Source organism: Streptomyces sp. LX-29 (assembly GCF_029541745.1).
GTDB lineage: Bacteria > Actinomycetota > Actinomycetes > Streptomycetales > Streptomycetaceae > Streptomyces.
In genome coordinates, this window is sequence record NZ_CP089746.1 from 5,969,842 (window position 1) to 6,026,511 (window position 56,670).

Below are 56,670 nucleotides of genomic sequence, written 5' to 3' on the forward strand. Positions count from 1 at the left end.
CCGCGAGCGTGATGCAGGGACGGCCCGGGTGCGTCGGCTTGCCGACGATCTCCACCTTCACCTGCCCGGACGCCTCGTCCGCGGACGCCGAGTAGCGGGTGCAGACCCCGCCCCAGAAGCGCAGGGTGAGCTTCTTGCCGTCGACGTCGTAGGCGTTGACGTGCGGTGACACGTCCGCCCCCGGCTCACGGGACGGGGAGTGCCCCGGCGCCCCCGGCTCCGAGCCGCGGGGGTCGCGCGCCTCGTCGGTGCCGCCGCGGGGCGAGGTGAGGAACGCGGGCTCGACGGCCGGGTAGCCGTAGACCGTGGACCGCTTCTGGCCGTGGGCGCCCGGGGACTCCACGGTGAACAGCCACGAGGGCACCAGAGCCGGCCGCCCGGCCACGGACTGCGCCGACAGCCCCACCGTCGCCTTGTCGACGCGCGCCGTCTCCGGCTTGCCGCCCGGCGCGGGCTCGCAGGGCGCGACGCCGTCCTGGCCGCCCTCCCCGCCCTTGTCGTCGTCCGGGGTGCTCTTGTCGGCCTTGTCGCCCTTTCCGGCCGCGCCGTCCTTGTCTGCGGGCACGGCGGTCGCGCAGTCGCCGATCTCGCCCGGGACATGGCCTCCCCAGCGGGCCTTGTTGAGCTGCTCCAGCGCCTCCGAGGCGTCCACCAGCGGGTAGTCGTCACCCTTGTCCAGCGGCGCCAGCAGCCCGCGGGCGGCCGCCAACTGGCCGTCCGCGGCCACCTCCAGGCTGGTCCGCCAGTTGTGGGTGGGCAGTCCACCCAGCACCGGGTCGGCGTTCACCACCCTGAGGGCGCCGTGGACCTCGCCCGCGTCGATCCGGGCGTCGTCCAGCTCCAGCGCCTCCAGCACCGGCTCGGCCGCCTTCCTGGCCCGCTCCTCGGACACCGGCTCGTCCTCGCCGCCGGCGTCCCCGGAGTCGGTCTTCTTGTCACCGCCGCGGAAGGAGGGACAGCTGGTCTCGCCGAGGCAGGAGGAGTCGCCGGGCGAGCCGTAGCGGGAGTACGACCAGGCGCCCGCCCCCTTCTGGCTCACCTCGAGCTCCGGGCCCGAGGCGTCCGGGGTGCCCCCGACCCGCCACACCCCGTGATCGGAGCGCGGGGTGCCCGGCACGTCCAGCGCCTTCGCCAGCCGCGCCACCTCCTCCTTGGTGACCTTGCCCGAGGGCAGGTAGACCGGCGCGGTCTCGGGCCCTCGGGGAAGCTCGCCCCGGGCCCGGTAGACCACGCCGTACGGGTTGGGCTCGCCGACCGCGATGCCCGGCTTCGCCTGCTCGCCCCCGTTCGGGGGCCGCTCCCCGGGGGCGAACCCGTCGAGCGGCAGCGGCTTGGGGGAGTCCCCCCGGGACGCCTCCCGGCCGCCGGAATCGTCGTCGCCGCCCGCGGTCGACGCCCAGTACGCCCCGCCGCCCCCGGCGAGCAGCACCGCCGCCGCCACCGAGGCGATGACCAGCGGCGAGCGCCGGCGCGGCTTCGAGGTGGCGCCGTCGGGGGAATCGGGGGTCTCCGGGGTCTCCGGGGTGTCCTCGGTGCTGGTGCTCACCGTTCCGCTCCTTCGCACTCCGCTGAATGTGTACGGCTCTGTCCCCCGCACGGGGGACGCCGGTGGGACGGTGCGAAGGAGCGTGCGGTTCCCGCGGTGTCTCGACGGGCCTCGGGTGTCCCGGCGTGAGACGGGTGGTCAGTCGCCGTATTCGGACATACCGTCCAGCAGATGCGCGGACTTCGAGGGCACCGTCACCCCGCGGATCCGGGAGAGGGCGACGGGCGGCGCCGGGGACCGCCTCACCGCGTTCCGCCAGTGCGGAGCCATCCGCGCACAGTCGCCTCGCAGCTGGTCCAACGACTCCGGCTCGGCGGTGATCGAGGGCGGGGCGGGGGTGGCTCGCTTGGGCATCTCGACTCCCGGTCTGGGGGACCCACACCGACGTGGGCCCTTGAGTGGCACCGTATGCACGGTATCCCCGGGGGAAAAGATCTACTATCAGGTAGTTTCGGCCATTCGAACGTGAGGCCTGGGACCCGGTAGCGTAGAGCGTCCCTTTTTTCCGTAGCCCACAGGAGCAGACACGCCGTGCGTATCGCAGTCACCGGCTCCATCGCCACCGACCACCTGATGACCTTCCCCGGCCGTTTCGCCGATCAGCTGGTCGCCGACCAGCTGCATACGGTCTCCCTGTCCTTCCTCGTGGACACCCTCGACGTCCGCCGCGGGGGCGTCGCCCCCAACATCTGTTTCGGCATGGGCGTGCTCGGTCTGCGCCCGGTCATGGTCGGCGCCGCCGGCTCCGACTTCGCCGAGTACCGCGCCTGGCTGGAGCGGCACGGCGTGGACACCTCCTCCGTCCGCATCTCCGAGGTGCTGCACACCGCGCGCTTCGTCTGCACCACGGACACCGACCACAACCAGATCGCGTCCTTCTACACCGGCGCGATGAGCGAGGCCCGACTGATCGAGCTCCAGCCGGTCGCCGACCGGGTCGGCGGCCTGGACCTGGTCCTCATCGGCGCGGACGACCCGGAGGCCATGGTCCGCCACACCGAGGAGTGCCGCTCCCGTGGCATCCCGTTCGCCGCGGACCCCTCCCAGCAGCTGGCGCGCATGGACGGCGACGACATCCGCCGGCTGATCGAGGGCGCGCGGTTCCTCTTCACCAACGAGTACGAGAAGGCGCTCACCGAGGCCAAGACCGGCTGGACCGAGGACGAGATCCTGGCCAAGGTCGGCACCCGCGTCACCACGCTGGGCGCGCAGGGCGTGCGGATCGACCGCGTCGGCGAGGAGCCGATCGTGGTGGGCTGCCCGGAAGAGGAGGCCAAGGTCGACCCGACCGGTGTCGGCGACGCCTTCCGCGCCGGCTTCCTCGCCGGCCTCTCCTGGGACCTCACCCTCGAGCGCGCCGCCCAGGTCGGCTGCATGCTCGCCACCCTCGTCATCGAGACCCTGGGCACCCAGGAGTACGAGCTCCGTCGCGGCCACTTCATGGACCGCTTCGCCAAGGCCTACGGCCACGAGGCCGCCGCCGAGGTCCAGGCACGCCTGTCCTGACCCCAGGCACACGAAAGACACGCGAAAGAAGGAGGGCGGGCCCGCAGGGGCCCGCCCTTCACCGCACCCGACCCCCGGCCCGCACCCCTTGGTCGACGCCGCGGGTCCAGAGGGCACCCACGCCGCACACGGGCACCGGAGGGGAGCACCCTCGCGCCACACGCGCGCGCCCGCGAGGGGAAGGGGTCAGACCCGGCGGACCCGATAGGCCGTTCCCCGTTCGGCGGCCGTCTCACCGAGATAGTCGTGGCCGCGCATGGCGCACCAGGCGGGGATGTCGAGGCGGGCGGCGTCGTCGTCGGAGAGGACGACCACCACACCGCCGACCGGCACGTCGCCGATCACCTTGGCCAGCTCGATGACGGGGATCGGGCACCGCTTGCCGAGCGAATCGACCACGAGCTCGCGCGCCGCGGCCTCCGGTGCCTCCATCGGCCCGGCCTCGCCCGCCGCGGGCGCACCCGCGGGCGCAACCGCACGCGCGGGCGCACCCAACCGCTCCCGCACCTCCGCGACCACTCCCGGCAGCACCGCCAGGAACCGCTCGACGTCCTGGTCCGCCGTGCCCAGCGGCAGCGAAACGCGGATGTTGCCCTCGGAGAGCACGCCCATCGCGCGCAGCACATGGCTGGGCGTGAGGGTGCTGCTGGTGCAGGACGAGCCGGAGGAGACGGAGAAGCCCGCGCGGTCGAGCTCGTGCAGGACCGCCTCGCCGTCGACGTAGAGGCAGGAGAAGGTGACCAGGTGGGGCAGGCGTCGCTCGGGGTCGCCGACGACCTCCACGTCGGGCACCAGCTCCGGCACGCGGGCCCGGATCCGGTCGACCAGCGCGCGCAGCCGCTCCGCTTCGTCGGCGGCCTCCTGTCGCACGGCTCGCAGGGAGGCCGCGGCGGCGACGATGGCCGGGAGGTTCTCGAAGCCGGGCGCGCGCCCGGACTCGCGCTCGTCGGCCGGGCCGTGGGCCGCGAAGCGCACGCCCTTGCGGACGGCGAGCAGTCCGACGCCGGCCGGGCCGCCCCACTTGTGGGCGCTGCCGGTCAGCAGCGACCAGGGGGCGTCGACCGGGCCCCAGGCCAGCGACTGGGCGGCGTCCACGAGCAGCGGGACGCCCGCCTCCCGGCACTCCTCGGCGACCTCGGCCACCGGCTGCACCGTGCCGACCTCGTGGTTGGCGGACTGGAGACAGGCGAGCGCCACCGGCCCGGGGACATCCCGCAGGGCCGCCGCGAAGGTACCGGGCTCGACCCGGCCGGCGCGGTCCACCGCCACCCGGGCCACGGTCCCGCCGGCGGCCTCGTGCGCGTCGGCGGCGTGCAGCACCGCGGAGTGCTCCACCGCGGACACGACGAGATGGCGGCCGGCCCGCCGCCGTCCGGCGAGCGCGCCGGCGATGCCGTCGTGCAGGGCCCGGGTACCCGAAGGGGTGAAGACGAGCTCATCCGGGCGACAGCCGACCGCCTCGGCGGCCGTCTCCCGCGCGGCGTCCAGCAGCAGTCGGGCCCGGCGCCCCTCGCGGTAGAGCCGGGCCGGGTCCGCCCAGCCCTCGTCGAGGGTGGCGAGCAGCGCCTGGCGGGCGACCGGGTGCAGGGGCGCGGAGGAGGCGGCGTCGAAGTAGGGCACGTAGGCAACCTAACTCCTCCTTCCTTCCGCGCGTCCCGCCCGCCGGGCCCGGCCGTCCGCTATCGTCGGCGCAGCCCCCGTCGCGGGCCGCGGCGACGCACCGTCAGCGCTGGGCCGTCCGTGGCGCGAGCGCCTGCGGAGGCGGTGCTTCCACCCCTTCGGGGACTGGTCCGGCGCGTTGGGCACCCTCCCCGCGCGGCCCTAAAAGGCGTCCAGTAGGGTTTGGTCCGCATAAACATCCAAACCCCTGCCCGCACCGGGCCGGCGACCGACCAGCGAGACGGCCGCAGCCGGCCGCGCGGGCGAGACTCTCGGGAAGGCGCTACGTGAGTCCCAACGGCTCCGACCGCTCGTCGCGGCGCCCGGTGCGGCGGAAGCTGCTGCAGGCGCTGGCCGCGGGCATGGTCCTGGCGACCGCCACCGGTTGCACATCTAAGGACTTCCCCAACCTCGGGATGCCCGACCCCGTCACCGAAGAGGCGCCGCGGATCCTCTCCCTGTGGCAGGGCTCGTGGGCGGCTGCGCTCGCCACGGGCGTTCTGGTCTGGGGCCTGATCCTGTGGAGCGTCATCTTCCACCGGCGCAGCCGGACCAAGGTCGAGGTTCCTCCGCAGACCCGGTACAACATGCCGATCGAGGCGCTGTACACCGTGGTCCCGATCATCATCGTCTCGGTGCTCTTCTACTTCACCGCGCGCGATGAGAACGAGCTCCTCAAGGTCGACAAGAAGCCCGACCACGTCGTCAACGTCGTGGGCTTCCAGTGGAGCTGGGGCTTCAACTACCTGGAGAACGTGGACGGCAACAAGTCCACGGGCTACACGTACAAGGAAGCCAAGGAAGGCCAGAAGCTCCCCAAGGCGAACACGCCGCCGGAGAACATCTCCAACATTCCGGACCGGATGATGTCCACCCTGCCCGCGGGCGTGGACGGCGTCTACGAGGTGGGCACGCCGGGCGAGAAGACCCCGGGCAACCCCAGCCCCGGTCCGACGCTGTGGCTGCCGAAGGGCGAGACCGTCGAGTTCATCCTGACCTCGCGTGACGTGATCCACTCCTTCTGGGTGATCCCGTTCCTGATGAAGCAGGACGTGATCCCGGGCCACACCAACCGCTTCCAGGTGACCCCCAACAAGGAGGGCACCTTCATGGGCAAGTGCGCCGAGCTCTGCGGCGTGGACCACTCCCGCATGCTCTTCAACGTCAAGGTCGTCTCGCCCAAGGAGTACCGCGAGCACCTCCAGGACCTGAAGAAGAAGGGCCAGACCGGCTTCATCCCGTCCGGCATCGAGCAGACGGAACCCGCCAAGAACGCGGAGACCAAGCAAAAGTGAGCATCCTCAACGAATCTCAGGGTGCCGACGCAACCGCCTCCTACGAGGACGAGTTGCCGGTGCGCCGTAAGCAGCCCGGGAATGTCGTCGTCAAGTGGCTGACCACCACAGACCACAAGACGATCGGCACGCTCTACCTGGTCACGTCGTTCGCGTTCTTCTGCATCGGCGGCGTGATGGCGCTCTTCATGCGCGCCGAGCTGGCCCGTCCCGGCACGCAGATCATGTCGAACGAGCAGTTCAACCAGGCGTTCACCATGCATGGCACGATCATGCTGCTGATGTTCGCCACCCCGCTGTTCGCCGGTTTCGCGAACTGGATCATGCCGCTGCAGATCGGTGCGCCCGATGTGGCGTTCCCGCGGCTGAACATGTTCGCCTACTGGCTCTACCTGTTCGGCTCGCTGATCGCGGTGGCCGGCTTCCTCACCCCGCAGGGTGCGGCCGACTTCGGCTGGTTCGCCTACTCCCCGCTGTCGGACGCGGTCCGCTCGCCGGGCGTCGGCGCCGATATGTGGATCATGGGTCTGGCCTTCTCGGGCTTCGGCACCATCCTCGGTTCGGTCAACTTCATCACCACGATCATCTGCATGCGCGCCCCGGGCATGACGATGTTCCGCATGCCGATCTTCACCTGGAACGTGCTGCTCACCGGTGTGCTGGTGCTGCTGGCCTTCCCGGTGCTGGCCGCCGCGCTCTTCGCGCTGGAGGCGGACCGCAAGTTCGGCGCCCACATCTTCGACGCCGCCAACGGCGGTGCCCTGCTGTGGCAGCACCTCTTCTGGTTCTTCGGCCACCCCGAGGTGTACATCATCGCGCTGCCGTTCTTCGGCATCATCTCCGAGATCATCCCGGTGTTCTCGCGTAAGCCGATGTTCGGTTACATCAGCCTCATCGCCGCGACCATCTCGATCGCGGGTCTGTCGGTGACCGTGTGGGCGCACCACATGTACGTCACAGGCGGTGTGCTGCTGCCGTTCTTCTCCTTCATGACGTTCCTGATCGCGGTTCCGACCGGTATCAAGTTCTTCAACTGGATCGGCACCATGTGGAAGGGAAGCCTGAGCTTCGAGACGCCCATGCTGTGGGCGGTCGGCTTCCTGATCACCTTCACCTTCGGTGGTCTGACCGGTGTCATCCTGGCCTCGCCGCCGATGGACTTCCACGTCTCGGACTCGTACTTCGTGGTGGCGCACTTCCACTACGTGATCTTCGGAACCGTGGTCTTCGCGATGTTCGCCGGCTTCCACTTCTGGTGGCCGAAGTTCACCGGGAAGATGCTGGACGAGCGGCTCGGCAAGATCACGTTCTGGACGCTGTTCATCGGCTTCCACGGCACCTTCCTGGTGCAGCACTGGCTGGGCGCCGAGGGCATGGCCCGCCGTTACGCGGACTACCTGGCCGCCGACGGCTTCACCACGCTGAACATGATCTCGACCATCAGCTCCTTCCTGCTGGGCCTGTCGATCCTGCCGTTCTTCTACAACGTCTGGAAGACCGCCAAGTACGGCAAGAAGATCGAGGTCGACGACCCGTGGGGTTACGGCCGTTCGCTCGAGTGGGCCACCTCCTGCCCGCCGCCGCGACACAACTTCCTCACCCTGCCGCGGATCCGCTCCGAATCCCCGGCGTTCGACCTGCACCACCCGGAGATCGCGGCGCTCGACCAGCTGGAGAACCTCGGCGCGGGCGACGATGACAAGGCCCTCGCGGGCGGCAAGGAGGCCGGCAAGTGAAGGTCCAAGGCCGGATGTTCATCTGGCTCTCCGTCTTCGTCCTCGTGATGGCCGTGGTCTACGGCGTCTGGTCGAAGGAGCCTGCCGGCACCACCGCGCTGTTCCTGGCCTTCGGTCTCTGCATCATGATCGGCTACTACCTGGCCTTCACGGCTCGCCGGGTGGACACCGGGGCGCAGGACCGGAAGGACGCCGAGGTCGCCGACGACGCCGGTGAGCTGGGCTTCTTCTCCCCGCACAGCTGGCAGCCGCTGTCGCTGGCGGTCGGTGGCGCGCTCGCCTTCATGGGCGTCGTCTTCGGCTGGTGGCTGCTCTACTTCTCGGCCCCGATCATCTTGATCGGCCTCTTCGGCTGGGTCTTCGAGTACTACCGCGGCGAGAACGCGAACCAGTAGGGCGTAGGCCGCGCCGGCTCACGGTCGGCGCGGCATCCGTCCTCGGGCCAGGGGCCCGGACACCTTCACAGGTGTCCGGGCCCTTCGGCGTATCCGGGCCCCTGGTCCTGTGCGGGCCCCTCGTCCTGTGCGGGCTCCTCGGCGTCCCCGTCGCCGGCTACGGCGACCCCGATAGCCCGTTCGGCGGTACTCCACGCGCCAGAAGGGGTCGATTTTCTTACTTTGTGACCATGAGTCACAGTCCTCGTTCGCGTACGGCGCCACGTCGCGTCGGGTGCGCGCTGCTGGTCGGACTGGTCGCGGCCGGAGGCGCCGCCTGCGGCGGCCCCTCCGGGCAGCCGCTCTCCGCCACCCCGTACGACGCCACGGGACAGATCTCCTTCAGCGGGGTGGGGGGCGACCGGAAGGCCGATCCGGACAAGCCCCTGGAAGTGACCGCCAAGGGGGACGGCAGCCGCATCACGGATGTGACGGCCACGGACGCCGCAGGACGGTACGTACGCGGCGAACTGAGCGCCGACGGCACCAGATGGCGTTCGACCGCTCCGCTCGCCGCAGGAGCCCACTACACGCTGCGCGTGAGCACCGAGAACGAGGACGGCAGGCCCGGACGCCGGGTGATCGGCTTCGACACCGCCCCGGCCGGCAAGCAGCTGCGCGTGACCTTCGGCCCGGAGGCGGGCACCTACGGGGTCGGCCAGCCCATCACCGCCCGGCTGAGCCGGCAGGTGGAGGACCCCTCCGCGCGGGCCGTCGTGGAGCGCGGACTGAAGGTGGAGTCGCGCCCCGCGGTGCAGGGCGTGTGGCACTGGGTGGACGGTCGGACGCTGCACTACCGGCCGCGCGAGTACTGGCCCGGCCGGGCCACCATCACCGTGCGCTCCACGCTGACCGGCGTCCGCGTCGGCGGTGAGCTGCACGGAGCCGCCACCAAGCCGCTGACGCTGCACACCGGCCCGCGCCTGGAGGCCATCGCCGACGCCGGCACCCATCACATGACCGTGCTGCGGGACGGCGTCGCCATCCGCACCATCCCCATCACCACCGGCAAGCCCGGCTTCGCGACCCGCAACGGCGTCAAGGTGGTCCTGGCCAAGGAATCCTTCGTACGGATGCGCGGCACCAGCATCGGCATCCCCGAGGGCAGCTCCGACTCCTACGACCTGCCGGTCTACTGGGCCACCCGGGTCACCTGGAGCGGCGAGTACGTGCACGCGGCGCCGTGGTCGGTGGGCGCCCAGGGAGCGGCCAACGTCAGCCACGGCTGCACCGGTATGAGCACCGCCGACGCCCAGTGGTTCTTCAACACCGTACGGGTGGGTGACATCGTCAAGGTCGTGGGCAGCGGCGGCGCCACCATGACGCCGTTCGACAACGGCTTCGGCGACTGGAACATGCCCTGGGAGCAGTGGCGCGAGGGCAGTGCCCTGGCGGGCCCGGCGACCGGTGGCGCGGCGGGACGGGACGCGGGCGGCCCGGCCGACACGGCCAGGCTGCGCCCCGGGGTGTGACGACGGGTCGGTGGCGCACCCGTACGGGGGACGTGCGGACCAGGCCCAGGTCGCCCCGATGCGCGGGTCAGGCCGCCCCGAGCGTGGTCCGCCGGCGCAGCAGGCCGGCCAGCGCCTCGGCGAAGATCACCGGGTCCACCGGATGGGTGACGGCGGCGTCCGCGCGGCTCCAGGTGGCCAGCCAGGCGTCCTGCGCGCGGCCGATGAGCAGCAGCACCGGAGGGCAGCGGAAGATCTCGTCCTTGATCTGCCGGCACACCCCCATGCCGCCGGCCGGAACCGCCTCCCCGTCCAGCACGCAGGCGTCGACGCCGCCCTCCTCCAGGGCCGCCAGCACCGCGGGGAGGGTGGCGCACTCCAGGAACTCCACCGGCGGCACATCGGCCGCGGGGCGCCGCCCGGCAGCCAGCCGGACCTGCTCGCGAACGGTCGCGTCATCGCTGTAGACCAGGACCGTGGCGGTCGGCTGCATTGTTCCTCCAGCTCGTAGACGGCCTTCAGGGCACGGCTTCGGTTCGGAACCGTTGCGCGGATGCTACTCCTCGGCCATCTGCCCGGGCAGGTGGCCGCCCATGCGGCGATGGGCCGTTCGGGCAGGGCACACGCCGTTGACACACCGAACGGCACCCCCCGGAGTGAGGGCTGGATAAGCGACCGACATAATGTCGGTCGTGGCGACAGCAACAGCAGTAGATACCGGGCACGCGCACCCGTCGGTCAACCGGCCGAACCTCACCAGCGTCGGAACCATCATCTGGCTCAGTTCCGAGCTGATGTTCTTCGCGGCCCTCTTCGCGATGTACTTCACCCTGCGATCGGTGACGGGCTCCGAGCACTGGAAGGAGATGGCTTCGGCCCTCAACTTCCCCTTCTCGGCCACCAACACCACGATCCTGGTGCTCTCCTCCCTCACCTGCCAGCTCGGCGTCTTCGCCGCCGAGCGCGGTGACGTGAAGAAGCTCCGCATGTGGTTCGTGATCACCTTCGTCATGGGTGCGATCTTCATCGGCGGCCAGGTCTTCGAGTACACCGAGCTGGTCAAGCACGAGGGCCTCTCGCTCTCGTCGGACCCGTACGGTTCGGTGTTCTACCTGACCACCGGCTTCCACGGACTGCACGTGACGGGCGGACTCATCGCCTTCCTGCTGGTCCTGGGCAGGACGTACGCGGCCAAGAGGTTCACCCACGAGCAGGCGACCGCGGCCATCGTCGTGTCCTATTACTGGCACTTCGTCGATGTCGTCTGGATCGGCCTCTTCGCCACGATCTACATGATCAAGTAATCCGGTGCCCAGGGGCTCGCGCGTCGAGCCCCGCACCGGAACAACGTCCTCAAGCATCGACGCAGAAGATCCTGACACCGGGGTAATCCGTGAAAAAGCTCTCCGCACGACGACGCCATCCGCTGGCGGCGGTCGTCGTCCTACTCTTCGCGCTGGCGGTCACTGGGGGGCTGTACGCCGCGTTCGCGCCCGCGGACAAGGCGAAGGCCGATGACACTTCCCAGTCCCTCGCCATCGAGGAGGGCAAGAAGCTCTACGCCGTCGGCTGCGCAAGCTGCCATGGCACCGGCGGTCAGGGCTCGTCCGACGGCCCGCCCCTGGTAGGCGTGGGCTCCGCCGCCGTCGACTTCCAGGTCAGCACCGGCCGCATGCCCGCGCAGCAGCCGGGCGCCCAGGTGCCGAAGAAGAAGAACATCTACACGGACGCGCAGATCGAGCAGCTGTCCGCGTACATCGCCTCCCTCGGCCCCGGCCCGGAGACGCCGACCAAGGAGCAGTACAACCCCGCGGGCGCCGACAGCGGCAACGGTGGCGTGCTCTTCCGTAACAACTGCGCTCAGTGCCACAACTTCACCGGCAACGGTGGCGCGCTGACCCACGGCAAGTACGCGCCGCCGCTCGACGGTGTGTCTCCGAAGCACATCTACGAGGCCATGCAGACGGGCCCGCAGAACATGCCCTCCTTCCCGGACACCACCATGCCGGAGAAGGAGAAGCGGGACATCATCGCTTACCTCCAGAAGGTGAACAGCGAGGAGACCGAGACCCCTGGCGGCCTTGAGCTGGGCGGGCTCGGCCCGGTCAGCGAGGGCCTGTTCGCCTGGGTGTTCGGCATGTCCGCCATGATCGTCCTCGCCATCTGGGTCGCCGCCCGGACTGCAAAGGCCAAGAAGTCATGAGTAGCCAAGACACTTCACACACTGAGAACCTGCCCGAAGAGCAGGGCAAGGGCGCGGTAGCGACCCACGACAACCCGTTCGCCGACCCGGGGATGCCGCCGCACGAGCACCGCATCCAGGACATCGACGCCAAGGCCGCCGCGCGGACCGAGCGTACGATCGCGCTGCTGTTCGTGATCTCGATGCTCTCCACGGTCGCGTTCATCGCCTCCTACGTGGCCTTCCCGGTCGACAAGGTCGTCTACATCTGGCCGATCGGGCACGTCAGCGCGCTCAACTTCTCGCTGGGCATGACGCTGGGCCTCGCGCTCTTCTGCATCGGCGCGGGTGTGGTCCACTGGAGCCGCACCCTGATGTCCGACGTGGAGATCGCCCAGGACCGGCACCCGGTCAGCGCCGACGAGGACGTCCGGGCCCAGGCCTACGAGGACTTCCGGATCGGCGCCGAGGAGGCCGGCTTCGGTCGCCGCAAGCTGGCCCGCAACACGCTCTTCGGCGCGGTCGCGCTGGTGCCGCTGTCCGGCCTGGTGCTGCTGCGTGACCTCGGCCCGATGCCGGAGGACAAGCTCCGGCACACCAAGTGGGCCAAGGGCAAGCGGCTGATGAACCAGAACACCATGCAGCCGCTGCGTCCCGAGGACATCGCCGTGGGCTCCCTCACCTTCGCCATGCCCGAGGGCATGAGCGAGGAGGACCACGACTTCCAGGTCCAGATCGCCAAGGCCGCCCTGATGATCGTCCGGATCCAGCCGGAGAACATCAAGGACAAGCAGGAGCTGGACTGGTCGCACGACGGCATCGTCGCGTTCTCGAAGATCTGCACCCACGTCGGCTGCCCGATCAGCCTGTACGAGCAGCAGACCCACCACGTGCTGTGCCCCTGCCACCAGTCGACCTTCGACCTCGCCGACGGCGGTCGGGTGATCTTCGGCCCGGCCGGCCACGCCCTGCCGCAGCTGCAGATCACGGTGAACAAAGAGGGCTACCTCGAGGCCAAGGGTGACTTCGCGGAGCCCGTCGGCCCGGCCTACTGGGAGCGCGGATGAGTACGTCAACCGATACGCGCCGCGAGGGCGGCAAGGCCCCGCGCGGCGAGCGTCTCGCCGACTGGGCGGACGGCCGGCTCGGCACCAACAAGATGGCCAAGGGCGCGCTGCGCAAGGTCTTCCCGGACCACTGGTCGTTCATGCTGGGCGAGGTCGCGCTCTACAGCTTCGTCATCATCATCCTCACGGGTGTGTACCTGACGCTGTTCTTCCACCCCAGCATGGAAGAGGTCACGTACCACGGTCCGTACGTCCCGATGCAGGGCGTGCGGATGTCGGAGGCCTTCGCCTCGACCCTCGACATCAGCTTCGAGGTGCGCGGTGGTCTGCTGATCCGTCAGATCCACCACTGGGCCGCGCTGATCTTCCTCGCGGCGATGATGGTGCACATGATGCGGGTGTTCTTCACCGGCGCCTTCCGCAAGCCGCGTGAGGTCAACTGGCTCTTCGGCTTCCTGCTGCTGGTGCTGGGCATGTTCACCGGCTTCACCGGCTACTCGCTCCCGGACGACCTGCTGTCCGGTACCGGTATCCGGTTCATCCAGGGTGTGTTCCTGTCGATCCCGCTGGTCGGCACGTACATCTCGATGTTCGTGTTCGGCGGCGAGTTCCCGGGTATGGACGTGATCCCGCGGCTGTACTCGGTGCACATCCTGCTGCTGCCGGGCATCATGCTCGGCCTGGTGGTCGCCCACCTGATCCTGGTCTTCTACCACAAGCACACCCAGTGGCCGGGCCCGGGCAAGACCGAGAAGAACGTCGTCGGCATGCCCTTCATGCCGGTCTACATGGCCAAGGCGGGCGGCTTCTTCTTCCTGGTCTTCGGTGTCATCGCGGTGATCTCCGCGATCGCGACCATCAACCCGATCTGGGCCATCGGTCCGTACCGACCCGACCAGGTCTCCACCGGCGCCCAGCCCGACTGGTACATGGGCTTCGCCGAGGGTCTGGTCCGTGTGATGCCGGGTTGGGAGATCAACCTGTGGGGCCACACGCTGGTCCTGGGCGTGTTCATCCCGATCGTGCTCTTCCCGATCGTGCTCCTGGCGATGGGCGTCTACCCGTTCATCGAGTCCTGGATCACCGGTGACAAGCGCGAGCACCACCTGCTGGACCGGCCGCGGAACCGGCCGAACCGCACCGCCTTCGGTGTGGCCTGGCTGACCGCGTACTTCGTGATGCTGATCGGTGGTGGCAACGACCTGTGGGCCACCCACTTCCACCTGTCGATCAACGCCATCACCTGGTTCGTCCGGATCGGCTTCTTCGTCGGCCCGGTGCTGGCCTTCATCGCCACCAAGCGGATCTGCCTGGGTCTGCAGCGGCGCGACAAGGACAAGGTGCTGCACGGTCGCGAGACCGGCATCATCAAGCGCCTGCCGCACGGTGAGTTCATCGAGGTCCACGAGCCGCTCTCGCAGGAGCAGCTGCACACCCTCACCTCGCACGAGCAGCCCAAGCCGCTCGAGCTCGGCCCCGAGGTCGACGAGAACGGCGTGAAGCGCAAGATCAAGCGCTCGGAGAAGCTGCGCGTGAAGCTCTCCAAGAGCTACTTCGGCGAGGGGTCGCAGATCCCGAAGCCGACCGCCGAGGAGTACCAGGAGATCACCAGCGGCCACGGCCACCACTGATCTCCGAGCAGGACCAGCTGACGCCACAGCCGAGGGCCTCGGCCCGCCCCTTGAGGGCGGTGCCGGGGCCCTCGGCCCGTTTTTGAGGGCTCGGTTCGCCTCCGGGCGCTTCAAGCGGCTGCCGACGGTCGACCGTGCTCGCCTGCTCGTTCCTCACAGGCTCCGCGCGCTCTCCCTTTCGGCAGCCGCGCGCCCTTCGGCTCACTCGCCGGGGCGTGCGGGGCCGGTCCGTGCGGGGCCAGGCCGTGGCGGCCGCGGGCCCTCGCGGGTGTCCGCTCCTCGGGCAACGCGCCGGGCGGCCGCCGGGCGCCGATAGGCTGAGCATGCGCACCCGCGCGTACGCGCGCGGTGTGTCAAGAGCGTGGCACCGCGCGCAACGGCGCGGGCCGCCCGGATCGACGCGGATGAGACCGACCACCCAGGAGTGTGGACCATGAACGTTGTGACCCCGGCAGGCGGCGACAGCGCGACGGCCCGCACCTGGCCGGACGTACTGAACTCGCTGCTGAGCGGCGCCGACCTGAGCGCCGAGGACACCGCGTGGGCGATGGACCGGATCATGCGGGGCGAGGCGACCGACGCCCAGATCGCCGGCTTCGCGGTCGCCCTGCGGGCCAAGGGCGAGACGGTGGCCGAGGTGTCCGGACTCGTCCAGACCATGTACGCGCACGCCAACCTGATCGAGGTGCCCGGCCCCACCGTCGACATCGTGGGCACCGGCGGCGACCGCGCCAGGACGGTGAACATCTCCACCATGTCGGCGCTGGTCGTCGCGGGCACCGGTGCCAAGGTCGTCAAGCACGGCAACCGCGCCGCGTCCTCCGCCAGCGGTTCCTCCGACGTCCTGGAGAAGCTCGGGGTCAATCTGGACCTGACCCCGCGCCGGGTGGTCGAGGTGGCCGAGGAGGCCGGGATCACCTTCTGCTTCGCGGTGAAGTTCCACCCCGCGCTGCGGCATGTCGCCCCCGCCCGGCGCGAGCTGGGCATCCCCACCACCTTCAACTTCCTCGGCCCGCTGACCAATCCGGCGCGGGTCACGGCCCAGGCCACCGGCGTCGCCGACGCCCGGATGGCGCCCATCCTCGCCGGTGTGCTCGCCGAGCGCGGCTCCTCCGCGCTGGTCTTCCGCGGCGACGACGGCCTCGACGAGCTGACCGTCACCTCCACCTCGCGGGTGTGGGTGGTCCGGGACGGCGCCGTGCGCGAGGAGACGTTCGACCCCCGCGACGTCGGCATCGACCTGGTGCCGGTGGAGTCCCTGCGCGGCGCCGACGCCTCCTACAACGCGGACGTCGCCCGCCGGCTGCTGGCGGGCGAGACCGGCCCGGTGCGGGACGCGGTGCTGCTCAACTCCGCCGCCGCGCTCGTCGCCCTGGCGCCCGACGACCGGCCGCTCACCGCGCAGATCGCCGACGGCATCGAGCGCGCCGCCGAGGCCGTCGACTCCGGCGCCGCGCGCGCGGCCCTGGACCGCTGGGTGCTCGCCACCTCCCGTTGACCCCGCCGGCCCGTCCGGGGGGTACGGAGGTCCCGGCCCCCCGGTCCCGCGGGCTGGCGTACGGTCAGCAGCGCCTGGCCGGGGGTGTGGGGGGGGCGAAGGCACCCCCACCCTGCCCTCGGCCGAGGTGAGGTCGGCGGTGCGCCCGCCGGCCCGCGGTCCCGTCCGGGATGCGGACCGCGGTTGCGCCAGGGCCGTCGTTTGGCATACTTGCGGTCAGGTCACGAGTGACAGCGACTACGGCCCCGGCCCGCTGTCCGGCAACCCTCCGTCCGTGGCGGGGTGCCCCGGGTGATGACCGGGTCGCAGGCAGCGAGGTCTGCGGCAAGCGCGGATCCCTCGCCAGGGATCCTGGTCGTCGAGGGAGCTCTTCCGTGATTCAGCGAATGCTCTAGGGCCTACGGCCCGTTCTCTTCCCCCTCCTCCGCCGTCGCGGCACAGCCGTCGCGCGCGTTGAGGCAACACCCCGTGCCCCGGGCCCCGTTGGGCCGCCCCGCGCGGGTTTTCTGAGCCATTCCGCACTGTCCCGCCGGGAGATATCGCCATGTCCGCATGCCCTGACACCGCCACCGTCAGCACCTCCGTCGACACCCCCGCCCCCACCCCCTCGGTTTCGGCTGCCGCGCCCGTCGCCGACGCCTGCGCCGACCCCGACTGCGCGCCGCTGCCGGTGCTGGGCGGGGACGTGCTCGTGCCGCTGGTGACCGGCGGCGAGGTCACGTACGCGGCGCTCGACTACGCGGCCAGCGCGCCCGCGTTGAAGCGGGTGTGGGACGACGTGGCGGCCTACGCGCCGTACTACGGGAGCGTGCACCGGGGGGCGGGCTATCTCTCGCAGCTGTCGACCGACCTGTTCGAGAACAGTCGCACGACGGTGGCGGACTTTCTGGGCTGCCGCGCCGACGACCAGGTGGTCTTCACCCGCTCGACCACCGACTCGCTGAACCTGTTGGCGGCCGTACTCCCGCCCGCCACGCGGGTGTTCGTCTTCGAGACCGAGCACCACGCCTCGCTGCTGCCGTGGGAGCGTCGGGAGGACGTCGAGGTGACGTATCTGAGCGCGCCGCGGTCGCCGCGGGAGGCGGTGCGGACGCTGGAGCGCGCGCTGGTCGACCGCGAGCCGTACGGGCCGGCCCTGGTCTGCGTGACGGGTGCCTCCAATGTGACGGGGGAGTTGTGGCCCGTGCGGGAACTGGCCGCCGCCGCCCATGCGCACGGGGCGCGCATCGTGGTCGACGCCGCGCAGCTCGCGCCGCACCACCCGGTGGACCTCGCCGGGGACGACCTCGACTGGGTGGCCTTCTCGGGGCACAAGCTGTACGCGCCCTTCGGCTCCGGGGTGCTGGCCGGGCGGGCCGACTGGCTGCGGGAGGCTGAGCCCTATCTGGCGGGCGGCGGCGCCAGCCGCGCGGTCGCGCGCCGTGGCGACGGCGGGGTGGACGTGGAGTGGCACACCACCGCCGCGCGGCACGAGGCCGGTTCGCCCAACGTCATCGGCGCCTACGCCGTCGCCTCCGCGTGCAGGGCGCTGGCCGAGGCCGGCTTCGACCGGTTGGTCGACCGTGAGCGGCGGCTGGTCGCGGCCGTGCGCGCGGGGCTGGCGGAGGTGCCCGAGGTGCGGGTGCTGTCGCTGTTCGGCGACGACGCCCCGCGCGTGGGTGTCATCTCCTTCGTCGTCGACGGCTGGAACAGCTCGCACTTCGCCGCCGCGCTCTCCGCCGAGTACGGCATCGGGGTGCGGGACGGGCTCTTCTGCGCCCACCCGCTGGTGCGCACCCTGCTCGGCAGCGAGCCCCAGGAGCAGGGGGAGTGCGGCGCCCCGGAGGCGTCCCCCGGCGAGCGGTCGCTCAACGCCATCCGGGTGAGCTTCGGCGCGGGGACGCCCGACGAGCACGTGGAGCGCTTCGTGGCGGCGGTGAAGGAGTTGGTCCGCGACGGCGCCAAGTGGCACTACCGGACGGAGGGCGGGCGCTGCGTCCCGGACCGGGGCTGATGCCGAAGAGGTCGGACCGGGGCTGATCCCGCGGGGTGCCGGGCGGGGGCGGCGGACGCCCCCGCGGCACGGCGGGGTCGGGTTCAGCCTTCGAGGCCGATGGCGAACGCCGCCTCCAGGTCGTGCTGCGAGTAGGTGCGGAAGGCGACGTGCGTCTCGGTCGAGGCGACGCCGGGCACCTTGTTGATCTGGCCCGGGATGGCGTCCGCGAGGTCGTCGTGCCGGGCCACCCGCACCATCGCGATGAGGTCGTGCGCGCCGGTGACCGAGTACACCTCGCTGACCCCGTCGAGAGCGGCGATCTTCTCGGCGATCTCGGGGATCTGGTCGACGCTGGTCTTGATGAGCACGATCGCGGTGATCACGGTGGGCTGTCTCCCTCACTGGGGCCGGCTGCGCTCTTCACTCTATCCCGCCGGGCTCCCGCCGCCCCCTTCGATCGAGGCCGCCCCGCGCCCTTCGGGCTGCCGACCGAACCGTGCCCAGGCGAAGAGGAAGCCCAGCACGAAGCCGATCAGATGGGCGAGGTAGGCCACGCCCGGTCGGGAGCCGGTCTCGCGGATGGCCAGCCACTGCAGGGCGAACCAGAACAGCAGCACCAACCAGGCCGGGAAACGCAGCGGCAGGAAGAGCAGGAACGGGAAGAGGCTGGTCACCCGCGCCTTGGGGAAGAGCCACAGAAAGGCGCCGAGCACCCCGGAGATGGCCCCGGACGCGCCCACCAGGGTCTGCGAGGAGTCGGCGTGGGCCGCGGCGTAGCCGAGGAGCGCCAGATATCCGGTGGCGAGGTAGAAGAGGGCGAACTGGAGGCGACCCATCCGTTCTTCCGCCATCGCCCCGAAGACGTACAGAAACAGCATGTTGCCGAGCAGATGCAGCCAGTTTCCGTGCACGAAGAGCGCGGTGAGGGGCGTCAGTGGTTCGGTGGGGGGACCGCTCCAGAGCTTGCTGGGGATCACCCCCCAGCGCTCGAAGTACGCCGACTGGGCCTGGAGCAGGTCGCCGCCCACGCCGTATCCGGGGTTCAGGCCGGAGGCCGGTCCGATGGCGAAGACCAGGCAACAGGTGCCGATGAGGGCGTAGGTCACCGTGGGCCGGGCGTAACCCGCTGATGACTCGATCATGGGCAGATCATGGCGTACCGGGAGCTACCTGCACAGAGCGCCTCGCCGCGGCCACCCGCTGGCCCGGCCCCCGCCCTCCCCGGGCTTCAGGCCGTAGGGTTACAGCACGCGGCATGGACAGCATGCGGCGCTGAGCACGCGCGACGCCCCACCCCCAGGGATGAGCCGCCCGGCGCGGAGCCCTGTGGAGAACCGAAACCGGAGAGAGGACGACGATGGCCGTTCCCCAGCCGACCGCGGAGACCCGCTGGCGCTGCACCTTGTGCGGAAATCTGACCAGGTTCGACGTGACCCGCTCGATAAGGGCCACCGACTATGTCCATCTGGATCTGGCGGGAGAGTCGAGGGTCGAGGAGCGCGAGGTGCTCAGTGAGACCATCGAGTCGGTGCGCTGCCGCTGGTGCGACGCGGTCGACCGGATCGAGCTGGTGGACCGCCCGGGGGCGGGCGCGAGCGCGAGCGCGTGAGAACGGAGAAGTGACAGGTGGTGGAGCGGACGGGCGGCCCCGAGGCAGCCGGTGACGCCGACGGCGGCATCGAGGCGCTGGACCGCCCCCTGCCGGAAGGGGTGCGACGGCGCGTCGTGGCGCTCGTCGCGGAGGCGTTCGGCGGCCTGACGGTCACCGAACTCCCACCCCAGTTGCGGCAGTACGCCCGTTTCACCCCGACCCGCCGGGCCAAGTTCGCGGGCAACGCCATGGCGGCCGCGGTGGAGAGCGATCCGGTCTTCCGGCAGCGCATCGCGGGGCGACTGCGCGAGACCCAGGCCGAGCTCGCGGAGGCGATCGAGGGCGGCTCGCCGCCGGCCGCCGCCGATCCGGTGGACGTGGCGGCGCTGGCGTACGTGCTGCGACCGACCGGCTGGGTCAAGCTGGTGGACGCCGCGGGCGAGGAGGCGCAGCGCGCCAACGCCGAGCGCGTGGGCGAGGAGGCCGAGCGTGAACTGCGGCAGCTGCGCGAGGAGCTGTCCGAGGCGCGCTCGACCGCGCGCGGTGACGCCGAGCGGGCCCGCGCGGAGCTGGAGGCGGTCCGCAAGGAGGTCGACGGACTGCACCGCAAGCTGCGCAGCGCGCTGAGCGATGTGAAGCGGGGCGAGGCGGCGCTGCGCAAGGTCGAGGCGGAGTTGGAGGCGCAGCGCGCCGCGGCGGCCGCGCAGCAGGCCGTGGCGGAGGGCGAGGCGCGGCGGCTGCGGGCCCGGGTCGCGGAGGCCGAGTCGGCGCTGGAGGGGAGCCGGCGGGCGGCGCGTGAGGGCCGCACCTTCGAGGACATGCGGGTGCGACTGCTGCTGGACACCGTGCTGGACGCGGCGCAGGGGCTGCGCCGCGAGCTGGCGCTGCCCCCGGCCTCGACCCGCCCGGCGGACACGGTGGACGCGGTGGAGCCGGGCCGGATGACGCCCAAGGACATCGCGCGCCGCGCGCTCTCCGAGACCGACCCGGCGCTGCTCGACCAGCTGCTGGCGCTGCCACAGGCCCACCTGGTGGTGGACGGCTACAACGTCACCAAGTCCGGTTATCCGACGATGCCGTTGGAGAAGCAGCGGCTGCGGCTACTGGGCGGGCTCGCGGTGCTGGCCGCGCAGACCGGCGCCGAGATGACCTGTGTCTTCGACGGGGCAGAGCTGGCCGCCCCGGTGCTGCTGGCGCCGCCGCGCGGGGTGCGGGTGCTGTTCAGCAAGCCCGGGGTGACGGCCGATGAGCTGATCCGGCAGCTGGTGCGGGCCGAACCGCCGGGGCGTCCCGTGGTGGTGGTCTCCACCGACCGGGAGGTGGCCGACGGAGTGGCGAAGGCCGGAGCTCGTCCGGTGGCATCCGCGCTGCTGCTCAAGCGACTTGCACGGATCTGACCCTGGATGTCCCGCTAGGTCCCCGGTTGACCACAGAGGCAGAGGGTCAACTCGCCGTCACGGCCCGTGTGATGTTGGTAAAAATTGAGGGCGGTGGGCGAGATTTTGCCCAGTGGGATTTGAAGGGATCACGATGACATTACTAATGTCTGCCCTCGAACCTCCGCGCGTTTGATCACTCATCCGGAGTGGCAGCGGGGGAACCGCCGAGTCCGCGGGTGCGTCGCGCGGAGCCGGGGCTCGCCCCCACCACCCGGCAGGCGGCTGGAGGAAGAAGGAGCTCGTCTCCGTGGCGTCCCACCGTCGACCCAAGCAGCCGAGCCGCACTCGGGTGACCGTCCTCACCGCGACCGCTGCCGCCGCCGTGGCCCTCGGGGCCCAGGCTGCCCACGCCGATCCGAAGCCGTCCAAGAAGGACGTCAAGGCCCAGGTCGACAAGCTCTACGAGGAGGCCGAGAAGGCCACGGAGCAGTACAACGGCGCCAAGTCCAAGCAGGAGACGCTGGAGGAGCAGGTCAGCACCCTCCAGGACAAGGTCGCGCGCGGCCAGGAGGAGCTCAACGAGCTCCGGGACGGCCTGGGTTCGATGGCCGCCGCGCAGTACCGCTCCGGCGGCATCGACCCCTCCGTGCAGCTGCTGCTCTCCTCCGACCCGGACAGCTACCTGGAGAAGGCGTCCACCCTGGACCAGGTCAGCAGCAAGCAGGCCGCCGCGATCAAGCAGATCGCCGACAAGCAGCGCACGCTCAAGCAGCAGCGCGAAGAGGCGTCCACCAAGCTGACGGACCTCTCCGCCACCCGTAAGTCGCTGGGCGAGAAGAAGACCGAGATCCAGGGCAAGCTGGCCAAGGCGCAGCAGCTGCTCAACTCCCTGACCGAGCAGGAGCGCGCGGAGCTCGCCGCCAAGGAGGAGGCGCGCGCCAAGGAGGCCCAGGAGCGCGCCGAGCGGAGCTCCGGCTCCGAGGACCGATCGACCGACCCGGGCGACGACGCCCCGCAGTCCGGTCGTGCCGCGGCCGCGCTGGCCGCCGCCAAGACCAAGATCGGCGCTCCCTACGTCTGGGGCGCCACCGGCCCCAGCTCCTTCGACTGCTCGGGCCTGACCTCCTGGGCGTACGCGCAGGCCGGCGTCCAACTGCCGCGGATGTCCCAGGACCAGGCCAACGCCGGTACCCGGTTGGGGATGGGCGAGCTCAAGCCGGGCGACCTGGTGATCTTCTACAGCGACCTGCACCACGTGGGCCTGTACGCGGGCAACGGCCAGGTGCTGCACGCCCCGAAGCCGGGGGCCAACGTGCGCTACGAGTCGATCAACAACATGCCGTTCCAGTTCGGCGTCCGGGTCTGACGCCTCCCCGGCGCGGAAGCCGCACCCGCGTTCCGCGCCGGACGACCCGTTCCGCGCCGACGTTCCGCGCCGGACCACCCGTTCCCCGCCGACGTTCCGCGCCGTTCGACCCGTTCCGCGTCGAACGTCCTCGTTCCGCGCGGGAGGTCGGCTTTCGGTCGACACCCGGGAACGGCTTCCGGGCGCCGGCCGCACGGCCCCTCCGCGCGAGGTCACGCCTTTCCGCGATACACCCACCCGGAACCGCCCGTCCGGGGGAAATCCCGGCATCGCGCACTGACCCCCCGCCGCCCCCTCGCCCCGTCGGTGACCTGCGTATCCGGCGGGGCGTCCGGTTGTCGCACGTGCCGCGGTTCGTGGACCGGGCTTTCTCACGTGGCTACTGTCTGCCCGCAGTTGTTCCCCAACTCAGTGGACGGCTTCCCCGTGCTCGCGGGGGCTGTCCCGAAGGGCGGCTTTCTGTGGCGTCCCATCGCCGTACCTCGCCGAACGGTCTCGACCGGACGGTGCGCGCGACCGTGCTGTCCGCCGCCGCGGCCTCGGCGGCGGCCGCGTTGTCGGCCTTCCCGGCCGGCGCCGAGCCGCGGCCCACCGACCCGGCGAGCGCGAGGACCACCGTCGACCGGCTCTACCGGGAGGCGGAGCGGGCCACCGAGAAGTTCAACGCGGCGGGGGAGCGCTCCCGCAGGCTCCGGGAGCAGTTGGACCGGCTGCAGGACCGGGTGGCCCGCGGCCAGGAGGGCGTCAACCGGATGCGCGGGGCCCTGGGCGCGCTCGCCGGGGCCCAGTACCGCTCCGGCGGCGTCACCCCCGGCGTGACCCTGATCCTCTCCGAGGACCCCGACGGCTATCTGGACAAGGCCGCCACGCTGGAGCGGATCGGCCACCAGCAGGCCGGTCAGCTGCGCACCCTGCAGAGCGCCCTGCGCACGCTGCGCCAGCAGCGCGAGCAGGCGTCCGGGAAGCTCACCGAGCTGGCCGAGAGCCGCGCGGCCGCCGCGCGCCACAAGAAGACCGTGCAGCGGAAGCTCGCCACCGCGCGCAGGCTGCTGAACGCCCTGTCGCCGGACGAGCGGGACGCGTACGCGCGCAGCTCGCGCGACGTCGGCCGGCTCGGGGGGCTGCCCGGCACGGGGCAGGCCCCCGGCGCCTCCTCGGGCCGGGCCGCCGCGGCGCTGACGGCCGCGCGGCAGGCGGTCGGCGCGCCGTACGCCTGGGGCCAGGCCGGCCCCGGCGCCTTCGACTGCTCGGGGCTGACCCAGTGGGCGTACCAACGCGCGGGGGTGGCGATCCCGCGCACCTCGCAGGGTCAGCGCGGGGCCGGGGCGCAGGTGCCGCTCTCCCAGGCCCGGCCGGGAGATCTGGTGGTCTACCGCGCGGACGGCAGCCATGTGGCCATCTACGCCGGCAACGGCCAGGTGATCCACGCGCCGTACCCCGGCGCCCGGGTGCGCTACGACCCGGTCGGCATGATGCCGATCTCCTCGGTCACCCGTCCGTGAGCGGCCGACCACGCGCTCTGGCGCCGCTCGGCTGGACTCGTACGATCTAACGCGTGGCAGGCCAGGTGGGGTGGAAGGGTAGACCGGGACCGGTGCGGCGAACCGCGTCGAGCCTCGCTGCGGTGTGCGTGCTGCTGGCCGGCGGACTGACCGGGTGCGGCGGCCCCGCCGCACCGGACGCCGACCGCACCGGGATCCAGCGGATGCTGGACCGGCGGGCCGCGGCCGTGCGGGACCGGGACGCGGCGGCGTTCCTGGCGACCGTGGACCGGGACGCCGTCCACTACCGCTCCGGCCAGCGGCGGGTCTTCGCCAATCTCGGGGACGTGCCGCTGCGTTCCTGGGAGTACCGGCTCACCGGGACCGGCGGGTTCCGACCGGTCGCCGGCGACGGCCACCGGATAGCCGCCACCGTCGAGCTCCGCTACCGGCTGACCGGCTACGACACGGCGCCGGTCATCACGGAGCAGCGGCTGACCCTGGTGCGGCGGGAGCGGCAGTGGTTCGTGGCCGGTGCCGCGGGGGCCGGCGCCACCGTCAGCGCCACCCGCGCCGACGGCTCGGGCGGCGCCCAGCGGCCCGCCGAGCAATTGTGGGACCAGGGGGACGTGGAGGTCGTACGGGGCGCCCACAGCCTCGTCCTGGGCGTCGGCCAGGACCGGGAGCGGCTGCGCTCCATCGCGGCCACCGCCGACCGCGCGGTGCCCGCCGTGGCCGACGCCTGGAACGGGAAGTGGGCGCGCCGGGTGGTGATCCAGGTGCCCGCCTCGCTGGAGCGGATGGCCGGGCTGCTGGGCGCGCCGGCCGACGGCTACCGGGGCATCGCCGCGGTCACCACCGGCGAGATCGGCGGCGCCGGCGCCGCGCCCGCCGACCGGGTGGTGGTCAACCCCGAGGCGTACGGCGTGCTCGGCGAGTTCGGCCGCCAGGTCGTGCTCACCCACGAGACCGCGCACGTCGCCACACGCCCCGCGACCACCTCCAGCACCCCGCTGTGGCTCTCCGAGGGCTATGCGGACTGGGTCGGCTACCGCGCCACCGGACGCTCCCCCCGCGCCATCGCGCCCGAACTCGCCCGCGCGGTCGACGCCGGGCACGCCCCCCGCGCGCTGCCGCGGAGCGACGACTTCCGCTTCGGCACCGAGGCGGTGCACCTCGCCCGGGCCTACGAGGAGGGCTGGCTGGCCTGCCGGATGATCGCCGAGAGCTGGGGCGAGTCGAAGCTCGTCGCCTTCTACCGCGCGGTCGGCGCCAGCACCGCCCAGGGGCCCAAGGCCCAACAGCGCGCCGTGGAGGCGGCGCTGCGCGAGGTCCTGGGCGTCGGCCTCGACGCCTTCACCGCCAAGTGGCGGGCCTATGTGAGGGGCGAACTGCGCTAGCGCGGCCGGCGGCCGGCAGCCGGCGCGCGGACGGGAGCCGGGGGCGGGTCGACGGTTCTCGCGGCGGCCGGGGGCGGCGGCCGAAGGCGGCCCGGTCGCCGGTACCGGGTGCGGCACGGGTGCGGCCGCCGTCCTCGCTCCCTAGGCTGGGACGCGGGGCTCCCCAGGCTGGGAGGCGGAAGAGTCGATGACCACACCCCGGGACTTGATGATCACCGCCATGGACGTGGCGCCCGGTCGCGCCGTGGGGCGGGGCGAGCTCTCGCTCGCGCTGGCGGGAGCCGAGTTGATCGACCTCCTGGCCGCGGGGGCGGTCTCGCTGGACGGCGACCGGATCCTGCCCGGCCACCGCACGACCATCGCCGATCGCCTGCTGGACCAAGCCGCGGCATCGCTCGACCGGGAGGCGCCGTACGAGTCGGTCGACGACTGGCTGTGGCGCAGAGGCCGCGACCTGGCCTCGGCCTATCTGTCCGTCCTCGAGGCGGAGGGGGTGCTCACGCGGCGCCGCCGCTGGATGCCTCTTCGGAGCGGTGAGCCGGTGCTCGTCGAGTCCGGCGACCGCCGGGCCGCGGGCGACCGCTGGGCGTGGAAGGAGCCCGTCCTCGTCCTCCTCGCGACGGCCGCCGGGATCCGCGACGAGGAGACCGGGGTCGCCCCGGGCGTGGTGGAGACGCCGGACGTGGTCGACGACACCGTGGCCGCCGTGCTCGCCGCGGTCCATGACGCGGTGACGGAGCTGGAGGCCGAACGGCAACGGCGCGCCATCGAGCAGGCGGCCTTCGACAACGTCTGGCGGGGCGACTGAGGCGAGGGAGGCGACCGCGGACCTGAGGCGACCGAGCCGACGAGATGACCGAGCCGACGAGATGACCGAGCCGACGAGATGACCGAGCCGACGAGATGACCGAGCCGACGAGACGACCGAGCCGACGAGACGACCGAGCCGACGAGATGACCGAGGCGACGAGGTGCCTGAGTCGACGGGGCTACCAAGCCGACGAGGCGACTCAGGTGGTCGAGCGGAGTCGACCGACGGCGGCTTGAGTCGGTGGCGCTAGTCGGCGGCGCCGCCCTCGCCCGCCGCCTCCAGCTCCGTCAGGGTCTCGGCGAGCCAGGCCCGTTCCGCCGCGCCGGTCGCACGGGCGATGCGCAGCATGCCCCGGTGGAACGGGTTGTCGGCGTCCTCGGCCCGGACCGGCTCGCCGTCGCGGTAGAAGAAGCTGGCGGGCGCGTCCAGGAACGCCTTGCGGCGGCGGAGCACGGCGGCCTGGGCGGCCGGGTCCGCGAGGTGGTGCAGGAACGCCAGCAGGGTGAAGAACCGCTGGCCGTCGGTGATCTCGACCTCCTTGGGGGCCCGCAGCCGGGCCAGCAGCTCCGCGCGGCCGGCCTCGGTGAGGGAGAGCACGCGGCGCGGGGTGGCGCCGGCGCCGGGCTCGGTGTGCTGCTCCAGCAGCCCGTTCCGGGTCAGTCGGTTGATCGCCGGGTACAGCGCGCCGTCGCTGACCGGGCGGACATGGCCGCTGAGCCCCCTGATGCGCTCCTTGAGCTCATAGCCGTGCAGCGGCTCGTCGTGGAGGAATCCGAGGATCGCCAGCTCCAGCACGTCGGCGCACCGTCCCTTCGTAACGACGCCTCTTGTCGGGCGCGTCCCGAGCATGGTACCTCTCATCGCTGTACATCGAATCGAGGTAACGCGAAACGAGGTCATGCCCATGCTCGGCCGTCCGGCCACACCCGCCTCCCCCCACCGCCGTCGGCTGCTGATGCTGGCCGGCCCGGTCTACTGCGAGCTGCTCGCCGGGGTCGTGTCCGGCATCGTCGGCATGGTGTGGGTGGCCCGGCTCGGCGGCGACGCGGTGGCGGCCGTGGCCGTCGCCACCCATCTGGAGAACCTGCTGCTCGGCGTCATCCTCATGGCGGGCACCGGCACCACCGTGCTGGTCGCGCGGGCCGCGGGCGCCCGCGACCCGGCCGCGGTCCGGGCGGCGATGCGCGGTGGCTGGGCGCTGTACGCGCTTCTCGCCCCCACCGTGGCGATCGGCGGCTGGGCGCTGCGCGACCCGCTCGCCGCCCTGCTCCTCGGCGGCGGGGGCACGGCCCACGCCCTGGCCGTGCAGTACCTCGCCGTCTCGCTCCCCGGCATCGTGGTCTTCTACGCGCAGAACGTCCTGGACGGCACGCTCAAGGGTGCCGGCGACACCCGCACCCCCATGCGGCTCGCCCTCCTCGCCAACGCGCTCATCCTGGTCCTGGACCCGCTGCTCATCCTCGGCCCGTTCGGCCTGCCCGCGCTGGGCGTCCCCGGCGCCGCCGTCGCCACCCTGCTCGGCCGGTCGGTCGCGCTCGCCGTCGGCCTCGCGGCGCTGCGCCGCAACCGCCTGGTCCGGGACGCCCGGCGGGCGCCCGGCGCCGGGCCCACGGCGGCCGCGCTGCGCCGGACCGTCGCCACCGGCCTGCCGATGTCCGGCGACTTCGTGGTGCGGATGGCCGGATCCCTGGCCCTGGTCGCGGTGGTCGCCCGACTCGGCGTCACGGCCGTCGCCGCGTACGGCATCGCCACCAAGGCGATGTACGTGGCGACCATGGCCTTCTACGCGGTGCGGCAGGCCGCCGCGATCCACACCGCGCACACCCTCGGCGCGGGCCTCGACCAACGCGTCGCCATCGGCCGCCAGACGGTGCGGCTGGGCGCCCTGCTCGGCGCCGGCTCCGCGGTGCTGCTGGCGATCGCCGCGGACGGGGTGATGCGGGCCTTCGGCGCCGCGTCGGAGGTCGCGGCGGCCGGCAGCCTCTACCTGCGCTGCCTCGGCCCGTACCTGACCCTCCTCGCCTGCTTCATCGCGCTCGGCGGGGTCTTCGAGGCCGGCGGCGGCAGCCCGCTGCTGCTGCGGGTGACCGCCGCGGGCGTCGCCCTCCAGCTCCCCCTCGCCTACGGCCTCTCCACGCTCACGGGCCTGCCCGGCGTACCCGTCGCCATGGCGGTGAGCACCGCCCTCCAGTGCCTCGCCGTCGCGCTGCTCTTCCGCCGGCTGACCCACGGGCCCGGAGCGGGGGCCGGAACCGCCGCCGGGCGGGCCGTCGCCCCGGAGGCCGCCGTGGCGACGGACCCGGACCGCGGGGCGTGAGCCCGGCCCGGGCCGCACCCGGTCGTACCCGGCTGCCCGTATGACGCCGCACCGTGGCCGTCCGCCGCCACCCGGTACTGTCGTCTGCGATGCACAAGACCCTGATCGTCACCAACGACTTCCCGCCGCGGCCCGGCGGCATCCAGGCGTTCCTGCACAACATGGCGCTGCGCCTGGACCCCGACCGGGTCGTCGTCTACGCCTCCACCTGGAAGCGTGGCCAGGAGGGTGCCGAGGCCACCGCGGCGTTCGACGCCGAGCAGCCGTTCCCCGTGGTGCGGGACCGCACCACGATGCTGCTGCCCACCCCGCGGGTGACCGCGCGGGCCGTGGAGCTGCTGCGGGAGCACAGCTGCGAGTCGGTGTGGTTCGGGGCGGCGGCGCCGCTGGGGCTGATGGCCCCGGCGCTGCGCGCGGCCGGAGCGCGGCGGCTGGTGGGCACCACTCACGGGCACGAGGCGGGCTGGGCCCAGCTGCCGGCCGCGCGGAGCCTGCTGCGGCGCATCGGCGAGGGGACCGACACCCTCACCTACCTCGGCGAGTACACCCGCTCCCGGATAGCGAGCGCGCTCAGCCCGCGTGCCGCCGAGCGGATGGTCCAACTGCCGCCCGGCGTGGACGAGAAGACCTTCCATCCCGGTTCCGGCGGGGAAGAGGTGCGGGCCCGGCTGGGGCTGGCCGACCGGCCGGTCGTGGTCTGCGTGTCCCGACTGGTGCCGCGCAAGGGCCAGGACACCCTGATCCGCGCGATGCCGCGGATCCTGCGCCGGGTGCCGGACGCGGTGCTGCTCGTCGTCGGCGGCGGCCCGTACGCGAGCGATCTGAGGCGACTGGCCGCCGAGTGCGGGGTGGCGGACTCGGTGCGCTTCACCGGGGCCGTCCCCTGGGAGGAACTGCCCGCCCACTACGGCGCGGGCGACGTCTTCGCGATGCCCTGCCGCACCCGCCGCGGCGGCCTGGACGTCGAGGGGCTCGGCATCGTCTACCTGGAGGCGTCGGCCACCGGACTGCCGGTCGTGGCCGGGGACTCCGGGGGCGCCCCGGACGCGGTGCTCGACGGCGAGACCGGGTGGGTGGTGCGCGGCGGATCCGTCGCGGACTGCGCGGACCGCGTCGTCACCCTGCTCGACGACCCCGAACTCCGCCGCCGCATGGGCGAGCGCGGGCGGGCCTGGGTGGAGCAGCGGTGGCGCTGGGACCTGCTGGCGGAGCGGCTCAAGGAGCTGCTCTGAGCGCTCCGCTGGGGGCGTGACGGGTCGTCGCTCGTCTGCGAGCCCGGGGTGGCCGGTCGCGCCCCCGCTGCCGACCCGCGCGTGTCACAGCCCCGCGCCCCCTTCGGGCGCCGCCGGGCTCAGCGCTCGTAGATCGCCTCGATCTCGTCCGCGAAGTCCTTCGCCACGACGTTCCGCTTCAGCTTGAGCGACGGCGTCACATGCCCGGAGTCCTCGGTGAACTGCGTGGGCAGGATGCGGAACTTGCGCACCGACTCGGCCCGCGAGACGGCGGCGTTGCCGTCGTCCACCGCCTGCTGGACGGCGGCCAGCAGATCCGGGTCCTCGCGCAGGTCGGCCACGGTCGAGCCGGCCGGCTTGCCCTTGTCCGCCAGCCAGCGCGGCAGGAACTCCTCGTCGATGGTGACCAGCGCGCCGACGAACGGCCGCCCGTCGCCGACCACCATGCACTCCGCGACCAGCGCGTGCGCCCGGATGCGGTCCTCGATCACCGCCGGGGCGACGTTCTTGCCGCCCGAGGTGATGATGATCTCCTTCTTCCGGCCGGTGATCGTCAGGTAGCCGTCCTCGTCGAGCGTGCCGACGTCACCGGTGTGGAACCAGCCGTCGGACAGCGCCTCGGCGGTGGCCGCCGGGTTGTTCCAGTACTCGGTGAACAGGTGGTCGCCGTGGAGCAGCACCTCGCCGTCGTCCGCGATGCGCACCACCGTGCCCGGCATCGGCTGGCCGACCGTACCGATCTTCTGCCGGTCCCAGGGGTTGAAGGTGGTCGCCGCACAGGACTCGGTGAGGCCGTAGCCCTCCAGCACCGTGAAGCCGATGCCCCGGTAGAAGTGGCCCAGTCGCGCGCCCAGCGGACCGCCGCCGGAGATGGCGTGCGTGGCGCGGCCGCCGAGGACCGCACGCAGCTTGCTGTAGACGAGCTTGTCGAAGATCTTGTGCTTGATCCTGAGGCCCAGGCCCGGCCCGGAGGCGGTGTCCAGCGCCTGGCTGTAGGCGATGGCGACGGCGGCGGCCTTGTCGAAGATCTTGCCCTTGCCCTCGGACTGCGCCTTGGCGCGCGCCGAGTTGTAGACCTTCTCGAAGACGCGCGGCACGCCCAGGATCAGCGTCGGCCGGAAGCTGGCGAGTTCGTCGGTGAGCGTCTTGATGTCCCCGACGTGCCCCAGCTTGATCGGGGCCAGCACCGCGGCGATCTCCACCAGGCGCCCGAAGACGTGCGCCTCCGGGAGGAAGAGCAGGATCGACGACTCGCCCGTGTTGAAGATCGGTTTGAGCCGGGCCACGGCGTTGCCGCACTCGGCGAAGAAGCTGCGGTGCGAGAGGACACAGCCCTTCGGGCGGCCGGTGGTGCCCGAGGTGTAGACGATGGTGGCCGGGGAGTCGGCGGTGGCGATCGAGCTGCGCTCGTCGACCTGCTCGTCCGAGACCTCGGCGCCGGCCTCGGTCAGCCTCCCGACCGCGTCGTCCTCGATCTGCCAGGCGTGCTCCAGCGCCGGCAGGCGGTCCCGCACGGATTCCACCGCGGCCGCGTGCTCGGCGGTCTCCACCAGCACGGCGACGGCGCCGGAGTCGCTGAGGATCCACTGGATCTGCTCGGGAGAGCTGGTCTCGTAGACGGGCACGGTCACCCCGCCCGCGCTCCAGATCGCGAAGTCCAGCAGCGTCCACTCGTAGCGGGTGCGCGACATCAGACCGACCCGGTCGCCCGGCTTCACCCCGGCGGCGATCAGACCCTTGGCCGCGGCCCGCACCTCGGCCAGGAACCGGACCGCGGTGACGTCCTGCCAACGGCCGCCCACCTTCCGACCGACGACAGCGACATCGGGGTGCTGGGCGGCGTTGCGGCGGAGGAGGTCCGTCAGGTTGCCGTCGACTGGAACCTCGTACAGAGCCGGAAGGCTGAACTCGCGCAAGACTGCTGCTCCTCGTCGGGGCCGGCGCCACGACACTGTGGGTGCTTGCGTCGGCTGCGGTCCATGATCAGGCGAAGGGGGGTGGACTGGCCGGACGTTACCCATCGGTATGGCTTCCGGCATAGGGGTTGCCGCCCAGATGTTTGATGCGTCACACACCGCACACGTGCTTCGCGCAGACTAGTCCAGAGGTGTGCCAACCCGGAAGTAACCGCAGGTAGAGGACCTTCCGGCGGCGCATCGGGCGGCTTATGGTGATCGGATGCGAGTCCACGTGGTCAGCGATGTGCACGGCAACAGCCAGGACCTGGCCAAGGCGGGGGACGGCGCGGACGCCCTCGTCTGCCTCGGCGACCTCGTCCTCTTCCTCGACTACGCCGATCACTCGCGCGGCATCTTCCCCGAGCTCTTCGGGGTCGAGAACGCCGACCTCATCGTCGAGCTGCGGACCGCCCGGCGCTTCACCGAGGCCCGGGAGCTCGGCCGGCGGCTGTGGGCGGAGCTGGAGGCCGCGGGCGGGGGCGACAAGCAGCGGGCGATCGAGGGGGCCGTACGCCGTCAGTACGCCGAACTCTTCGCCGCCTTCCCCGCTCCTACGTACGCCACCTACGGCAATGTGGACATTCCGCGTCTGTGGCCGGAGTACGCCGGGCCTGATACCACCGTGCTCGACGGCGAACGGATCGAGATCGGCGGGCGGGTCTTCGGCTTCGTCGGCGGTGGCCTGCGCACGCCCATGCGCACCCCGTACGAGATCGACGACGAGACCTACGCGGCGAAGGTCGCCGCCCTCGGCGAGGTCGACGTGCTGTGCAGCCACATCCCGCCGGACGTACCCGAGCTCTGCTACGACACGGTCGCCCGCCGCTTCGAGCGGGGCAGTTCCGCCCTGCTGGAGGCCATCCACGCGATACGCCCCAAGTACCACCTCTTCGGCCATGTCCACCAGCCCCTCGCCCGCCGGATGCGAATCGGCGCGACCGAGTGCGTCAACGTGGGGCACTTCGCGTCGACCGGCACCCCCTGGGCCCTGGAGTGGTGACCCGCGCACGGTAGCCTTCAGCGGCAGGCACCAGGCGGCGGACCGGTACGGAGGAGCCACGGCGATGGCCGAACACACCAGCTCAAGCATCACGATCGATGCGGCACCCGCCGACGTGATGGGAGTGATCGCCGACTTCGACCGCTACCCGGAGTGGTCCGGCGAGGTCAAGGTCGCCAACGTGCTCACCAAGGACGACGAGGGGCGCGCCGCCCAGGTGCAGATGGTCCTCGACGCGGGCGCGATCAAGGACGACTACACCCTCGCCTACACCTGGACCGGCGACAACCAGGTCAACTGGTCGCTGGTGAAGTCCCAGATGCTGCGCACGCTCGACGGCTCCTACCGACTGACCCCCCTGGAGGGCGGCCGCCGGACCGAGGTGACCTACCAGCTCACCGTCGACGTCAAGATCCCCATGCTGGGCATGATCAAGCGCAAGGCGGAGAAGGTCATCATCGACCGGGCGCTGGCCGGCCTGAAGAAGCGTGTGGAGGCCGTGTAGCGGCCGTTCCTCCCCGGAGGTCGGCCGCCTCCGTCGCCTTCGCCATCAGGGGCTGATGACGGTCGCGGCGGCTCCGGCGCCGCCGGGCCGCGCGCTCGGGGTTCGCGCCGTCGCCGCGGGACGGGGCGCGGCTCTCCGTCCGCTCGGCGGGACGCCCCCCGGTCTACCTGCGGCTACCCGGCGTCTACCCGACGGGACGCCCCCCCGGTCTACCCGGCGCGTACCCGTCGGGATGGTGGTGGCCGTTCACTCGGCCACTCCTGGCAAGATCATGTTCACGGAGCACGTTTCACGTACCACCCAACGGAGTGCCATGCGTACGGTCCTCGTCACCGGACTCGGCGGCGCGGGCCGCACCACCGTCGCGGCCGCTACGGCGCTGGCCGCGGCGCGGGAGGGGCGCCGCGTGCTGCTCCTGACCGCGGACCGCGGCTCCGTGCCGGAGGCGCTGCTGGGGCTGCCGGACGGAGCGCGCGAGGCGGCCGAGGGGCTGCCGTGGACCCCGCCGACCGAGGTGGCACCGGGGCTGTGGGCGGCGCGGATCGCCGCCGGTGAACACTTCCGGGCCGAGCTGGCCGCGCTCCAGGAACGCGGCCGTGAGGCGCTGGACATGCTCGGCGCCACCCCGCTGGAGAGCGAGGAGCTGACCGAGCTCCCCGGCGCCGACGCCTTCGCCCTGCTGCGCGCGCTGCGCCTGGCGTACGAGGCCCGGCTGCCGGCGCCGCGGGAGCCCGAGGCACCGGCCCAGGGTGGCCCGGCCGCCGCCCTGTGGGACCTGCTCGTCGTCGATCTGCCGCCGATGCCCGAGGCGCTCGGCGTGCTGGCGCTCCCCGAGCGGCTGCGCCGCTACCTGCGCCGGCTGCTGCCCGCCGAGCGGCAGGCCGCACGGGCGCTGCGGCCGCTGCTGGCGCAGCTGGCCGGGGTGCCGGCGCCCACCCAGCGGCTCTACGAGATCGCGGCGCGCTGGGAGCAGGAACTCGCCGCCGTGCAGCGGGTGATCGAGTCGGCGGCCACCACCGTACGGCTGGTCGTGGAGCCGGGGCCGCTGGCCCTGCGCTCGCTGCGGGCCGCGCGCGCCGGGCTGGCGCTGCACGGCTGCCGGGTCGACGCGGTGATCGCCAACCGGCTGCTGCCGACCGGCTCCGCCGATCCGTGGCTGGCCGCCCTCTCGGGGCGACAGCAGGACGCGCTGAAGGAGATGTCCGAGGAGTGGACGTCCGGTACCCCGGTTGACGCTCCGGTACGCGAGCTGCCGCATCTCGGTGCGGCCCCGTTCGACGCGGGCCCGGTGGCGGCCGTCGAGGCGCTGGGCGCGCTGGCGCGGGCCCTGGCCGGGCCCGGCCGGACGGACGCCGGGTCGGCCTCCGCGCCGTCCGCCGGCAGCCACGACGAACGGCCCGATCTCCCGGCCGAGGACCCGTGGGCGGTGGAGGACCGGCTGGCCGAGGAGGGCGTGCTGGTCTGGACGCTGCCGCTGCCCGGCGCCGACCGCGAGGGACTGGGCCTGGTCCGGCGGGGAGACGAACTCATTCTCACCGTCGGCGCCTTCCACCGGGTGCTGCCGCTGCCGTCCGCGCTGCGCCGGTGCACGGTCTCCGGCGCCGGGCTGCGGGACGGCGCGCTGCGGGTGAGGTTCGCCCCCGACCCCGCGCTCTGGCCGAAGCGGTAACGTCGAGAACAAGCCCCGTCGAACAGAACGGGTCGAACAGCCAGTCCCTCCGTCGCAGGAGCCCGCCATGAGCGACGCCACCGAGCGTCCCGCCGAGTCCGACGCCTCCGCGGGAGACGCCCGCGCCCACGACGCCCACCCCCGGGACGCCCGCCTGGAAGGCGCGTCCGCGGAGGCCGACGCCGCCTTCCGGGACGACCGCGTCGCCGAGGAGAGGGTGGCCTTCAAGGAGGACGTCGCCGTCGAGGAGGACATCGCCTTCGAGGACGACCTCGACCCCGACGCCTGGCGGTACGCCTGCGAGGAGGACCTCGCCGCGGAGCGGGCCCGGCGGGCGCGCGAGAAGGCGGCGGACGAGCAGCCGGGCAGCGCGGCGGAGGAACTGCGCAAGCTCGCCGAGGCGGTGGCCGAGAAGGTGGCCGCGTTTCAGGCGCCGATCGCGGGCCCCGCGGTCCAGGGCGCCGTACAACAGTTGATCGCACAGGCGAAGGCGGCGGTCGAACCGGTCATAGAGCGCAACCCTGAAGTATTCGACCACCTCGCCGCGGCAGGTTCCGAGCTCCTGGCCGCGTACCGCGCCGCGGTCGCCGGACAGGAGCAGCGCTGGACCCAGGGAAGCCAGCGTTCGAGTAGTGAACACATCGACCTCGACTGACCCGTGCTCCGGTACGGTTGTGCCCGGCGGGGTTCGACCTAAAAACTGAGGGACACATGGGACTCACCATCGGCGTCGACATCGGTGGCACCAAGATCGCGGCTGGCGTGGTCGACGAGGAGGGCACGATCCTCGACACCAGCAGGGTGCCGACCCCGCCGACTCCCGAAGGCGTCGTGGACGCCATCGCGGACGCGGTGCGCACCGTCAGCGCCGGTTACGACGTCGAGGCGGTGGGCATCGGCGCGGCCGGCTACGTGGACGACAAGCGGGCGACCGTGCTCTTCGCGCCCAACATCAGATGGCGCCACGAGGCGCTCAAGGACAAGGTCGAGAAGCGCGTCGAGATGCCCGTGGTGGTGGAGAACGACGCCAACGCCGCGGCCTGGGGCGAGTACCGCTTCGGTGCCGGCCAGGGCCACGACGACGTCGTCTGCATCACCCTCGGCACCGGCCTGGGCGGCGGCATCATCATCGGCGGGAAGCTGCACCGCGGGCGCTTCGGCGTCGCCGCCGAGTTCGGCCACATCCGGGTGGTCCCCGACGGGCTGCTGTGCGGCTGCGGCAGCCAGGGCTGCTGGGAGCAGTACGCCTCCGGCCGGGCCCTGGTCCGCTACGCGCGGCAGCGCGCCAGCGCCACCCCCGAGAACGCCACCGCCCTGCTCGCCCTCGGCGACGGCACCCCCGAGGGCATCGAGGGCAAGCACATCAGCGACGCCGCCCGCCAGGGCGACAAGGTGGCCATCGACTCGTTCCGCGAGCTGGCCCGCTGGGCCGGCGCCGGGTTGGCCGACCTCGCCTCGCTCTTCGACCCCTCCGCGTTCATCGTCGGCGGCGGCGTCTCCGACGAGGGCGACCTCGTGCTGGACCCGATCCGCACGTCCTTCCGGCGCTGGCTGGTCGGCGCCCAGTGGCGGCCGCACGCCCAGGTGCTCGCCGCCCAGCTCGGTGGCAAGGCGGGGCTGGTCGGCGCGGCGGACCTGGCCCGCCAGGGCTGACACCCCGGACGCCCGAACGGGGCGGACACGCCGGCGGGGTCCGTAGGGTGCCGGCGGGGGAGCGGAACCGGAACCGAACCGAGAGGGACGGCACGACGATGCCCGCGAAGCTGTCGGACCCCGCCGGCGCGCCCGACCTGCCGGCGTCCCATGGGGAGCCGGAGGACGGCACCGAACCGGAGGACGGCACGGCCGTCGTCCGGGTGCTCAGCTACAACATCCGTTCGCTGCGGGACGACAGGGCGGCGCTCGCCCGGGTGATCCGGGCCTGCGCCCCCGACGTCCTCTGCGTCCAGGAGGCGCCCCGCTTCTTCCGCTGGCGGAAGGCCGCGGCCTGGCTGGCCCGCGCCACCGGCCTGGTCTACGCGACGGGCGGCGCCACCACCACGGGGCCCATGATCCTCACCTCGCTCCGCGCCCATGTGGTGCGCACCGAGGAGATCCTGCTGCCCCGCACCCCGGGCCTGCACCGGCGCGGCCTGGCCATCGCCGAGCTGCGCTTCGACGCCGGTCCGGAGGCGCCCGCGGCCCGACTGGGCGTGATCAGCTGCCATCTGAGCCTGTCCGCCGACGAGCGCTACGCGCAGGCGGGGATGGTGCTGGACCGGCTCGCCGCGCTGGACGTTCCGCACGGCGTCGTGGCCGGCGACCTCAACGACCTGCCCGAGGGGCGCTCCTTCCGTCGGCTGGCGGGGGCGCTGTCCGACGGCCGGGCCGCCAGGCCGTGGGGTGGCGAGCTCACCTACTCCGCCGTCGAACCCCGCCGCCGTATCGACGCCGTCTTCGCCACCGAGGGAGTGGAGGTGCTGGGCTGCGGGGTGCCGCTGGGGCTGCGCGGCGTCCACGAGGCGGACCTGCGGGCGGCCTCCGACCACCTGCCGGTGCTGGCCGCGCTGCGCCTGCGCCGGGGGTAGGCTCCGCCTTCGCCGAGGGTAGGGGGACAGTCGCGCCCAGGCGTGGCGCCGGCGGCACCGGGCCGTCGTCCTTCGGACGCGCCGGCGAGTCGCCCTGGACCACCGGGCCGCGAGAGTCGCCCTAGACCACCGCGCCGCGACCCGGGTCGTCGTCCTCGTCCTCGTCGCCGTCCTTCATCCGCATGACGAGGGTGGCGAAGCCGCCCAGGAAGCCGCCGACCCCGAGGGTCGTCAGCCACCAGGTCATCTCGATGCCCAGCAGCACGACCAGCAGGAGCAGGAGCGGGCCGCCGAGGACGGCCAGCCAGGCGAAACGGGCCGTGGTGTCGGCGGGCGGCAGCGGCGGTGGCTCGGGCGGGACGAAGTGCCCCTCGTCGGTCTCGTCGAAGTCGTCCTCGGAGGACTCGCCGGGCTCCCAGTCGCGGGGACCCACCCCCGGCGCGAACACGACGAAGCTGCCCGCGGGGGCGTCGGAGGCGCGGTCGCCCTTGACGAACGTGTCGGACTTCTCGGCCGTGTTCGGCTCCGCGTCGGACGCCTCGGCGGGGAGGTTCTCCGCCTCCGGCCACGGCTGCGCGCCCGACGGGTCCTCGGGCTCCTCCCCGTACGCCGCGACGATCTCGGCGAACGCGGCGTCGTCGTCCCGGGCGTCGGCCTCGCGTCCGTCACGCTCCGCCACGTGCCGTCGCCTCCTCGCCCGACTCAGGCGCTTCCGCGACCGACTCCGGCGCTTCCCCGACCGACTCCTTCGGAGTGGACGCCCGCTGGGCGGCCCGCGCCGGGGCGCCGACCTCCGGCGCCAGCCGGTTGAGGAACGCGTAGGTCTCCTCGAAGACGAACTCGGCGTCGTGGTCCAGCGTCGCCACGTGGTAGCTGCGCTCCAGCAGCCGCTCGGTGACGTCGAGCGAGGAGACCCGACCCAGGATGCGCGCGGAGTCGACCGGCGGCACCACATGGTCCTGCGGGCTGTGCATCACCAGCAGCGGCTGGGTGACCTGCGGCAGTTCGGCGTCGACGAGCCGGAAGAACGCGCGCAGCGAGGCGGCGGCGTGCAGTGGCACCCGGTCATAGCCGGACTCCACCGCGCCGGGCTTGGCGATGTCGCTGACGATGCCCTTGGTGGAGGGGATCAGATGGCGCAGCACCGGCAGCGCCACGGCCGCCTTGTCGTGCATCCTGTTGGCCGGGTTGACCAGCGCCAGGCCGCTGATGGCGGCGCCGTGGCGGGCGGCCAGCCGCAGCGCCAGCGCGCCGCCCATCGACAGCCCGCAGACGAAGACCTTGGAGCAGCGCTCGGTGAGCGCCCGCAGCTCGCGGTCCACCTCGGCGTACCAGTCCTGCCAGCCGGTGACGGCCAGGTCCTGCCAGCGGGTGCCGTGGCCGGGCAGCAGCGGCAGGGAGACGGTCAGGCCGCGCTCCGCGAGGTGGTCGGCCCAGGGCCGTACCGACTGCGGGGAGCCGGTGAAGCCGTGACAGACGAGGACGCCGACGTCTCCGCCGTCGTGGCGGAACGGCTCGGCCCCGGGGAGCAGCGGCACCGCGGATCTCCGTTCGGTGAGTTCGGTGAGTCAGCGTGGGTGGCAAGGCTGTGCCTCAGCGTACGCGGCGCGCCGCGCGGCGGGTAGGCAGGTTAAGGTCTCCTCGTCACCATCAGGAGGTCCTCGGTTGTTCTACCGCGCAATGAAGCTGTCCGTCGGCGGGATGCTGAAGCTCTCCTTCCGCCCATGGGTGGAGGGCCTGGAGAACATTCCGTCCGAGGGGCCGGCCATCCTGGCCAGCAACCACCTGTCCTTCTCCGACTCCTTCTTCCTGCCCGCGATGCTCGACCGCAAGGTCACCTTCATCGCGAAGGCCGAGTACTTCACCACGCCCGGGGTCAAGGGCAAGTTGACCGCGGCCTTCTTCAAGGGCGTCGGGCAGCTCCCGGTGGACCGCTCCGGCGCGCGCGGCGCCGGTGAGGCGGCGATCAAGAGCGGCATCGAGGTGCTGGAGCGCGGCGAGCTGTTCGGGATCTACCCCGAGGGCACCCGCTCCCCGGACGGGCGTCTCTACCGCGGCAAGCCCGGCGGCCTGGCGCGGGTGGCGCTGGCCACCGGCGCCCCGGTGATCCCGGTCGCGATGATCGACACCGAGAAGATCCAGCCGCCCGGCAAGGTGATGCCGAAGCTGATGCGGCCGGGCATCCGGATCGGCAAGCCGCTGGACTTCAGCCGCTACCACGGCATGGACAACGACCGCTTCATCCTGCGCTCGGTCACCGACGAGGTGATGTACGAGATCATGAAGCTGTCGGGCCAGGAATACGTCGACATCTACGCCACGGCGGCCAAGCGGCAGATCGCCGAGCAGGCCAAGGCCGAGCACGCGGCAGCGGTGGCGGAGAAGAAGAAGCAGCAGTCCGGGGCGTAGCCGCGCCCCGCGGGGGTGGGGGAAATGGGCCGCGAGCCGAAGCCTGACCGCGTCATGCGCATGTCCGTCGAGCAGCCTCTGTGGCAGGCGCTGACCGGCTACCGGGTGCTGAGCCTGCTGTACGCGGTCGGGCTCTACGCCGTCGCCTTCGACGAGTACGACCATCCGCTGGGCGCCGGGGCGTATCTGCTCGCGGTGGCCGTGTGGACCGCCTGCACCTTCCGCCGGGTCGCCGACGCCGAGCGCTGCACGCCGCGCTTCCTGATCGCCGACCTGACCATCGCGGTCTTCGGCATCCTGGTGACGCCCCTGGTGGACTCGCACGATCGGATCGCGGACGGCGCGCCGACCCTGCCGTCGATCTGGACGGCCGGGGCCGTGCTCGGCTTCGCGATCAAGGGCGGCTGGAAGTGGGCGGCGTGGACCTCCGCGATCGTCGGCGTCGCCAACATCGTCCAGCGCGGGGGGTTCGTCTACGACACCGTGCACGCCGTGGTGCTGCTGTGGGTGGCCGGCGTCGCCATCGGCTACGTGGTCGAGGTGGCCCGCGCCAGTGAGCGCACCCTCGCCCGCGCGCTGAGCATCGAGGCGGCGACCCGGGAACGGGAGCGGCTGGCCCGCGACATCCACGACAGCGTGCTCCAGGTGCTGGCCATGGTGCAGCGGCGCGGCGCCGCGATCGGCGGCGAGGCGGCGGAGCTCGGTCGCATGGCAGGCGAGCAGGAGATCGCCCTGCGCGGGCTGGTCTCCAGCGGGCTGTCGCGCCCGACCGCCGCGGACGCCGAGACGGCGGCGTCGTACGAGTGGTACGGGGCGGTTGCGGCTCCCGATACGGGGGGTGCTCATGAGGCCCACGAGGTGCCCGGGGCGCGCACCGCGGATGGCGCCGAGGAGGCCGCGGACGGCGCCGCGCCGTGCGATCTGCGGACGCTGCTCGCGCCGCACGCCGGCTCCCGGGTCACCTTCTCCGAGCCCGGCGCCCCGGTGCTGCTCGCGCGCGCCTCGGCGGCGGAGCTCGCGGCCGCGGTCGGCGCGGCCCTGGACAATGTGCGGGTGCACGCCGGGGAGGAGGCCAGGACCTGGATCCTCGTGGAGGACGAGCCGGCCGCGGTGACGGTGTCGGTCAGGGACGACGGCCCGGGCTTCCCCGAGGGCAGGTTGGCGGCCGCCGAGGCGGAGGGCCGGATGGGAGTGGCCCTGTCCATCCGCGGCCGGCTGCGCGACCTCGGCGGCACCGCGGAGTGGTTCTCCGCCCCGGGCCAGGGCACCGAGGTGGAGTTGAGAGTCCCGAGGATTCCGCGGGACGTGAAGGGCGGGAAGGCATGACCATGGGTGGGCTGAGCGAGTCGAGCGAGCGGCGGGAGGAGCGCGAGCCGCTGGGCGGCACCAGGGTGATGGTGGTCGACGACCACCCCATGTGGCGCGACGCGGTCGCCCGGGACCTGGCCGAGGCCGGGTTCGAGGTGGTCGCCACGGCCGGCGACGGACCGCAGGCGGTGCGGCGCGCCAAGGCCGCCGAGCCCGAGGTGCTGGTGCTCGACCTCAACCTCCCCGGCCTGCCCGGCGTGCAGGTCTGCAAGGAGCTCGTCGCCGTCATGCCCGGGCTGCGGGTGCTGGTGCTCTCCGCCAGCGGCGAGCACGCGGACGTGCTGGAGGCGGTGAAGTCCGGCGCCGCCGGCTATCTGCTCAAGTCGGCCAGCACCGAGGAGCTGTTGGACGCGGTGCGGCGGACCGCCGCCGGTGACGCGGTGTTCACCCCGGGCCTGGCGGGCCTGGTGCTCGGCGAGTACCGGCGGCTGGCCGGCGAGCCCGCCCCGGCCGCCGCCGGCGAGCCGGCCGCCCCACGGCTCACCGAGCGCGAGACCGAGGTGCTGCGCCTGGTGGCCAAGGGGCTCTCGTACAAGCAGATCGCGGAGCGCCTGGTCATCTCGCATCGCACGGTGCAGAACCATGTGCAGAACACCCTCGGCAAGCTGCAACTGCACAACCGCGTGGAGCTGGTGCGGTACGCGATCGAGCGCGGCCTGGACGAGGGCGCGTGACCGCTGCCGTTCTCCCGGCGGGCCGCCCCCTGGCCTGACCCCGCGGGGCGTGACCCCGGTGGTGGACCCTCGTCCGGGTGAACCGCCGGGACCAACGCCCTTGGGACGATGCGGAATTCACTCTCCCCTTCCCCTTTGTGACCTGGATCACCGTTAGCGTGGCTCCCGGTACCGGGTCCATCACGGAGAAGGGAAGAAAGATGCGGGTCGGAGTGCTGACCGGCGGCGGCGACTGCCCCGGTCTCAACGCGGTCATCCGCGCCGTCGTCCGCAAGGGCGTGCAGGAGTACGGCTACGACTTCACCGGCTTCCGGGACGGCTGGCGCGGGCCGTTGGAGGGCGACACCGTCGAACTCGACATCCGCGCGGTGCGCGGCATCCTGCCGCGCGGCGGGACCATCCTGGGGTCCTCGCGCACCAACCCCTTCTCCTGTGAGAACGGCGTCCGCCGGATCAAGGAGAACCTCGTCAAGCACGAGGTGGACGCGCTGATCGCCATCGGCGGCGAGGACACCCTGGGCGTCGCGGCCCGACTCAGCGACGAGTTCGGCGTCCGGTGCGTGGGCGTCCCCAAGACCATCGACAACGACCTGTCCGCCACGGACTACACCTTCGGCTTCGACACCGCCGTCAACATCGCCACCGAGGCCATCGACCGTCTCCACACCACCGCCGAGTCGCACATGCGGGTCCTGGTGGTGGAGGTGATGGGCCGGCACGCGGGCTGGATCGCGCTGCACTCCGGGCTCGCCGGCGGCGCCAACGTCATCCTCATCCCCGAACAGCGCTTCGACCTCGACCAGGTCTGCGCCTGGGTGGAGTCCCGATTCAAGATCCGCTATGCCCCGATCGTGGTGGTCGCCGAGGGCGCCATGCCCAAGGACGGCGACGCGGTCCTCAAGGACGAGTCCCTCGACTCCTTCGGTCATGTGCGGCTCTCCGGCATCGGCGAGTGGCTCGCCAAGGAGATCGAGAAGCGCACCGGCAAGGAGGCCAGGACCACCGTCCTCGGGCACGTTCAGCGCGGCGGCACCCCCAGCGCCTTCGACCGCTGGCTCGCCACCCGCTTCGGGCTGCACGCGATCGACGCCGTGCGCGACGAGGACTTCGGCACGATGGTCGCCCTGCGCGGCACCGACGTCGTCCGCGTCCCGCTCGCCGACGCCACCACCTCCCTCAAGACGGTCGACCCGTCGCTGTACGTGGAGGCCGGGGTCTTCTTCGGCTGACCCCCGGCCGACCGCCGTGGAGCCCGGCCGCCACCCGGCCGGGCGCCACGGGCCGCACCGCTTACCGCGTGGGGCGCGCGTACGGCGCCCGCGCGGTGGTCCGCCGTTCCGCGCGGGGCGCTGTTCCAGCGGTCTGCCGTTCCGTGCGGTCCGCTGGTCCGTGCGGTCCGCCGTTCCGCGCGGGGCGCGGGCGCGCCCACCGTTCCGTGGCCCCGCGCGGGGCGCCCCTCACCCATGCACGGCCGCCGGATTCACACGTGCACGGCCGCCAGCAGCTCCGCGGTGATCGAGGCGCCGTCCAGCGTCAGCACCGACTCGGGGTGGAACTGCACGCCCGCGAAGCCCGGTCCGCGCAGCGCGTGGACATCCCCGTTCACCGGGTCCCGGCTCAGCTCGATCCGGTGCGCGGCCAGCTCCGCGGCGACCGCGTCGTCGCACCGCGCGGTGAAGGTGTTGTAGAAGCCGACGGTCTCCGGCCGCCCGAAGAAGTCGATCCGCTCCTGGGCGCCCTGGAACGGCACGTCCTTCCGCACGATCTCCAGCCCCAGCTCGGCCGCGATCAGCTCATGGCCCAGGCACACCCCGAACAAGAAGGCGTGGCCCGAAGGGCCTCCGTGAGGGGTGGCGGCCGGGTGACGGGTGGGACCGTGTCGGTGATCGCGCAACAGTTCCCCGGCCAGCCCGCGCAGCAACGCCATCTTCGGGTCCGTCCGGTCCATCGGGTCGCCCGGCCCCGGCCCCAGCACCACCGGCCCCCGGTGCGCCAGCGCGGTCTCCCGCAGCCCCGGTTCGTCGTAGCGCCGCACGGTCACCTCCAGGCCGGAGGTGCGCAGCAGATGGGCGAGCATCGCGGTGAAGGTGTCCTCGCCGTCGATCACCAGCGCGTGCCCCGCCGGCCCGGCGGGCCCGCCGGCCCCGGCCGGGGTCTGCATGCGCAGCCAGAACGGCGCCAGATCCGCGCGCCGGGCGTCCAGCGCGGCGCGCACCCGCGGGTCGTCCGCGAGCCGGGGCACCGGCGCCCCGTCCGGCCCGGGGCGGACGGGCGCCGACCGCACCCCGAGGGCGGTGAGCACCCCGGCGGCCTTGGCGTGGGTCTCGGCGACCTCCCCGCGCGGGTCGGAGTGGCGGACCAGGGTGGCGCCGACCGGCACCCGGAGGAAGCCGGTGGCGTCGATGTCGGCGGTGCGGATGAGGATCGGCGAATCCAGGGTCTGCGCCCCGCCCGCGTCCCGCCCGATGAGCGCCAGGGCGCCCGCGTAGTAGCCCCGCCCACCCGGCTCGTGCCGCTCGATCACCCGGCAGGCGTTCTGCACCGGGGAGCCGGTGACCGTGGCCGCGAACATGGTCTCCCGCAGCACGTCCCGCACGTCCAGCGAGGAGCGGCCGCGCAGCTCGTACTCGGTGTGCGCCAGGTGCGCCATCTCCCGCAGCCGGGGCCCGACGACCACCCCGCCCATGTCGCCGACGGTGCACATCATCTTCAGCTCCTCGTCCACGACCATGGACAGCTCCTCCACCTCCTTGCGGTCGCCGAGGAACTCCAGCAGCCCGGCCGTGCTCGCGCCCTCGCGCGGATAGCGGTAGGTCCCGCTGATCGGGTTCATCACGACGGTGCCTCCGGACATCCGCACATGCACCTCGGGGCTGGCCCCGACCAGCGTGCGGCCGTCCGCCAGGCACACCGCGTACGTCCAGTACGCGCCGCGCTCGCCCGCCAGCAGCCGCCGGAACAGGGCCAGCGCGTCGCGCGCCGAGTACCCCTCGATCCGGCCCTCGAAGGTCCGGCGGATGACGAAGTTGGCGCCCTCGCCGGTGCCGATCTCGTCCGCGATGACGCGTTCGACGATCGCGGCGTACTCCTCGTCGCTCACGTCGAAGGCCCCGCCCTCGACGCGCACCTCGTGCGCGGGCAGCGCCGCCAGCACCTCCTCCAGCGGCAGCTCGTGGCTCTCCCGCGGGTGCAGCACCGCCAGCGGGGTGCCGTCGTCGCGGACGTCGAAGCCGCGCTCGCGGATCTGTCGGAACGGGACCAGGGCGAGCGCGTCGTGGACCGCCGCGCCCCCTGCGGGCCTGCCTGTCGGCAGCGGGATGTCGGTCAGCCGCTCCGCCTCGGTGACCGGGCCGATCAGCACCTCCACGGTGTCGCCGGAGCGACCGGGGGTGCGGCGGTGCAGCAGGGCGAAGGAGGTGGCGTCCGCGGGCGGCGCCGGCCGCGGACGGTCGTCGGTGGCGGACGGGACGGCGGAAAGCAGTCGCCGCAGGACAGCGGGGGTATCGCGGTGCATGTCGGGTGGTTCCTTCCGGTCTGGGGAGCCGGAGGGGAGGACCCGCGGATACGCCGAAGGCCGCCCCTCGGGCGGCCTTCGCGTGGTGATCTGGAGTACGCGCGATCAGTGGGCCGCCGGATGAGCGGTCCACCACCAGTTCATGGTCGGGGTCGATGGCGCGAACATGTCCGGAACCCTACCCGACGCCGGGCCGGGGACGGGGTCAGTTCCACGGATTGGCCGGCTGGTCGTTGATCGCCGTCCAGAAACGGGTGTTCTTCGGCAGGTCGCCGTAGGCCCAGAAGGACCAGCCACCGGTGTACTCGAGGTTCGGCCCGTAGTGACCGTCGTGGAACTCGGCCATCCGCCAGCCCGCCCCGAAGGCGGCCTGGCAGACACTGTCCGCGGCCGTCCGGCTGTTCAGCCGCGAGCCGCGCACCGGCTGGCTGGCGGCGACCGTGCCCTGCGCCCAGCCGTTGTAGAAGCCGGGGGTGATCCCGTCGGGCACCGGACTGCCGTCGACCTTGAGGCACAGCACCGGCAGCACGGCGGTCGCCGGGGTGTCGCCGCGGTACGGGTCGTTTGAGAATGTCAGGCGCGGAGCGTCCGTTGAGGGTGGTGGTGGGTGACGGGTGGGACGCCCGGGCCGCCCACCTGGACCGTGCCGTCGGGCCCTGTGGCCATCCAGGCCCAGGTCATCCCCGGGTGGGTGGCGGGCGGGGCCGGGCGGGCGGCGGTGGAGGGGGACGGGAGCGGGGTCGTCGGGCGGGCCTCGGCGGGGACGGCGGTCAGCGAGACCAGGGCCAGGGAGGCGGCGGCGGTCGCGGTCGCGGCGGTGCGGCGCAGCGTCTTCGTACGGGTCGGGCGCGCACGGAACGTCTTCGTACGGAGCATGGTCATCAGTACTCCCTCGGACGACGGGACGGCTGGCGGAGCGGGACCAGCGTCCAGCGGAGCGCACGATTCCCCCATTGCTTCCGCACCCCGTGGCCATAACCCGCCGCAGGTGTGCCGAATAGCGCCGCCTGCACCGAGGGGTGCCCGCCCATCGAGGCGAGTTGTCTCATCCTGTGGGCAGTGGGCCGAATGCCGGACGCGACCCCGTAGGGTGGAAAGGTGACCGTGAACGCTGAAACCCACGCCGGTGGCAACACCTGGCGCTCCCTTCCCGCGGCGCAGCAGCCCGACTGGCCGGACCAAGAGGCTCTGCGCGATGTCATCGCCGAGCTCGAGTCCTATCCGCCGCTCGTCTTCGCCGGCGAGTGCGACCAGCTGCGCGCCCGGCTGGGGGCCGTCGCCCGTGGCGAGGCGTTTCTGCTCCAGGGCGGTGACTGCGCCGAGGCGTTCGACGCCGTCGGTGCCGACCAGATCCGCAACAAGCTCAAGACGCTGCTCCAGATGGGCGCGGTCCTGACGTACGCCGGCTCCGTCCCGGTGGTCAAGGTCGGCCGGATCGCCGGCCAGTACAGCAAGCCGCGCTCGAAGCCGACCGAGACCCGGGACGGGGTGACGCTGCCCACCTACCGCGGCGACTCCGTCAACGGCTTCGAGTTCACCGCCGAGGCCCGGATCCCGGACCCGCAGCGGCTGAAGCGGATGTACCACGCCTCCGCCTCCACGCTGAACCTCGTGCGCGCCTTCACCACGGGTGGCTACGCGGACCTGCGCCAGGTGCACGCCTGGAACCAGGACTTCGTGAAGTCCTCCCCGTCCGGCCAGCGCTACGAGGCGCTGGCGCGCGAGATCGACCGGGCGCTGAACTTCATGAACGCCTGCGGGGTGGACCCGGAGGAGTTCAAGACCGTCGAGTTCTACTCCTCGCACGAGGCGCTGATCCTCGACTACGAGTCGGCGCTGACCCGCACGGACTCGCGCACCGGGCAGCTGTACGACGTCTCCGGCCACATGGTGTGGATCGGTGAGCGCACCCGGCAGCTCGACGGGGCGCACCTCGAGTTCGCCTCCCGGATCCGCAACCCGATCGGCGTGAAGCTCGGCCCGACCAGCACGCCGGAGGACGCGCTCACGCTGATCGAGCGGCTGGACCCGGACCGCGAGCCGGGCCGGCTCACCTTCATCACCCGGATGGGCGCGGACAAGATCCGCGAGAAGCTGCCCAACCTGGTGGAGAAGGTCACCGCCTCCGGCGCCCAGGTGGTCTGGGTGTGCGACCCGATGCACGGCAACACCTTCGAGGCGGCTTCCGGGCACAAGACCCGGCGCTTCGACGACGTGCTGGACGAGGTCAAGGGCTTCTTCGAGGTCCACAAGGGCCTCGGCACCCACCCGGGCGGCATCCATGTGGAGCTGACCGGCGACGACGTCACCGAGTGCGTGGGCGGCGGCGACGAGATCTTCGTCGACGACCTGCACCAGCGCTACGAGACGGCCTGCGACCCGCGGCTCAACCGCAGCCAGTCGCTGGACCTGGCGTTCCTGGTCGCGGAGATGTACCGGGACCAGTGACGAGCCGGTGGGTCCCGGACCTGTGGGGTCCGGGATGCCGGTGAGCTGAGAACTCCAGGTGGGGCGCGGATCACAGCGATCCGCGCCCCACTGCTCTGTTAGGTTGCTCCAGGGGCGGGTAAGGTAAGCATTACCTCACTGATCAGCCGGTCGGCTGGTCGTTCCTCGCTCTGGAGAACCGCGTGTACGTCTGCTCATGCTTCGGCATCACCGAGAAGCAGGTGCGCGAGCATGCGGCATCCGGCGCCTGCACCCCTCGCCAGATAGCCGGCGCCTGCAAGGCGGGCACGGACTGCGGCTCGTGCGTCCGGCGCATCCAGGAGCTGCTCGGGCGTGGCTCCTGCCCCCGCCGCGAGCTGGTGAACCAGGGCACCTCGTCCCCGGTCGCCGCGCTGACCGCCGGCGCCGCATGACGCTGGGCCTCGATCCGCGCCCCCGCCTCAGCCCTCCGGCTGCTCGATGACCTGCGCGATGTAGAGCGGTTCGCCGAGCTTCTCGATCAGCTCCAGCTGGGTGTCGAGGTAGTCGATGTGCTGCTCCTCGTCCGCCAGGATGGACTCGAAGATATTGGCCGAGGTGATGTCGCCCTTGGCCCGCATGATCTCGATCCCGCGCCGCAGCCGGTCGATCGCCTCGACCTCCACCTCCCGGTCCGCCTGGAACATCTCGGTGATGGTCTGCCCGATGCGGACGTGGAACAGCCGCTGGTAGTTGGGCAGGCCGTCCAGGAAGAGGATCCGGTCGGTCAGCACCTCGGCGTGCTTCATCTCGTCGAAGGACTCGTGCCGGGTGTACTTCGCGAGCTTGGTCCAGCCCATGTTCTCCTGCATCTTCGAGTGCAGGAAGTACTGGTTGATCGCGGTCAGCTCGGCGGTGAGCTGCTCGTTGAGGTACTCGATGACCTCGGGGTCGCCCTGCATCGAGGGGCTCCTTCCATCCACGCGGAGATCGGCGGCTTGCGCGCATCCTCGCATCGCCTGATCGAAATCGTCTAGTAAGTTCACGCTTAGTGCTGCTTGTCCGTATCGTCCGATCCTGGTCACGACCACCCCCGGAGGTCTGACACCATGGAGCCATGGGTCAATCGGACAGCCGCGAAGGAGAGCTCGCGCAGTTGCCTCCGGGGCAGCGGCTACAGCGCGGTTGGCCGGTGACGCACTACGGGCCGGTCCCGAAGTTCAAGCCGGACCGCTGGGAGTTCCGGGTCTTCGGCGCGACCACCGACGGCGACAAGCGGGCCTGGACGCACGACGAGTTCTCGGCGCTGCCGTACACGACCGCCGTCGCCGATCTGCACTGCGTCACCAAGTTCAGCATGCTGGGCGCGGAGTGGGGCGGTGTCGCCGCCCGTACGATCCTCGAACTCGCCCCGCCCGCGCCGCAGGCCACCCATGTGATGGTGTGGGCCGAGTACGGCTTCAGCTCGAACCTCCGGCTGGCGGACTTCGCCTCCGAGCGGGCGATCTTCGCCACCCACAAGGACGGCGAGCCGCTCACCGCCGAACACGGCTTCCCGGTCCGCCTCATCGTGCCGCACCTGTACGCCTGGAAGGGCCCCAAGTGGGTCCGTGGCGTGGAGTACATGACCGCCGACCGCCGCGGCTTCTGGGAGGAGCGCGGCTACCACAACATCGGCGACCCCTGGCGCGAGCAGCGCTACTCGTACCAGGAGGAACCGGGCGACGGACCGGAGCTGTAGGTCTAGCGGTCGCGCAACTCCTTGAGCAGGGCGACGTCCCGGGTCGCGCCCTCCTTGGCGCCGGGCGTCTCCGTCACCAGCGGCACGCCCTCGGTAGCCGGGTGCCGGAACAGCTCGGCGAACGCCTCGGCGCCGATGTGACCGACGCCGATGTTGGCGTGCCGGTCCCGGTGGGCTCCCACCACGTCCTTGGAGTCGTTGGCGTGGATCAGCTTCAGCCGCCCCTCGCCGACCACCGACACCAGCTCGTCCAGGCTCTGCTTCACCCCGCCCGGGGCGGCCAGGTCGTGCCCGGCCGCGAAGACATGGCAGGTGTCCAGGCAGACGCCCAGCCGGGGATGGCGGTCCAGCGCCTCGAAGTACGGCCCGAGGTCCTCCAGCAGTGAGCACAGCGACGCGCCCTGCCCGGCCGTGGGCTCCAGCAGCAGCCAGGGGTCGTCGTCCCGGTCCAGCTCATCCAGCAGCGGCAACACACACTCCCTGACCTGCGCCAACGCCACCTCGCGGGTCCGACCGCCGGTCGCCGAGCCGGTGTGGACGACCACCCCCAGCGCGCCGATCGCCCGGCCGCGCAGCAGCGAGTGCCGCAGTGACGCACAGGACCTCTCCACCGTCGCCGGGGTGTGCGAGCCGAAGTTGATCAGGTACGGGGCGTGGACGTACGCCGGCAACGACTCCTCGGCGCAGGCGGCCCGGAACGCCTCGTCCTGGGCCGGGCTGCCGACGGGTGTGGCCCACCCGCGCGGGTTGGCGACGAAGACCTGCACGGTCTCCGCGCCGATGTCACGCGCGAACGGCAGCCCGGCCCGGGCGAGGCCGCCGGCCACCGGGACGTGGCTGCCGATCGGATTGCGGGTGCGGGAAGGCGACGTACTCACCTCCCCAGGGTGCCAGGCGCCGCCCGACCGCCGGACACCGGCCACCGGCCCCCGTCCCACGCTCCGCCCGCGCGGGGCGAGCGCCAGGGCGCGCGGACGGCCGGGGCGCGCGGGTGGCCGGGGCGGGAGCGTCGCCGCCTCGCGACTCGTGCGGGGTGGGCGCGCGCCCGCGCGGGCGAGCGCAAGCACGGAAGGCGTGCCCGCGCGGGGCACGCGCATGCCTGTGCGCCCGGAACCCGCGCCCGCGCGGTGGGACGCCGAAGCGGGCCGCCCCTGCCCGGCGGAGCCGCTCGGCCGGCCGGCGGGTCGGCCGGGCTGACGGTCGGCTGGGCTGACGGGTCGCCCGGGTCGGCGCTCCGGGTCCGCGCCCCGGTCCGGGGCGGGCCGTCCGGCTAGAGGAGGCCGTCCACCGAGAGCGTGATCGTGCTGCCCTCGGGCGCCTTCTCGCCCCCGTCCACCGACTGGTCGGTCACCTCGTCACCGGCGAACAGCAGCGGCTCGTCCACCTCGACCGTGAAGCCGAGGCCCTCCAGCTGCTCCTTGGCGTCGTCGACGTTCTCGCCCTCGACGTCCGGAACCTCGACCATCCGCGGGCCCTTGGAGACGGTCAGCGTGATGGTGTCGCCCTTGACCGCCTTGCGGTTCCCGGGGAGCGACTGGCGGGCCACGGTGCCCGCGTCCTCCTCCGAGAACACCTTGTCCACGGCGATCTCGACCTTGAAGCCCGCCTGGCGCAGGTCCTCCTCGGCGTCCCCCACCTGATCGCCGACGACGTCCGGGACGTCGATCGGCGCGCCCATGCTGATGGTGATCGCGACGGCGGTGTCCGGGCGGCGCTGAGTGCCGGGCCGGGGGTCGGTGGCCAGCACGGTGCCCTCCGGGGTCTCGGTGCTGGAGTCGCGGGTCACCTTGCCCACGCTCAGCCCGGCCTCGGTGATCTTCTTCTTGGCCTCGGCGAGCGGGATGCCCACCACGTTGGGCATCTCGGTCCGCGGCCGGCCCTTGGAGACGGTGATGGTCACGGTCCCCGTGTTGCGGATCCGGTCGCCGACGCCGGGCTTGCTGGCGATGACCTCGCCCTTGGGCACGGCGTCGCTGAACTCCTCCTTCACCACCACGTCCAGGCCCTTGCCGCGCAGCTTCCGCTCCGCCTCGGCCCGGCTCAGGCTGAGCACCGACGGCACCTCGGTGAACTGTCCGTAGCTGACGTACCAGACGCCCGCGCCGATGCCCAGGGCGAGGAGCACGGCGGCGACCAGCGTCAGCATCCGGCGGCGCGGCGACAGGGCGCCCAGCCGGGACGTGCGGGGCGGGCGCGGCCCGCCGCCCTGCCCGACCGCGGGCCGTGGCGGGAGCTCCAGCCGGGTGGTGGCGCCCAGCGGCGCGTCGGCGCCGCCGGCACCGGCCGGGAGCGGCGCGCCGCCGCCGGGTATGGGCCGGGCTATGACGCTCGTGCGGTCCTCGGCGTTGTCGTGCTCCTGGGCGCGGCTCGCCGGCGGGACCAGGTCCAGCTGCGCGTCGCCGAGGCCCGCGCGGGCGGCCTGCGCCTGCGCCAGCAGCGCGACGGCGTCGGTGGGGCGCTGCTCGGGGTCGCGGGCGGTGGCGCTCGCCACCAGGGCGTCCAGCTCGGGGGCGAGCCCCGGCACCAGCTCGGACGGCGGGACGATGTCCCCGTTCAGGTGCTGGTAGAGGATCTGCGCCGGGGTGTCGCCGGTGTGCGGCTTGCTGCCGGTCAGCATCTCGTAGACGACCACACCGCAGGCGTAGACGTCCGCGCGGGTGTCCGCGGTGCCGTGCTCGATCTGCTCGGGCGCCAGGTAGGAGACGGTGCCCAGGACCGTCCCGGTGGAGGAGCTGGTGGCGGTGTCCACGGCCCGCGCGAGCCCGAAGTCGGCGACCTTGACCCTGCCGTCGTCGCCGATCAGGACGTTCTCGGGCTTCATGTCCCGGTGGACGAACCCGGCCAGGTGCGCGGCGCCCAGGGCGGCCAGCATCGGCTCCAGGATGTCCAGTGCCGCGCGGGGCTGCAGCGCGCCGCGCTCGCGCAGCACGTCGCGCAGGGTGCACCCGGGCACGTACTCCATCGCGAGGTAGACGTACGTCCCGTCGGTGCCCTGGTCGAAGACGCCCACGACGTTGGGGTGGGCGAGGCGCGCCACGGACTTCGCCTCGCGGATGAAGCGGTCGACGAAGGCGGCGTCGGCGGCGAGCGTCGGGTGCATCACCTTGAGGGCGAGCACCCGGTCGAGCCGGGTGTCCACGGCCCGGTAGACCGTGGCCATGCCGCCCACGGCGATCCGCGCCTCGACGCGGTACCGGCCGTCGAGCACCTGCCCGACGAGGGGGTCCTGCAGGGTCGTATCCACGAGAGAGGAGTGTACGAGCCCCACCCGACACGCCGTGTCACCTGCGGCGCCACCTCGGAGACTGAAGCCGAACGGTGACAGGCGCGGCCGAGTCGCCGGGGCGGCCTGTGTCGACCCGGCCCGATTCATGCCGTATGCGCGGGCGGTGCGGGCCGCCCGCGCGGTCGCGCCCCGCGCGGCTCGTGTCCGTGTCGCGTGCCGCGCGGGTCGTGCCCCGCGCGGTCGTGTCCGTGTCGCGTGCCGCGCGGGGCCGCGTTCGTCAGGACGTGAAGGCCGGCCGTTCCGGGTCGAAGTCGGCGACGCCCTCGGTGGGCGAGGAGGCCCGCGCGAAGTGGCGGCGGGGAATGCGGCCCGCGCGGTGGGCCAGTCGGCCCGCCTCCACGGCGTGCCGCATGGCGCCGGCCATCAGCTCCGGGTGCTGGGCCCGGGTGACCGCCGAGGCGAGCATCACCGCGGCACAGCCCAGCTCCATGGCCAGCGCCGCGTCCGAGGCGGTGCCCGCGCCCGCGTCCAGGATCACCGGGACACCGGCGCGCTCGGTGATCAGCTGGAAGTTGTGCGGGTTGCGGATGCCGAGCCCGGAGCCGATGGGGGAGCCGAGCGGCATGATCGCGGCGCAGCCGACGTCCTCCAGCTTGCGGGCCAGGACCGGGTCGTCGTTGGTGTACGGCAGCACGGTGAAGCCGTCGTCGACGAGGACCTCGGCGGCGTCCAGCAGCTCGACCGGGTCCGGGAGCAGGGTGCGCTCGTCGGCCACCACCTCCAGCTTGATCCAGTCGGTGCCGAGCGCCTCCCGGGCCAGCCGGGCGGTGAGCACCGCCTCGCCCGCGGTGAAGCAGCCCGCGGTGTTCGGCAGCACCCGGATGCCGTGCTTGTTCAGCACGGACAGCACCGAGCCCTGCACGGTCGGGTCCAGGCGGCGCATCGCCACGGTGGTGAGCTCGGTCCCGGAGGCGAGCAGCGCGCGCTCCAGCACCTCCAGGCTGGGCGCCCCGCCGGTGCCCATGATCAGCCGGGAGGCGAAGGCGGTGCCCGCGATGAGCAGCGGGTCGTCGGCCATGGTCAGCCTCCCTGGACAGCGGTGAGGACCTCGACGCGGTCGCCGTGGCCGAGTGTCGTCCGCGGCCACTGGCTGCGGGGCACCACGGACTCGTTGACGGCGGCGGCGACGCCGCTGGCGGCGGTGGTGAGGGTCGCGACGAGCCGGTCGAGGGTGAGGCCGGCGGGCAGGTCGCGCGGCTCGCCGTTGACGGACACGGACATGGCGTCGCCGTTCGCGGACGCGGTCATGCGGGCTGCTCCTGGAGTGCCGAGGGGGAGGGCGGGGGAGTGGTCGTGGACCGCGCGGGGTGCGCGGCGTGGGCTACGGGCGGCACGGCGGGCGCCGGCTTGCCCGAAGGCTCCGGGGCCTCGGGGACCGCGGCCCGCGCGGCGCCCGTGAAGCGCTCGGGCGAGAAGGGGCGGGCCCGCGCGGGGAGCTCTCCGCCGGTCAGCACCTCGGCCAGGATGTCGCCGGTGACCGGGGTGAGCAGCACCCCGTTGCGGTGGTGGCCGGTGGCCAGGAGCAGGCCCGGCAGCGCGGTGGGGCCCAGGAGCGGCGCGTTGTCGGGGGAGCCGGGTCGCAGCCCCGCGCGGGTCTCGACGAGCGGGAGTTCGGTGATGCCGGGGATGAGCTCGTGGGCGTCGCGGAGCAGTTCGTAGACGCCGCCCGCGGTGACGGTGGTGTCCCAGCCCAGCTCCTCCGTGGTCGCGCCGAGGACCAGTTCGCCGTTCTCGCGCGGGACGAGATAGACCTGTCCGCCGCGCACCACCGCCCGCACCGTCCGGGACAGGAACGGGGCGTACGGCTCCGGCACCCGCAGCCGCAGGATCTGCCCCTTCACGGGGCGCACCGGGGGCAGCACGCCCGCGGGCAGGCCGCCGATGCGGCCGCTGTGGCTGCCGGCCGCCAGCACCGTCTGGTCGGCGTCGACCCGGGAGCCGTCGGCCAGCTCGGCCCCTCCCGCGCGGTCGCCGCGCAGTGTGAGGCGCTCCGCGCGGGAGCGGTGGAAGACCACCCCGGCCCGCTCGCAGGCGGTCGACAGGGCCGCGGCCAGGCGCCGCGGGTCGACCTGGTGGTCGCCGTCCACGCGCAGTCCGCCGCGGACGCCCGGCGCCAGCATCGGCTCCAGCCGGCGGCACTCGCGCCCCGACAGCCACTGCGAGTCCAGCCCGCAGCGCTGCTGGAGCGCGTGCAGCTCGCGCAGGTGGGCGCGGTCGTCGGAGTCGAGCGCGACGGCGAGCGTGCCGCACGCGCGGTAGCCGATGTCCTGGCCGGCGACCTCCGCCAGCTCGGCGGCGAAGGCCGGGTAGCGCCGCGCGGAGTCGAGGTTGAGGTCGAGCAGTGTCTCCTCGCCGTAGTGCAGTTCCGACACGGCGGCGAGCATCCCGGCCGCCACCTGGGCGGCGCCGCCGCCGGGGGTCGGGTCGGCCACCGCGGTGCGCAGTCCCCGCTGGGCGGCCCGCCAGGCCACTCCCAGACCGATGACTCCGCCCCCGACGACCAGGACGTCGTACGGTTCGCCCGTAGCGTGCATGGGCTGTCAGCCCCTCCCTTCGCCGGCATGACCCGGATCAGGTTCGTACGGTCGGAGGCCGCCTCAGCCTCCCTCTCAGCCCGGTGCGTCCGGGCTCCCGCGAGTGCTCTTGGCCCGCCACCCTAGTACGCCGTCCGAATGGGCCGGAAGGGCGAGCCCGGACGGCGGGAGCCGACGGCGCGCCGGCGGTCCCGGCGCGGCCTCCGCGCGGAATGCTTCGGCGCCCCGCGCGAAGCGACCTACAGTGATCAGGTGAGTGAGCAGCTGAGCGAGCGCGCCCGGCCTGGCGCGCGGACGGACGAGAAGAAGCCTCCGGTCGTTCCGCCGGAGACCGGACCCGAGGCCGGCGCGCGGAGCGGAAGCGGAGCAGCCGGCTCCCTGAGCGGGCAGCGAGTGGTGATCGTGGGCGCCGGGATGGCCGGCGTGCAGACCGCCGTGGCGCTGCGTGAGGAGGGCTGGCCGGGCGCCATCACGCTGATCGGCGCCGAGCCGCACCCGCCGTACGACCGGCCGCCGCTGTCCAAGGCGGTGCTGCTGGGGACCGCCGAGGGCTCCGCCTACGACGTGGACTTCGCGGGGCTCGGCGTCGAGCTCCAGCTGGGGCGCGAGGTCACCGGCGTGCACCCGGAGGAACACCGGGTCGACACCGTGACCGGTCCGCTCCACTACGACCACCTGGTGATCGCCACCGGCGCCGAACCGATCGCCCTGCCGGGCAGCGCCGACCTGCCCGGGGTGCACCTGCTGCGCACCCTGGACGACGCCGAGCGGCTGCGCCCGGTGCTGGCCAACCGGCACGACATCGTGGTGGTCGGCGCGGGCTGGATCGGCGCCGAGTTCGCCACCGCCGCGCGGGAGGCGGGGTGCACGGTCACCGTCGTCGAAGCCGCCGAGCTGCCGCTGGCCGGGGCGCTGCCGCCGGAGGTCGCGGTCTTCATGGCGGGCTGGTACCTGGACAGCGGGGCCGAGCTGGTCACCGGCGCGCACGTGGCGGCGGTCGAGGAGGGCGGGGTGCGGCTGGCCGACGGGCGGCGGCTGCGGGCCGACGCGGTGGTCGTCGGCATCGGCGCCCGCCCCGCCACCGGCTGGCTGAAGGGCTCGGGCGTGGAGCTGGCGGCGGACGGCTCGGTCAAGGCGGACGAGCGGCTGCGCGCCTCCGCCCCGGACGTCTACGCGGTCGGCGACTGCGCCTCGTTCCCCTCCGCCCGCTACGGGCGGCGGCTGCTGGTGCACCACTGGGACAACGCCCTCCAGGGACCGCGCACGGTCGCCGCCAACCTGGTCGGCTTCCAGCAGCCGCGCTTCGCCGGTCTGGCCTACGACCCCGTGCCGTACTTCTGGTCCGAGCAGTTCGGCCGCTTCGTGCAGTACGCGGGTGACCACGGCGGCGCCGACGAGGTGCTGTGGCGCGGCGACCCCTCCGGCGCCGCGTGGACGGTGCTCTGGCTCCGGGAGGGCGTGCTGGTGGCTCTGCTGGCGGTG

Annotated in this window: 52 protein-coding genes and 2 riboswitches (2 of these 54 cut by a window edge); of the genes, 33 read left to right on the forward strand and 19 right to left on the reverse strand. The window is 72.8% G+C overall.

All coding sequences use genetic code 11. From position 1 onward, the window contains the following. Positions 1–1,546, reverse strand: partial view of a hypothetical protein gene (locus LRS74_RS25155; protein WP_277743135.1) — the 5' portion only. 92 nt of this gene lie to the left of the window's left edge; the window shows 1,546 of its 1,638 coding nt (coding positions 1–1,546); its start codon is at positions 1,544–1,546; its stop codon lies off the left edge, out of view. A gap of 138 nt (positions 1,547–1,684) precedes the next feature. After that, the gene (locus tag LRS74_RS25160) at positions 1,685–1,900 is read right to left on the reverse strand and encodes a hypothetical protein (RefSeq protein WP_277743136.1); all 216 of its coding nucleotides are present in this window, start codon (positions 1,898–1,900) and stop codon (positions 1,685–1,687) included. 177 nt (positions 1,901–2,077) lie between these two features. Between LRS74_RS25160 and LRS74_RS25165 the strand changes: the two genes are divergently transcribed. Further along, positions 2,078–3,052, forward strand: coding sequence for a carbohydrate kinase family protein (locus tag LRS74_RS25165; RefSeq protein WP_277743137.1), 975 nt, complete (start codon positions 2,078–2,080; stop codon positions 3,050–3,052). A gap of 186 nt (positions 3,053–3,238) precedes the next feature. Here the strand turns inward: LRS74_RS25165 and LRS74_RS25170 are convergent, their stop codons facing one another. Further along, positions 3,239–4,672, reverse strand: a complete 1,434-nt coding sequence (locus LRS74_RS25170) for a cysteine desulfurase/sulfurtransferase TusA family protein (protein ID WP_277743138.1) — start codon at positions 4,670–4,672, stop codon at positions 3,239–3,241. 326 nt (positions 4,673–4,998) lie between these two features. Between LRS74_RS25170 and coxB the strand changes: the two genes are divergently transcribed. The 4 genes from coxB (at position 4,999) to LRS74_RS25190 (ending at position 9,648) form a co-directional block, all read left to right on the forward strand. After that, a complete protein-coding gene (gene coxB / locus LRS74_RS25175; protein ID WP_277743139.1) occupies positions 4,999–6,006 on the forward strand; it encodes a cytochrome c oxidase subunit II in 1,008 nt (335 codons plus the stop codon). Beyond that, positions 6,003–7,742: a cytochrome c oxidase subunit I gene (ctaD, locus tag LRS74_RS25180; protein WP_277743140.1), complete on the forward strand. Its 1,740-nt coding sequence runs from the start codon at positions 6,003–6,005 to the stop codon at positions 7,740–7,742. The genes coxB and ctaD overlap by 4 nt, the downstream gene beginning before the upstream one ends. Next, the gene (locus tag LRS74_RS25185; RefSeq protein WP_277743141.1) at positions 7,739–8,137 is read left to right on the forward strand and encodes a cytochrome c oxidase subunit 4; all 399 of its coding nucleotides are present in this window, start codon (positions 7,739–7,741) and stop codon (positions 8,135–8,137) included. The genes ctaD and LRS74_RS25185 overlap by 4 nt, the downstream gene beginning before the upstream one ends. A 230-nt stretch (positions 8,138–8,367) precedes the next feature. Further along, positions 8,368–9,648 (forward strand): Ig-like domain-containing protein, encoded by a 1,281-nt coding sequence (locus LRS74_RS25190; RefSeq protein WP_277743142.1) that lies wholly within the window; start codon positions 8,368–8,370, stop codon positions 9,646–9,648. Between the two features lie 67 nt (positions 9,649–9,715). Here the strand turns inward: LRS74_RS25190 and LRS74_RS25195 are convergent, their stop codons facing one another. Continuing rightward, on the reverse strand, positions 9,716–10,120 hold the full coding sequence (locus LRS74_RS25195; protein ID WP_144384765.1) for a hypothetical protein: 405 nt from the start codon (positions 10,118–10,120) through the stop codon (positions 9,716–9,718). A gap of 190 nt (positions 10,121–10,310) precedes the next feature. Here LRS74_RS25195 and LRS74_RS25200 point away from each other — a divergent pair, with 190 nt between their 5' ends. From LRS74_RS25200 to LRS74_RS25225, 6 genes are all read left to right on the forward strand, one after another. Then, the gene (locus LRS74_RS25200; protein ID WP_144384764.1) at positions 10,311–10,931 is read left to right on the forward strand and encodes a heme-copper oxidase subunit III; all 621 of its coding nucleotides are present in this window, start codon (positions 10,311–10,313) and stop codon (positions 10,929–10,931) included. A gap of 89 nt (positions 10,932–11,020) precedes the next feature. After that, positions 11,021–11,830, forward strand: a complete 810-nt coding sequence (locus LRS74_RS25205; RefSeq protein WP_277743143.1) for a cytochrome c — start codon at positions 11,021–11,023, stop codon at positions 11,828–11,830. Beyond that, the gene (locus LRS74_RS25210; protein ID WP_277743144.1) at positions 11,827–12,876 is read left to right on the forward strand and encodes a Rieske (2Fe-2S) protein; all 1,050 of its coding nucleotides are present in this window, start codon (positions 11,827–11,829) and stop codon (positions 12,874–12,876) included. Before LRS74_RS25205 ends, LRS74_RS25210 begins: the two co-directional genes overlap by 4 nt. After that, positions 12,873–14,507, forward strand: coding sequence for a cytochrome bc complex cytochrome b subunit (locus LRS74_RS25215; RefSeq protein ID WP_277743145.1), 1,635 nt, complete (start codon positions 12,873–12,875; stop codon positions 14,505–14,507). The genes LRS74_RS25210 and LRS74_RS25215 overlap by 4 nt, the downstream gene beginning before the upstream one ends. Before the next feature lie 433 nt (positions 14,508–14,940). Continuing rightward, positions 14,941–16,005 carry an anthranilate phosphoribosyltransferase gene (gene trpD, locus LRS74_RS25220; RefSeq protein WP_277743146.1) on the forward strand — a complete coding sequence of 355 codons (1,065 nt, stop codon included), beginning with the start codon at positions 14,941–14,943 and terminating at the stop codon, positions 16,003–16,005. A gap of 219 nt (positions 16,006–16,224) precedes the next feature. Next, positions 16,225–16,342: riboswitch (SAM riboswitch) on the forward strand. Positions 16,343–16,549: 207 nt separating this feature from the next. Beyond that, complete coding sequence (locus LRS74_RS25225) at positions 16,550–17,998, forward strand: aminotransferase class V-fold PLP-dependent enzyme (RefSeq protein WP_277743147.1); 1,449 nt, start codon at positions 16,550–16,552, stop codon at positions 17,996–17,998. A gap of 83 nt (positions 17,999–18,081) precedes the next feature. On the opposite strand, the gene LRS74_RS25230 is transcribed toward LRS74_RS25225, so the two are convergent. Both LRS74_RS25230 and LRS74_RS25235 read right to left on the reverse strand, forming a co-directional pair. After that, the gene (locus LRS74_RS25230) at positions 18,082–18,363 is read right to left on the reverse strand and encodes an Lrp/AsnC ligand binding domain-containing protein (RefSeq protein WP_144384758.1); all 282 of its coding nucleotides are present in this window, start codon (positions 18,361–18,363) and stop codon (positions 18,082–18,084) included. A 42-nt stretch (positions 18,364–18,405) separates the two neighbouring features. Beyond that, entirely contained in the window at positions 18,406–19,122 is a 717-nt protein-coding gene (locus LRS74_RS25235) for a rhomboid family intramembrane serine protease (RefSeq protein ID WP_277743148.1), read from the reverse strand. 215 nt (positions 19,123–19,337) lie between these two features. Between LRS74_RS25235 and LRS74_RS25240 the strand changes: the two genes are divergently transcribed. From LRS74_RS25240 to LRS74_RS25265, 6 genes are all read left to right on the forward strand, one after another. Further along, positions 19,338–19,589 (forward strand): hypothetical protein, encoded by a 252-nt coding sequence (locus LRS74_RS25240; protein WP_277743149.1) that lies wholly within the window; start codon positions 19,338–19,340, stop codon positions 19,587–19,589. 17 nt (positions 19,590–19,606) lie between these two features. Continuing rightward, positions 19,607–20,968 (forward strand): NYN domain-containing protein, encoded by a 1,362-nt coding sequence (locus LRS74_RS25245; RefSeq protein ID WP_277743150.1) that lies wholly within the window; start codon positions 19,607–19,609, stop codon positions 20,966–20,968. A gap of 289 nt (positions 20,969–21,257) precedes the next feature. Then, positions 21,258–22,316, forward strand: a complete 1,059-nt coding sequence (locus tag LRS74_RS25250) for a C40 family peptidase (protein WP_277743151.1) — start codon at positions 21,258–21,260, stop codon at positions 22,314–22,316. Between the two features lie 461 nt (positions 22,317–22,777). Then, the gene (locus tag LRS74_RS25255) at positions 22,778–23,818 is read left to right on the forward strand and encodes a C40 family peptidase (protein ID WP_277743152.1); all 1,041 of its coding nucleotides are present in this window, start codon (positions 22,778–22,780) and stop codon (positions 23,816–23,818) included. 92 nt (positions 23,819–23,910) lie between these two features. Then, positions 23,911–25,197 (forward strand): hypothetical protein, encoded by a 1,287-nt coding sequence (locus tag LRS74_RS25260; RefSeq protein ID WP_277743153.1) that lies wholly within the window; start codon positions 23,911–23,913, stop codon positions 25,195–25,197. Between the two features lie 187 nt (positions 25,198–25,384). After that, positions 25,385–26,005 (forward strand): GPP34 family phosphoprotein, encoded by a 621-nt coding sequence (locus tag LRS74_RS25265; protein ID WP_277743154.1) that lies wholly within the window; start codon positions 25,385–25,387, stop codon positions 26,003–26,005. Positions 26,006–26,254: 249 nt separating this feature from the next. Here the strand turns inward: LRS74_RS25265 and LRS74_RS25270 are convergent, their stop codons facing one another. Next, entirely contained in the window at positions 26,255–26,803 is a 549-nt protein-coding gene (locus tag LRS74_RS25270; protein ID WP_277743155.1) for a PadR family transcriptional regulator, read from the reverse strand. Positions 26,804–26,912: 109 nt separating this feature from the next. Between LRS74_RS25270 and LRS74_RS25275 the strand changes: the two genes are divergently transcribed. Both LRS74_RS25275 and LRS74_RS25280 read left to right on the forward strand, forming a co-directional pair. Beyond that, positions 26,913–28,325, forward strand: coding sequence for an MATE family efflux transporter (locus LRS74_RS25275; protein WP_277743156.1), 1,413 nt, complete (start codon positions 26,913–26,915; stop codon positions 28,323–28,325). 89 nt (positions 28,326–28,414) lie between these two features. Beyond that, positions 28,415–29,557, forward strand: coding sequence for a glycosyltransferase family 4 protein (locus LRS74_RS25280; RefSeq protein ID WP_277743157.1), 1,143 nt, complete (start codon positions 28,415–28,417; stop codon positions 29,555–29,557). Positions 29,558–29,676: 119 nt separating this feature from the next. On the opposite strand, the gene LRS74_RS25285 is transcribed toward LRS74_RS25280, so the two are convergent. After that, the gene (locus tag LRS74_RS25285; protein ID WP_277743158.1) at positions 29,677–31,473 is read right to left on the reverse strand and encodes an AMP-dependent synthetase/ligase; all 1,797 of its coding nucleotides are present in this window, start codon (positions 31,471–31,473) and stop codon (positions 29,677–29,679) included. Between the two features lie 274 nt (positions 31,474–31,747). Here LRS74_RS25285 and LRS74_RS25290 point away from each other — a divergent pair, with 274 nt between their 5' ends. From LRS74_RS25290 to LRS74_RS25315, 6 genes are all read left to right on the forward strand, one after another. Continuing rightward, positions 31,748–32,515 carry a metallophosphoesterase gene (locus tag LRS74_RS25290; RefSeq protein WP_277744925.1) on the forward strand — a complete coding sequence of 256 codons (768 nt, stop codon included), beginning with the start codon at positions 31,748–31,750 and terminating at the stop codon, positions 32,513–32,515. Positions 32,516–32,579: 64 nt separating this feature from the next. Next, entirely contained in the window at positions 32,580–33,020 is a 441-nt protein-coding gene (locus tag LRS74_RS25295; protein ID WP_144384745.1) for an SRPBCC family protein, read from the forward strand. Positions 33,021–33,333: 313 nt separating this feature from the next. Further along, entirely contained in the window at positions 33,334–34,689 is a 1,356-nt protein-coding gene (locus LRS74_RS25300; RefSeq protein WP_277743159.1) for an ArsA-related P-loop ATPase, read from the forward strand. A gap of 253 nt (positions 34,690–34,942) precedes the next feature. After that, positions 34,943–35,344, forward strand: coding sequence for a DUF5304 family protein (locus LRS74_RS25305; protein WP_277744926.1), 402 nt, complete (start codon positions 34,943–34,945; stop codon positions 35,342–35,344). A gap of 56 nt (positions 35,345–35,400) precedes the next feature. After that, positions 35,401–36,342, forward strand: coding sequence for an ROK family glucokinase (locus LRS74_RS25310; protein WP_277743160.1), 942 nt, complete (start codon positions 35,401–35,403; stop codon positions 36,340–36,342). Positions 36,343–36,440: 98 nt separating this feature from the next. Continuing rightward, on the forward strand, positions 36,441–37,256 hold the full coding sequence (locus tag LRS74_RS25315) for an endonuclease/exonuclease/phosphatase family protein (protein ID WP_277743161.1): 816 nt from the start codon (positions 36,441–36,443) through the stop codon (positions 37,254–37,256). 121 nt (positions 37,257–37,377) lie between these two features. Here LRS74_RS25315 and LRS74_RS25320 read toward each other — a convergent pair whose 3' ends face one another. Next, positions 37,378–37,935 carry a hypothetical protein gene (locus LRS74_RS25320; protein WP_277743162.1) on the reverse strand — a complete coding sequence of 186 codons (558 nt, stop codon included), beginning with the start codon at positions 37,933–37,935 and terminating at the stop codon, positions 37,378–37,380. Continuing rightward, a complete protein-coding gene (locus LRS74_RS25325; RefSeq protein WP_277743163.1) occupies positions 37,922–38,794 on the reverse strand; it encodes an alpha/beta fold hydrolase in 873 nt (290 codons plus the stop codon). The genes LRS74_RS25320 and LRS74_RS25325 overlap by 14 nt, the downstream gene beginning before the upstream one ends. Before the next feature lie 127 nt (positions 38,795–38,921). Between LRS74_RS25325 and LRS74_RS25330 the strand changes: the two genes are divergently transcribed. From LRS74_RS25330 to LRS74_RS25345, 4 genes are all read left to right on the forward strand, one after another. Further along, a complete protein-coding gene (locus LRS74_RS25330; protein WP_144384739.1) occupies positions 38,922–39,665 on the forward strand; it encodes a lysophospholipid acyltransferase family protein in 744 nt (247 codons plus the stop codon). Between the two features lie 60 nt (positions 39,666–39,725). Next, positions 39,726–40,991 (forward strand): DUF5931 domain-containing protein, encoded by a 1,266-nt coding sequence (locus LRS74_RS25335; protein ID WP_277743164.1) that lies wholly within the window; start codon positions 39,726–39,728, stop codon positions 40,989–40,991. 2 nt (positions 40,992–40,993) lie between these two features. Further along, the gene (locus tag LRS74_RS25340; RefSeq protein WP_277744927.1) at positions 40,994–41,707 is read left to right on the forward strand and encodes a response regulator transcription factor; all 714 of its coding nucleotides are present in this window, start codon (positions 40,994–40,996) and stop codon (positions 41,705–41,707) included. Positions 41,708–41,907: 200 nt separating this feature from the next. Beyond that, positions 41,908–42,936, forward strand: coding sequence for a 6-phosphofructokinase (locus LRS74_RS25345; RefSeq protein WP_277743165.1), 1,029 nt, complete (start codon positions 41,908–41,910; stop codon positions 42,934–42,936). 251 nt (positions 42,937–43,187) lie between these two features. On the opposite strand, the gene LRS74_RS25350 is transcribed toward LRS74_RS25345, so the two are convergent. From LRS74_RS25350 to LRS74_RS25360, 3 genes are all read right to left on the reverse strand, one after another. Then, positions 43,188–45,221 (reverse strand): anthranilate synthase family protein, encoded by a 2,034-nt coding sequence (locus LRS74_RS25350; RefSeq protein WP_277743166.1) that lies wholly within the window; start codon positions 45,219–45,221, stop codon positions 43,188–43,190. Between the two features lie 205 nt (positions 45,222–45,426). Continuing rightward, positions 45,427–45,750, reverse strand: coding sequence for a hypothetical protein (locus LRS74_RS25355; protein WP_277743167.1), 324 nt, complete (start codon positions 45,748–45,750; stop codon positions 45,427–45,429). Between the two features lie 44 nt (positions 45,751–45,794). Next, positions 45,795–46,103, reverse strand: coding sequence for a hypothetical protein (locus LRS74_RS25360; RefSeq protein ID WP_277743168.1), 309 nt, complete (start codon positions 46,101–46,103; stop codon positions 45,795–45,797). A gap of 216 nt (positions 46,104–46,319) precedes the next feature. On the opposite strand from LRS74_RS25360, the gene LRS74_RS25365 reads away from it, so the two are divergent. Both LRS74_RS25365 and LRS74_RS25370 read left to right on the forward strand, forming a co-directional pair. Continuing rightward, a complete protein-coding gene (locus LRS74_RS25365; RefSeq protein WP_144384735.1) occupies positions 46,320–47,669 on the forward strand; it encodes a 3-deoxy-7-phosphoheptulonate synthase class II in 1,350 nt (449 codons plus the stop codon). Positions 47,670–47,851: 182 nt separating this feature from the next. Next, positions 47,852–48,082, forward strand: coding sequence for a (2Fe-2S)-binding protein (locus LRS74_RS25370; RefSeq protein WP_277743169.1), 231 nt, complete (start codon positions 47,852–47,854; stop codon positions 48,080–48,082). A gap of 27 nt (positions 48,083–48,109) precedes the next feature. Here the strand turns inward: LRS74_RS25370 and bfr are convergent, their stop codons facing one another. Then, positions 48,110–48,589, reverse strand: a complete 480-nt coding sequence (bfr, locus tag LRS74_RS25375) for a bacterioferritin (RefSeq protein WP_277743170.1) — start codon at positions 48,587–48,589, stop codon at positions 48,110–48,112. A 155-nt stretch (positions 48,590–48,744) separates the two neighbouring features. On the opposite strand from bfr, the gene LRS74_RS25380 reads away from it, so the two are divergent. After that, the gene (locus LRS74_RS25380; protein ID WP_277743171.1) at positions 48,745–49,368 is read left to right on the forward strand and encodes a sulfite oxidase-like oxidoreductase; all 624 of its coding nucleotides are present in this window, start codon (positions 48,745–48,747) and stop codon (positions 49,366–49,368) included. A 2-nt stretch (positions 49,369–49,370) separates the two neighbouring features. Here the strand turns inward: LRS74_RS25380 and LRS74_RS25385 are convergent, their stop codons facing one another. The 5 genes from LRS74_RS25385 to thiO form a co-directional block, all read right to left on the reverse strand. Further along, positions 49,371–50,246: a deoxyribonuclease IV gene (locus tag LRS74_RS25385; protein ID WP_277743172.1), complete on the reverse strand. Its 876-nt coding sequence runs from the start codon at positions 50,244–50,246 to the stop codon at positions 49,371–49,373. A 392-nt stretch (positions 50,247–50,638) separates the two neighbouring features. Then, the gene (gene pknB, locus LRS74_RS25390) at positions 50,639–52,612 is read right to left on the reverse strand and encodes a Stk1 family PASTA domain-containing Ser/Thr kinase (protein WP_277743173.1); all 1,974 of its coding nucleotides are present in this window, start codon (positions 52,610–52,612) and stop codon (positions 50,639–50,641) included. A gap of 259 nt (positions 52,613–52,871) precedes the next feature. Next, the gene (locus tag LRS74_RS25395) at positions 52,872–53,672 is read right to left on the reverse strand and encodes a thiazole synthase (RefSeq protein ID WP_277743174.1); all 801 of its coding nucleotides are present in this window, start codon (positions 53,670–53,672) and stop codon (positions 52,872–52,874) included. Between the two features lie 2 nt (positions 53,673–53,674). Then, the gene (thiS, locus tag LRS74_RS25400; protein WP_277743175.1) at positions 53,675–53,902 is read right to left on the reverse strand and encodes a sulfur carrier protein ThiS; all 228 of its coding nucleotides are present in this window, start codon (positions 53,900–53,902) and stop codon (positions 53,675–53,677) included. Continuing rightward, positions 53,899–55,188, reverse strand: coding sequence for a glycine oxidase ThiO (thiO, locus tag LRS74_RS25405; protein WP_277743176.1), 1,290 nt, complete (start codon positions 55,186–55,188; stop codon positions 53,899–53,901). Before thiO ends, thiS begins: the two co-directional genes overlap by 4 nt. Further along, positions 55,186–55,299: riboswitch (TPP riboswitch) on the reverse strand. (Overlaps the previous gene by 3 nt.) Before the next feature lie 303 nt (positions 55,300–55,602). On the opposite strand from thiO, the gene LRS74_RS25410 reads away from it, so the two are divergent. Continuing rightward, on the forward strand, positions 55,603–56,670 hold the 5' portion of the coding sequence (locus LRS74_RS25410; RefSeq protein WP_277744928.1) for an FAD-dependent oxidoreductase. It continues 111 nt past the right edge of the window; the window shows 1,068 of its 1,179 coding nt (coding positions 1–1,068); it begins with the start codon at positions 55,603–55,605; its stop codon lies beyond the right edge, outside the window.

Coding starts and splice junctions, on each gene's coding strand:
- bfr (WP_277743170.1), bottom strand. CDS start 48,589: ATGCAGGGCGACCCCGAGGTCATCGAGTACCTCAACGAGCAGCTCACC.
- LRS74_RS25310 (WP_277743160.1), top strand. CDS start 35,401: ATGGGACTCACCATCGGCGTCGACATCGGTGGCACCAAGATCGCGGCT.
- LRS74_RS25360 (WP_277743168.1), bottom strand. CDS start 46,103: ATGACCATGCTCCGTACGAAGACGTTCCGTGCGCGCCCGACCCGTACG.
- LRS74_RS25265 (WP_277743154.1), top strand. CDS start 25,385: ATGACCACACCCCGGGACTTGATGATCACCGCCATGGACGTGGCGCCC.
- thiS (WP_277743175.1), bottom strand. CDS start 53,902: ATGACCGCGTCCGCGAACGGCGACGCCATGTCCGTGTCCGTCAACGGC.
- LRS74_RS25295 (WP_144384745.1), top strand. CDS start 32,580: ATGGCCGAACACACCAGCTCAAGCATCACGATCGATGCGGCACCCGCC.
- LRS74_RS25240 (WP_277743149.1), top strand. CDS start 19,338: ATGGCCGTTCCCCAGCCGACCGCGGAGACCCGCTGGCGCTGCACCTTG.
- LRS74_RS25380 (WP_277743171.1), top strand. CDS start 48,745: ATGGGTCAATCGGACAGCCGCGAAGGAGAGCTCGCGCAGTTGCCTCCG.
- LRS74_RS25350 (WP_277743166.1), bottom strand. CDS start 45,221: ATGCACCGCGATACCCCCGCTGTCCTGCGGCGACTGCTTTCCGCCGTC.
- LRS74_RS25160 (WP_277743136.1), bottom strand. CDS start 1,900: ATGCCCAAGCGAGCCACCCCCGCCCCGCCCTCGATCACCGCCGAGCCG.
- thiO (WP_277743176.1), bottom strand. CDS start 55,188: ATGCACGCTACGGGCGAACCGTACGACGTCCTGGTCGTCGGGGGCGGA.
- LRS74_RS25215 (WP_277743145.1), top strand. CDS start 12,873: ATGAGTACGTCAACCGATACGCGCCGCGAGGGCGGCAAGGCCCCGCGC.
- LRS74_RS25200 (WP_144384764.1), top strand. CDS start 10,311: ATGTCGGTCGTGGCGACAGCAACAGCAGTAGATACCGGGCACGCGCAC.
- LRS74_RS25395 (WP_277743174.1), bottom strand. CDS start 53,672: ATGGCCGACGACCCGCTGCTCATCGCGGGCACCGCCTTCGCCTCCCGG.
- LRS74_RS25345 (WP_277743165.1), top strand. CDS start 41,908: ATGCGGGTCGGAGTGCTGACCGGCGGCGGCGACTGCCCCGGTCTCAAC.
- LRS74_RS25225 (WP_277743147.1), top strand. CDS start 16,550: ATGTCCGCATGCCCTGACACCGCCACCGTCAGCACCTCCGTCGACACC.
- LRS74_RS25210 (WP_277743144.1), top strand. CDS start 11,827: ATGAGTAGCCAAGACACTTCACACACTGAGAACCTGCCCGAAGAGCAG.
- LRS74_RS25190 (WP_277743142.1), top strand. CDS start 8,368: ATGAGTCACAGTCCTCGTTCGCGTACGGCGCCACGTCGCGTCGGGTGC.
- LRS74_RS25300 (WP_277743159.1), top strand. CDS start 33,334: ATGCGTACGGTCCTCGTCACCGGACTCGGCGGCGCGGGCCGCACCACC.
- LRS74_RS25280 (WP_277743157.1), top strand. CDS start 28,415: ATGCACAAGACCCTGATCGTCACCAACGACTTCCCGCCGCGGCCCGGC.
- LRS74_RS25235 (WP_277743148.1), bottom strand. CDS start 19,122: ATGATCGAGTCATCAGCGGGTTACGCCCGGCCCACGGTGACCTACGCC.
- LRS74_RS25335 (WP_277743164.1), top strand. CDS start 39,726: ATGTCCGTCGAGCAGCCTCTGTGGCAGGCGCTGACCGGCTACCGGGTG.
- LRS74_RS25275 (WP_277743156.1), top strand. CDS start 26,913: ATGCTCGGCCGTCCGGCCACACCCGCCTCCCCCCACCGCCGTCGGCTG.
- LRS74_RS25340 (WP_277744927.1), top strand. CDS start 40,994: ATGGGTGGGCTGAGCGAGTCGAGCGAGCGGCGGGAGGAGCGCGAGCCG.
- LRS74_RS25195 (WP_144384765.1), bottom strand. CDS start 10,120: ATGCAGCCGACCGCCACGGTCCTGGTCTACAGCGATGACGCGACCGTT.
- LRS74_RS25315 (WP_277743161.1), top strand. CDS start 36,441: ATGCCCGCGAAGCTGTCGGACCCCGCCGGCGCGCCCGACCTGCCGGCG.
- trpD (WP_277743146.1), top strand. CDS start 14,941: ATGAACGTTGTGACCCCGGCAGGCGGCGACAGCGCGACGGCCCGCACC.